This is a genomic window from Rhodococcus sp. P4_F3_2, assembly GCF_056401335.1.
On sequence record NZ_JBFUJN010000034.1, the window covers coordinates 1 to 56,137 of the forward strand.

Here is a 56,137-nt window from a genome sequence, read left to right on the forward strand (position 1 = left end):
GTTGAGGAGTCCTCACACTCCTCAACCACTCACGGGGCCGGAGGCCTAGACCCTGTTCTCCGAACGCGGAGCGCCGATTCCGGGATCGATCTGGAACGGTCCGCTCGACGAGGGTGCGAGGGGGAAGTCGAAGATCGCAGTCGGGAGATACACCGTCGAACACGAGTTGGGGATATCCACGACGCCAGACAGGCGGCCCTCGATCGGTGCCGCACCCAGCAGCAGGTACGCCTGCTCCGGCGCGTACCCGAACTTGGTCAGGTACTCGATCGCATGCAGGCACGCACGCTGGTAGGACAGATGTGAATCCAGGTACTTCTGTTCGCCGTCCAACGTGACGGAAGTGCCCGAGAACGCAAGCCACTCGGAATACTGCGGATCCGTGTTGCCCGGCATGAAGATGGCGTTCTCGGAAACGCCGTAGGTATCCATTCCGCCCTTGATGATGTCCACACGAAGATCGATGAAGCCGCCCATCTCGATGGCACCGCAGAAAGTGATCTCACCGTCGCCCTGGGAGAAGTGAAGATCGCCGACCGACAGATTCGCACCGTCCACGAATACCGGATAGAAGATTCGGCTGCCCTTGGTGAGGTTCTTGATGTCCTGGTTTCCACCGTTCTCGCGAGGGGGAGCGGTGCGCGCCGCCWCGCCGGCTACGCGCGTGTACTCGTCACCGGTCAAGGTTCCCAGTACTGCATCGCGGGGCTCGGGCGGAAGTGCAAGCGGGGGAACCCGATTGGGATCGGTGGCAATGAGGGCGCCCTCGCGGGCATTCCACTTGGCGAGCAACGCCGCCGACGGAGCAGTACCCATCAGCCCCGGGTGGACGATGCCCGTGAACGAGACGTGCGGAATGTGACGCGACGTCGCCGTTTGGCCGGAGAAATCCCAGACGGCCTTGTACGCGTCGGGGAACTGTTCGGTGAGGAAGCCGCCGCCGTTGTTCCGAGGGAAGATGCCCGTGTACCCCCAGCCTTGGCCGGCCAACGGACCCGAATCTTCTTGGGGGATAGGCCCGATATCCAAGATGTCGACGATCAAGAGGTCGCCGGGCTTCGCGCCTTCGACGGAAAAGGGGCCGGACAGCGTGTGGACCGTGGTCAGTGGTGCATTGAGAATGTCGTCGGCCGAGTCGTCGTTGTGTATTGCGCCGTCGAACCATTCGCGGCAATGGACACGAAACGCATCACCGGGTTTCACCGTCACCGCCGCCGGGATGTCCGGGTGCCACCGATTGTGGCCGACGATCGCCTGGTCGGTGAATTTCTTGGCGGAATCGAGTGGAAACAGCAGTTCAGGCATATGCACTCCTCATTCTCGAAGAAACGGAAAACTCGTGGCGGCAGGACTTTCGTGTCGAATCGGGACTCACGGCCAGGACGCGCGGTGAGGACGCTCAGGGGCGAGGTAGCTTGCGGTGCAACGGATTGGACGTCGTCGGGGCAGATTGTCGGCCACGGCCGGGTAGTGACCCACTGACCACGGCAGGCTCGTGAGCTGATCGGGCAGTGCTGTCCAGTAAACCCATCGCGGTTGACGAGCTGTGACTCAAACGGGGAGACGAGACAACACGCTTCGATTCGAGACTGCACTGGGGGCAACGGATCGACTGGGGCACTTCGGCCATCGCGAACGACCGCTCGAGCGGGCCGCAGCCGGTACAGCGAAACTCGTACAGAGGCATGCGGTCACGCTATCGGAGGATCCGTAAGTGCGACACTGGAACGACACGCACCGGGTTGCCGATGCCGCAATTGCGCCCGTCAGCGCAAGTACACAACCGCGTTGTCTCCGCCGGTACAGGTGACGATGCCGGAGGTCACCTTGCATGCCATCGTGTACTCCTTGCCGGTCACCGGACTACGTGCGGACACGGTGCTGGAGGCACCGGCGGCACCGGAGTTTCCGTAGGCGATCCGAACTGCCTCGGCAAACTCGCACGAAGTTTTGCCCCCACTTGTCGCGGACTCCTTGTAACTTCCGGCCGGCTGCCCGCCGGGGCAGGCGGACGCACCGGCCGGGAAGTTCGCGGCGCGTGTGGTCGTCGGGGATGTCGTGCTGGGAGCGGTTGTCGTGGTGCCGGGTGTGTTCGCGGCGGTGATGGTGGTCTGGGCCGCGCCACCGGCGGCCGAGTTGGGGACGTCCTTCGGCCAGAGGACCCAGGCAAGCCCGCCGAAGAGAGCCAACACAGTGATAACTCCGATTACGGATACCGGAATCACCCAGCCGGGCCGACGCCGCGGCGGATTCCCACGTGGCGGTGCAGGCGGGAATCCCTGGGGCGGGGGATACGACTGCGGCGCGGCCCGGTAGCCCAACTGCGGCGGCTGTGGACCGGATTGCGACCATGCCTGGTTGTTCGGTGGCCGCTGATAGTTGTCCGGCACCGCTTTATCGCCCGGTCGGGGGCGTCGAACGACAAGTCATGGTTCGACAGCATATGGCCGGCGAATGGGTTGTCTGTGGCTTTCTGACGGGTAGATCCCTGGAATTGCCCGAGCGAAGCCTGTTGCCACGAAGTGATTGCGGTCACTTGCGAGTCGTGAAGTTGTCTCCGAAGTAGCGGATGGGCCTGTTCCGAGTGCCGCGCGAACTGCCGGAATTTGCAAGTGACGGAGTTGAGTGCATTTCGTTCACAGCCAGCGGTTTCTTTGCTACTCGCCAGTACGGAACCTGTCCGATTGGGTAGTACCAGCCGTGTAGGAATCTTCACAGACTTAGCAAAGTGTGTTGAAAAGGTAGCGAAGATTGGCATTAGCAACAGGTAGACGGCACTTTTTCGATGTGCCATTCTCGGTAAGTACACAAGAAGGGCCTGGCAAGTATGTGAAGTAGTACGCACGTACTGCTCACAACAGGCCGGACCAGCAGATCAAAGAGATGGAGTCTTGATGTCGACCACCGGCACCCCGAAGACCGCAGCTGAGCTCCAGCAGGATTGGGACACCAACCCTCGCTGGAAGGGCGTTACTCGTAACTACACGGCCGATCAGGTCGTCAAGCTCCAGGGCACCGTCGTCGAGGAGCAGACCCTCGCTCGTCGCGGATCCGAGATCCTGTGGGATCTCGTGAACAACGAGGACTACATCAACTCCCTCGGTGCACTTACCGGCAACATGGCTGTGCAGCAGGTTCGCGCCGGCCTGAAGGCCATCTACCTCTCCGGTTGGCAGGTTGCCGGCGACGCTAACCTCTCGGGCCACACGTACCCGGACCAGAGCCTCTACCCGGCCAACTCGGTTCCGACCGTCGTTCGTCGCATCAACAACGCACTGCTGCGCGCCGACGAGATCGCCAAGACCGAGGGTGACACCTCCGTCAGCAACTGGCTCGCTCCGATCGTTGCCGACGCCGAAGCCGGCTTCGGTGGCGCTCTCAACGCTTACGAGCTGCAGAAGGCCATGATCGGCGCCGGCGCTGCCGGTGTCCACTGGGAGGACCAGCTCGCTTCGGAGAAGAAGTGCGGCCACCTCGGCGGCAAGGTGCTCATCCCCACGCAGCAGCACATCCGCACCCTGACCTCGGCTCGCCTGGCTTCCGACGTTGCGGACGTTCCGTCCGTCATCATCGCCCGCACCGACGCTGAGGCTGCAACCCTCATCACCTCCGACGTGGACGAGCGTGACCGCCCGTTCCTCGACGGAACCCGCACGGCTGAAGGCTTCTACGGCGTCAAGAACGGCATCGAGCCCTGCATCGCTCGCGCCAAGGCTTACGCACCGTACGCAGACCTCATCTGGATGGAGACCGGCGTGCCGGATCTCGAGGTTGCAAAGAAGTTCGCCGAGTCCGTTCGCAGCGAATTCCCGGACCAGCTCCTGGCCTACAACTGCTCCCCTTCCTTCAACTGGAAGGCGCACCTGGACGACGCGACCATCGCGAAGTTCCAGAAGGAGCTCGGCGCGATGGGCTTCAAGTTCCAGTTCATCACGCTGGCCGGCTTCCACTCGCTCAACTACGGCATGTTCGACCTGGCCTACGGCTACGCCCGCGAAGGCATGACGGCATTCGTCGACCTGCAGGAGCGCGAGTTCAAGGCTGCCGAAGAGCGTGGCTTCACCGCCATCAAGCACCAGCGTGAGGTTGGCGCCGGCTACTTCGACACCATCGCCACCACCGTTGACCCCAACACCTCGACGGCAGCTCTCAAGGGCTCCACCGAAGAGGGCCAGTTCCACTAAGAACTGACTTCGGGTGGGGGAGAGGCTCGGCTTCGGGTCTCTCCCCTGCTTGTATCACCGCACTACTTTCTCTCGTCTTCAAGGCAGTTCCGATTGCGTCGGCCACCAGCGTCGACGCAGTTCGAAGTGCTTCTTTTACAACACCTTCACCAGACAAACTCCACGAGACAAACAAGGAGCTGACGTGACCAGCGAAAAAATTCAGCGCGTCGGCGTTATCGGCGCCGGAATCATGGGTGCCGGAATCGCCGAGGTGTGCGCCCGCGCACATGTCGATGTTCTGGTCTTCGAGCAGACTCGCGAGCTTGCAGCAGCCGGGCGTTCACGCATCCTGCGTTCGCTCGACCGCGGTGTGAGCAGCGGAAAGATCACAGAACGTGAGCGTGAGCAGGCCGCATGGCGTCTGCGTTTCACCTCCGATCTGGGAGATTTCGCGGACCGCCAGCTCGTCGTGGAGGCCGTCGTCGAAGACGAGAAGATCAAGAGCGAAATCTTCGCCGAGCTCGACGCGGTCGTGACGGACCCGGATGCGGTTCTCGCATCCAACACGTCGTCGATCCCGATCATGAAGCTCGGCATCTCGACCAAGCGTCCCGAGCGAGTCATCGGTATGCACTTCTTCAACCCGGTCCCGGTTCTGCCACTCGTCGAATTGGTGACGACGCTCAAGACCAGTTCCTCCGTCTCGCAGCGCGCCGAGGCTTTTGCCAGCGACATCCTCGGCAAGCAGGTCGTCCGCAGTGCCGACCGCTCCGGCTTCGTCGTCAACGCACTCCTGGTCCCCTACCTGCTCTCGGCGATTCGCATGGTCGAGTCGGGCTTTGCTACGAAGGAAGACATCGACAAGGCAACGGTTCTCGGCCTCGCGCACCCCATGGGTCCGCTGGCTCTGACGGACCTGGTCGGACTCGACACCGTCAAGTCCATCGCCGACTCCATGTACGAAGAGTTCAAGGAGCCGCTGTACTCCGCTCCGCCGCTGCTCCTGCGTATGGTCGAAGCCGGATTGACCGGCAAGAAGTCCGGCGCAGGCTTCTACGAATACGCCGACAACGGTCGCTCCACCAAGCAGGCAAGCTAAGGCCCAAAGCCCCTGTGCGCGTTTGTGGAGTGTAGAGACTCCATAAACGCGCACAGGGCGCTCGCGCCCCTCGGTTAGAAAGGTCGACCGCATGTCCAGCAGCACTGCAGCATTCGGCTCCAGCGTCCTGGGGTATCCGCGCATCGGGCCGCGCCGTGAGCTCAAGCGCGCCCTCGAGTCCTACTGGCACGGCACTTCGGACAAGGACGCACTTCTCGCGGTCGCCAAGGAACTCCAGGAATCGACCTGGAGCGAATTGGCTGCGACGGGACTGAGCCAGGTTCCGGGCAACACCTTCTCCTTCTACGATCACGTGCTCGACAATGCGCTGCTCTTCGGCGCAGTGCCGGAGCGGTTCAAGCCGCTCGAGGGCGCCCTCGATCCGCTCGATTTCTACTTCACGATGGCCCGCGGTCGCCCGGACTTCCCGCCTCTCGAGCTGGTGCGCTTCTTCGGCACGAACTATTACTACCGTCAGCCCGAGATCGACGCGAACACGGTGTTCTCGCTCAACTCGGAGGCACTTCTCGACGAGTTCGAACGCGCTAAGGCGCGCGGCATCGAATTGCGCCCCGTCATCATGGGGCCCGTCTCGCTGCTTCTGCTCTCGAAGGTCGGACCTGCCACCGAGAAGTCCGATCCGAACTTCACCCCGCTCGACTTGTTGGACGCGCTCCTGCCCGAGTACGAGAAGCTCTTCGAGCAGCTCGCCAAGGCCGGTGCCACCTGTGTTCAGTTGGACGAGCCTTCGGTGACCGAGGACCGCACCCCCGAGGAGCTAGCCGCTCTGGGACGTGCGTACGAGAAGCTGTCGACGGCTCCGCTCCGCCCGCGCCTGTTGGTGACGGGTCCGTACGGCAAGTTCGGCGAAGCCCTCAACATCTTGGCGCCCACCAAGATCGAAGCCTTCGGTCTGGACTTGGTGCACGGCAAGATCACGGCCGAGGAACTGGCCGCAGTGCCGAACATCAAGCGCAAGCGCATCTACGCGGGCGTCGTCGACGGTCGCAACGTCTGGCGCGTCGACCGGTTCAACACCTTGACGTACCTGAACGAACTCAAGGACGTTGTGCCTGACCTCGTCGTCTCCACGTCGTCGTCGCTGTTGCACGTGCCGTACGACGTGCTCTCCGAGTACGACATTCCAGGAGACGTCGCAGACCGTCTGGCTTTTGCGAAGCAGAAGGTCGGCGAGGTCGTCTCCCTGGCGAAGGCGCTCACCGAAGGTCCTTCGGACAAGTGGCGTAAGCGTCCGACGAAGGTGCACTTCAAGCTCAAGCACGCTGTCCGTGCTCGGGTCAACGCGATCAAGCCCGAAGATCGTGTGCGTGCACCGTACGAGGAGCGTCGTAAAGCCCAGCAGGAACGGTTGAACCTGCCCTTGGTTCCGGCCCAGACATTGGGTTCGTTCCCGCAGACCGACGCGATTCGCCAGGCTCGTTACGAACTCGGCCAGGGGCGTTTGGAGTGGGACGACTACTACAAGCGCATCCAGGAAGAGATCGAGCGCACAATCCGTCTGCAAGAGGACATCGGTCTCGATGTCTTCGTGCACGGCGAGCACGAGCRCAACGACATGGTCCAGTACTTCGCCGAACTGCTCGAGGGCTATGCCTTCACGCACAACGGTTGGGTTCAGGCCTACGGATCTCGTTGCACGCGTCCGCCGATTCTCTACGGCGACATCGCACGTCCGAAGCCGATGACGGTCGAATGGATTGCGTACGCGCAGTCGCTGACCGACAAGCCGGTCAAGGGCATGCTGACGGGTCCGGTCACCATGATCGCCCGTTCGTTCGTTCGTCAGGATCAGCCGCTCTACGAAACGGCAGAGCAACTGGCACTTGTCATTCGAGACGAAATCGCGGATCTCGAAGCTGCCGGAATTGCCATCATCCAGGTGGACGAGCCGGCAATTCGTGAACTGCTGCCACTGCGTGAGGACGGCCGGGAGGCCTACCTGGAGTGGGCCGTCGACGCGTTCCGTCTGGCAACAGGTGGAGCGAAGCCGGAAACACAGATCCACACACATCTGACGTACTCCGCTCGGTCGTCGGTGGTCGACGCCATCGAACGGTTGGACGCCGATGTGACGGCTATCGTCGCGACCCGCTCCATCACGTGGGTTCTCGAAGCACTCAAGGAAGGCGCGCTCACGCACGGCGTCGGCCCCGGTGTGTACGAATCTCGTTCGGCTCGGATTCCCGACATCGACGAGCTCGACGAATTGCTCACCGAGGCAAGCGAATCGATCTCTCTCGATCGTTTGTGGGCCAACCCGGACGGTGGCCTCAAGACCCGCCATCCATGGCAGCTCGAGCCTTCGCTGCGCAACATGGTTGCGGCCGCGAGGCGCCTGCGTCGTCGCGCCGAACAAGCGGAGCGCGACGCCGGGTAAGTCACGTCAAGAACACGTCATGGAGGGGCCTGCGATTTGCAGGTCCCTCCATGCACGGGTAGGCATGTGTGCATGGTTACTGCTGCTGCTTACGCCGCGACGTCCGCTGACGGTCCGCTCGAGAAGACCACCGTCGAACGCCGCGAGCTCGGTCCACTGGACATTCTCATCGACATCAAATTTGCCGGCATCTGCCACTCCGACATCCACACCGCTCGCAACGAGTGGGGCGGAGCCAAGTACCCGATCGTCCCCGGACACGAAATCGCCGGCGTCGTCGCCGCGGTGGGTTCGGATGTCACCAAGCACAAAGTCGGCGACCGCGTGGGCGTCGGCTGCTTCGTCGACTCCTGCGGAGAGTGCGACGCCTGCCTGGCCGGCGAAGAGCAGTACTGCCGCAAGGGTGTGACCGGTACATACAACGCCACCGGACGCGACGGCGAGCGCACTCAGGGTGGCTACTCGACGCACATCGTCGTCACCGAGCATTTTGTTCTCTCGATCCCTGAGGGCATCGAACTCGACGTTGCCGCGCCGCTGCTGTGCGCCGGCATCACCTTGTACTCACCGCTGCGGCACTGGAATGCCGGCCCCGGCAAGAAGGTCGCCATCATCGGGTTCGGCGGCCTCGGTCACGTCGGTGTGAAGATCGCCAAGGCGCTCGGCGCGGAAGTCACCGTCCTGAGCCAGACGCTCGGCAAGAAGGAAGACGGCCTTCGTCTCGGCGCCGATCACTACTACGCGACCAATGACCGTGAGACGTTCAAGGCTCTTCGCGGCGAGTTCGACCTGATCCTCAACACGGTCTCGGTCAATCTCGATATCGACGCCTACATGTCCTTGCTCGCCATCAACGGCACGCTCGTCGAACTGGGCCTGCCGGAGAAGCCGATCGAAGTTCGAGCATTCTCGCTCGCCGCAAACCGTCGTAGCCTCGCCGGCTCCATGGTGGGCGGCATCCCGCAGACACAGGAGATGCTCGACTTCTGCGCCGAGCACGGCATCGGCGCAGAAATCGAACTGATTCCGGCGAGCGACATCAACGACGCTTACGAGCGCGTGATCAAGAGCGACGTTCGATACCGATTCGTGATCGACACCGCAACAATCTGACCACCTCAGTCACGTTCAGTCGAGTTGCTCGCGAAGATTACTCAATGTCTTCGCGAGCAATCTCGACACGTGCATCTGGGACACACCGACTTTCTCGGCGATCTGTGTCTGCGTCAGGTTTCCGAAGAATCTGAGCATCAACACCGTCCGCTCTCGTTCGGGCAGCTTGTCGAGAAGTGGACGTAAGGCCTCGTGATTCTCGACGTTCTCGAGTGCTGCGTCGTAGTCACCGAGTGTTTCCACGAGCGGAAGATCGTCGGTGTGATTGGACGCGGCACCGTCGACCGAGACGGTCTGGTACGCGTTGCCGGCGATCAACGCCTGGGCAACTTCTTCACGTTCGATCCCCAACGTCTCGGCCAACTCGTCGACGGTCGGCGCGTGCCCGAGTTGTTGTGACAGCTCGCTGATGGCTTGCCCGAGTTGGAAGTGCAACTCCTTCATCCGGCGTGGAACCCGCAATGCCCAACCGGTGTCGCGGAAGTGTCGTCGAACTTCGCCCATCACGGTGGGAACCGCGAACGAGACGAAATCGGATCCGCGCGTGGAATCGAAACGGTCGACGGCGTTGACCAGACCGAGGCGCGCCACCTGAACCAGATCGTCGTGTGCCTCGCCGCGCCCGTCGAATCGTCTGGCGATGTGTTCGGCCAACGGTAGGCACCTGGTGATCAGTGCGGTGCGCACTCGTTCGTACTCCGGACTGTGGGGCTCGAGGGTCCGCATTTCCTCGAAAACGGGTATGACGTCCCGATATTCGTCGGTGGACCGCCGGCGCGGGCGTGACGGGCCGTCTGCGGAAGCGGTCACAGGCGCCCGCTGAGGGCCTTGGTGAACTTCATGGTCGTGATGTAGCCGACGCCGCCCAGGTTCTCTTCCTGGTCGAGTGAAATCGAATCGGTGAGTTCGGTGAGGATGTGCCACCCGAACGATCGCTGAGTGCTGTCCTCGTACTCCGTGGTTGTCGTCGATACGGATACGTGCAGTTGCGGGGGAGTGAATACGAACCGACACACCAGAACCGAATCAGGCGCAGCACGAACAATCAGATGCGTACAGATTTCGTCCATGGCCAATTTGATGTCGGCGATGGCGTCGAGGTCGAAGTTTTCCTGAATGGCAACAGTGGCGGCCAGTGCACGCAAAATCGACAGCTGATCGAGAGTCGCTTGAATCCTCAACTCCACAACTGGCTGAGTCTGATCCTGATCGGGCTCGAGTGCGCTGAGGTGTGCCATAAGTTCTCCGGATCGTCGTACCAGGGGTCGCGGTGAAGTCTGGTGCCGAGAACGATACCCATCTCGACCTTCACAGTGACCCCCGAACACGAAATTTGGTCGATGGTGGTGCCGGGGTAAACGACACGATTCTGCTCACGACCGTTGGCGATCGCAACATCGGATTACCTCGCGGAACCGCAGACCAAACCACATTTTTGTTCGGAACACCGAAACGAATGGTCGCAACGCACTTGTGACGCCGGTCATGCTGGCGTACTGTTTCAAACCGAGGTTGAGCACACAGCCGATGAGGGATTTATCCGTAATTCTGGAGACCCGTTCATCGTGCGGCTCCTTCGGAGGTCCCTTCTCTTTTGCAGAGTGTAAACCGTTGCGGGATGGGAGAACCATGACTGTTGTTCCAGGATCATCTATTTCAGGCTTTACGAACGCGGCGAAGGGATCGGTAGATTACGGACCTCCCGCGACCGGGACAGCGACCGCATCGTTTCACGCGCACCGCATCAGTGCACATACCGCTGTGATCCACGTTCGTGGCGAGATCGACCTGATGAGCGCCAATGCTTTTCGTGACTTCTTGACGTACCACGTTGCCGCGGACCGGACGCTGGTTGTCGATCTCTCCGAACTCGAATTCATGGGGACGTGCGGCTTGTCCGTGCTGTCGGTCCTGTCGACGCGATCACGCGACGTGGGCGGCACACTCGCGCTCGTCTGCGCCCGCCCGGTTCAGAGGCTACTCAAAGCAGCTGGTCAGGAGTCGATGTTTGCCTGCTACGAGTCGCTGGATCATGCAATCGGACTCGAAGAGACCCGACGTTTCCCGGCTTGATACCGCCCTTTCGCCGATAGTTTCGAGTCACCTACAGTTTCGAGAAATCAGCTTCGTAGAGCCCGTCAGCGTCAGTGCACTTCACTTCGGTGAGTGCCCTTGTGTTGGCGGGCTCTCGGCGGTGCTGTGACGCAGCGGCCGTAGGTTCGGACCACCTCGGTGGCGACGTGATCCCATGAATACGATTCGCACGCTCGGGCCCGACTCTGCCGTGCAAACGCCGCGCCCTCGTCTTCGTCGTCCAGAAGATGCCGGACCGCGCGCGCGGTTTCCGCGGGGCTGTTCACCGGCACCCGACGCCCCGTGAGTCCGTCGATCACCGTATCCCGCAGTCCGCCAACAGGAGTCGCGACTACGGGAACTCCGCACGCCATCGCTTCCAGCGCCGCGATTCCGAAAGGTTCGTATCTGGGGGTGCATACGAGGGCGTCGGCCGACCGCATCAGTTTCGGTAGTTGGCGGTGCGGAACGCGTCCCAACAATTGGACTCGATCTGCGACGCCGAGCCGCTCGGCGAGCTTGACCAAGCGGATCGCAACCTCGTCGGTGCTCAGTTGCGCGACGGGTGGCCCGCCGATCACCACCAACTCCGTGTCCGGCAGTGAAGCCAGCGCGGCGACGGCAACATCGAAGCCCTTCTGCTCCACCAGCCTTCCGACGCAGATCAATCGATGCGGCGCGGTCTTCTTCGCGGCGGGTCCCTCCGGGGTGAACGCTTCGGTATCGACGCCTGAGGGCACCATCGTGGTCCGTGATCGTGGTGATCCCTGCCGAACCAGATCGAAGATTTCGTCCGAACTTGTCGCGATGACATGGGTTGCGCCCCTGGCGATCAACGGTTCCAGGTGAGTCCGCTCCGATGGGCTGTCGTCGGCTGCTCCGAGGTGTCGGTGCGCCGCAGATCCCAGGGAATGGAATGTCTGAAGTACGGGGATGCCGAGTGAGCGGGTCGCGAGTTCCGTTGCCACACCAGACATCCAGAAGTGCGAGTGCACCACATCGGGTCGGTCGGTACTCCACTGAGCGCGCAGAATGCTGGCAAAGGTGCCCAGGTGGGGGAGTATTTCGGCGTCCGGGAGAGCGTGTGTCGGGCCGGCTTCGAGATAGTCGACGGAGTACCCGGCGCGGGCGCGAACGCGGTCCGGTCCACCGACGTGTGCCCGCCTGGTGAAGACGGTGACATCGTGTCCGGCGCGAACCAGGGCCGCGGACAGTTCGTCGACGTGCAGGTGCTGTGCACCGGCTGCCGAGCAGCCCACCGGTGCGAGTGGATCGGCGTTCACCGACACCATGGAGATCTTCAGCATTCGTCCGGGAGCCATAGCGGGCGAGTACTTCATCGGGTCCCCTCTCCACTTGATCGGTTCGTCTGGGGATACCCGGAGTCCGTGATCTGAACCGGGTTTCGGCGCGGTCAGCGCTGGGCACATTCCAAACACGATGGCGAGGAGTGAGGTTCGATGACAGAACAAATGCTGGTCGACGCAACCGTCGGACTCGGGTTCGAGCGGTACGTACAACGGGTGGCGGTCGGCGTGGGGGCCGGCATAGAGCAATGGTGTTGCAGGCGCGAGCATCCTCTGGAGGCCTACATCGCGTTGGATCGAACTGTGCCGCGTTTCCCTGGGCGTGAGGTGGCGTTGCTGTGGGAGGAGACGTGCGGTTGGGYCCTGGCCGTGGAGACTCGTTCAGGGGAGGACCTCATCGTTCTCGGATATCTGGGCGAACACGCAGTGCCGACCCCGGACGCCGTCGCCGACTTTGCCGCGACACTGGGCACGCGCAACCCGCACTGGGTCATGAACAGGCCACTGGCGGATTCGGACGAGACCGCGCGAGAACTACGAAGCTACTCCGGAAGTGCTTACGCCTGAACAGTATTGAGGTCCGATCAGCTCAGTTGACCACGTCCAGGATGGGATCGAGAACCGGAGTCGCTGCAGCCTCGACGGCAGGATCGTCCATGAGTTTGAAAACGATGTGACCGCCGAGCGCGCCACCGACACCGACCGCGGTGAGCCCCAGCACCGACAGAACTCGCGCCAGCGCGAGTGAATCCTTGCCGCGTAGCCTGTACGACGCGGCAAAAGACCAGATCCCCACAGCATTCGACGCGGCGTGTACCAGCCCCACACGGCGTGCGACGTCGCCACGTTCGGACCAGTCCAGCCAGCCTGTCAGCAAAGCCGGCGGCGTCGAGACCAGCCCGAGCCCGATCAACCGTCGTGCAGTCTGCGGATCGCCTGACACGTCGAAGATCAGCGAAGCCGTCCACGCGCCCGCGGGAATGGTCACGAGGGCGGGATGGATGGGATGCCCGACGAGGGCGCCGCGCAGAAGTGCGGCGACAGTACGCGATCTGTCGGATCGCTCGGTGATCTGGAGGATTCTGCGTCTGATGCCAGTGGACGGACCGTCCAGTCCGCGCGCCGATTCGATTCCGCGGTAAAGAGTTCCGATGTCCATGCAATTCGGCTACCCGGCGTAGACGTCGGGAAACCTCACGACAGGAGTGTCTTGTCGACCGTCATGCTCCGGCGTACGGTCGAAACGAAAGAGATCCGACCGGAGGAGCGAACGATGAAGCTCAATCTCTTTGCAGCGTGGGCGTCGTATTTCCTGGTGCTGGCCACAGTTGTCTGTCTCGGCAGCTTTCTCGTGGCCGCCGGTTCAGGGCACGGTGGTTGGGCGTTGATTGCCGGGCTCGCCGGCGTCGCGTCCATCGGACTGGCGGTTGCCCTGTACACCAGCACCGTTCATCACGACCACAAAGTGCACCGCGAATCCCCACACCTGTTCTGATCAGGACTGCTTCTGATCAGGACTGTGCCAGTCGCGCTTTCTCCGCCTCGATGTCGAAGTTGGCAGGCGGCCAGTCGAGATCGAGCTTTTCCAGAGCGTCGATCAGTAGCTCCGTGACCGCAATTCGGCTGTACCACTTCCGATCACACGGCACGACGTACCACGGCGCGTGCTCGGTCGACGTCTTGTCGAGCATTGCCTGATACGCCTGTTGATATGCAGGCCACAAACCGCGTTCGGTCACATCACCCGGGTTGTACTTCCAGTACTTGTCCGGGCGGTCGAGCCGCTCTTCGAGCCGCTTCTTCTGCTCGTCGAGCGAGACGAACATCGCCACCTTCACGATGGTGGTTCCGGCGTCGACGAGTTCCTTCTCGAACTGGTTGATCTCGTCGTAGCGCGCGCTCCAGACATCCTCAGGGACAAGATCGTGGACACGCACGACCAGGACATCCTCGTAGTGGGAGCGATCGAACACACCGAGATAGCCGCCGCGGGGGAGTTCCTTCTTGATCCGCCAGAGGTAGTGATGTTGCTTTTCCTCTTCGGTCGGGACGCCGAAGGCCGCGTGCTGAACTCCCGAAGGATCCACGTGACCGATCACGTGTCGGACCATGCCACCCTTGCCCGCGGTGTCCATTCCTTGCAGGACCAGCAGGATGGAACGGCTGTCCCCGGACCTGCCGTTGGCGTAGAGCAACTCCTGCAGGTCGGACAGGACCGCGCCGCGCTCCTCGAGTAGACGTTCGCCGTCAGCTTTGTTTCCGGTGAATCCCGGAGTGCTGTTGCGATCGAGTTGATCGAGTTCGAACCCGGGCTCCGCCCGCAGTGTCTTGGCGGCCGGTGTTTCCCACAGCGAGTCTTGTGCCATGCCGAAAGAGTGCCACAGGATCGACCCCTGTGGCTCGAAAGTTCGGTCTCGGGCGAGTCAGTCCTCGGCAGGCTTGACGAGGGGATGCGGAACCGACTTGAACTTGGCCGGTGATCCGTTGACCGCAGCAATGCCGGTGATGCCGCCCCACGTCATCATGGTGAGGTAGTCGATCAGCGATTCTGCGGACATCGACTTGTTGGAGATCCACCAGTGCGTCGCGAGCTGAATTCCGCCGACGATCCCGAACGCCCACGGCAGGGAACCGCCGGAATCCATCTCCATCTCGCGAAGACGATTGCCCAACACCGTGGAGAGCAATTCGGCGATCATGCGCTCGGAATCGGCAACGACGTCGCGGTTGGCGCCGGCGCCGTTGGCCATGACGTAGAGGTAGATGTCGGGGTCGGATGCCACCGTCTCGACGTACGCGGTGATGCTGGCCTGGGTGAGTTCGAAATCGTCGAGATCGCCGCTGATCGCTTCGTAGATGCGCGGCGACAGGATGGTCTCGACGTACCGCATCATCGTGGCGGTGGTGAGGTCGCTCTTGTCGGCGAAGTACCGGTAGAGCACGGTCTTGGACACACCGATCTCGGAGGCGATCTCGTCCATGCCGATCTCACGGCCGCGTGCCCGGATAGCGGCGATGGTGCCGTCGACGAGTTCCTCGCGGCGAGCGATCTTGTGTTCGCGCCACCGACGCTTGCGACCGTCGGATTTCTCGGGCTTCGCATCAGCAACGACTGGGCCGTCTACCTGCTCGTTGTCCTGCACGGCATTCTTGGCCACGAGTCATCTCATATCTGTGGTGCGAGCCACGTCCGATCGGTCTACTTTCTGGTCCAGCTTAATGTCCGTGCCTTTATCTCGGGCACTCACATCCGCGGTTCGGGGGATTAAGTCCTAGCGAATCGGACATCGTGTCGCTCGCGCTACGCCGCGTCACACCTTTCGGCACAATGGCGAGGGTGCAGCAACTGAGCCTCTCCGCCTTCGACGACGCCGCCAAGCGTCGGGACCTTCGCAAGATGAAAGTCTTCGCCACTGGCCTCCTCGGCTTCGCGACGGTGGTCTACATCTTCTGCCGGTGGCAGGAATCCCGCGGCGCCGGAGAGTGGGTCGGGTACGTCCGGGCCGCGTCCGAGGCGGGCATGGTCGGCGCGCTTGCCGACTGGTTTGCCGTCACCGCGCTCTTCCGTCATCCGATGGGGCTTCCCATCCCGCACACTGCCATCATCAAGCGTAAGAAAGACCAGCTCGGAGCCAGTTTGAGCTCGTTCGTCGGTCAGAACTTCCTGGCTCCCGAGGTTGTGTCGGCCAAGGTGCAGCAGGCGCAGATTCCGCTCCGCCTCGGTACGTGGATGGCTGAACCTGCCAATGCCGCTCGCGTCGCCGCCGAGACGTCGACGGTATTGCGCGGGATGGTCGAGGTTCTTCGCGACGAGGACATTGCCCAGATCATCGACAACACGATCGTGAAGCGGCTGGCCGAGCCCATGTGGGGACCGCCGATCGGCCGAGTGCTCGGGGAGTTGCTCAAGGACAACAAGCAACTGCCGATCATCGAATTGCTTGCCGAGCGCGCGCATCAGTGGGCACTCGGCAGCCAGGAGACGATCGACCGTGTGATCGTTCGCGATTCGCCGGCGTGGTCGCCGAAATTCGTCGACGCGATGCTGGGGGAGAAGATCTACAAGGAACTCGTCGAGTTCACCTGGAAGGTCCGTTCCAACCCGGAACACGAGGTACGTCTCGCCGCCAACCGCTTCCTGATCGATTTCGCCGATGATCTGCAGAACGACCCGGAGACCATCAAGAAGGCCGAAGGGATCAAGGCGGAGATCATGGGCCGCGAGGAAGTGACGGGTCTGGCGTCCTCGACGTGGCAGGTCGCCAAGCGCCTCATCATGGAGTCGGTCGACGATCCGAACAGCACCCTGCGGACCAAGGTCGCCGAGAACGTGGCCGGCTTCGGAATCAGGCTGCGAGACGACGAATCCATGCGTGAGAAGGTCGACGGCTGGCTGGTGCAGGGCACCAAGTACATCGCGGAGAACTACACCGACGAGATCACCGGAGTCATCAGCGACACGGTCGAGCGGTGGGATGCCGACGAAGCGAGCCAGAAGATCGAGCTGCAGGTCGGTCGAGATCTTCAGTTCATCCGTATCAACGGCACCGTTGTCGGCTCGATCGCCGGGCTGCTGATCTACACGATTTCGACGCTCATCTTCGGCTGAGCTGTCCGGTATGTGACGTCCACCACGAGTGCTAGCAGTAGTGCTTGCAATAGTTAGCACCCTCTCCTATCCTGGGAAATGTCCACTGGAAAGGGAGGACGCAATGCCAGCGAAGTCGACGAACTCCGATGACGGAGATCGTGAATTATCCGGTGCCGCAGCCGGAGCAAGCGACTTGGCAGCTCGCGTCGTCAGCTCTGCGGCACACGACATCGGGGGGTTCATTCGTGCACAGCGGGAAGCCGCCCAAGTTTCGATGCGCCAACTTGCTCAACTCGCCGGCGTCAGCAATCCGTATCTGAGTCAGATCGAACGCGGATTGCGTAAACCGTCGGCAGACGTACTGGCGCAAATCGCCAAGGGTCTTCGAGTCTCATCAGAAGTCCTGTACGTCCAAGCGGGATATCTCGAACAACGCCCGCACAGTCCCATCAGGGACGCGGTGTTGGCCGAGACGGCCATCAACGAACGGCAGAAGCAAGTACTGCTCGAAATCTACGACTCGTTCTGTCGCGAGAACGAGTCGTCCAGACCAGCCGCAGCGCCCGATTTCGCTGAATCGGCCGCAATTCCAGACACCGAGACTTCACTAGGAGAACAAGATGACTGACAAGAACGCCATCGACAGCGTCAAGACCTCGCTCTACGCTGCTGTCGGCGCAGGCGACCTGGTTGTCCAGGCCGTGGCCGATGTAGTCGCTCAGGTTCGTGAGCGCGCCGAGAACACCCAGGGTGACGTCAACGGCCGTGTCGACGGTGCCCGCGAGAAGCTTGCTTCCGTTCAGGGTGACGTTGCCGAGAGCGTCGAGGCACTGCGCGAGCGTCTCGCCGGCCTGCCGTCCGAGCTGCCCGAAGAGCTCGCCGAGCTGCGAGAGAAGTTCGCACCCGAGGAACTCCGCAAGGTCGCCGAGGCATACCTCAAGGTTGCCGGCGATCTGTACAACTCCCTCGCGGAGCGCGGCGAAGACGCAGTCGAGCGCATCCGCAAGCAGCCCGCAGTCGAAGAGGGCATCGCTGCTGCAGAGTCGGCACTCGGCGACGCCGTCGAGCTGACCGAAGATGCACTCGGAACCGTTGCTCGTCAGACGCGCGCCGTGGGCGAGCAGGCTGCCAAGCTGGCCGGCCGCGCTGCCGGACGCATCTCCGACACCGCAGAAGAGGTCGGCGAGAAGATCGCTGACGCCGGCGAGAAGATCGCCGACGCAGGCGACGAGGCAGCACTGAAGGTCCTCGACCTCGGTGACCAGGCAGACGAGGCTTCCAAGGAAGCTGCCGCTCGCGTGACCGCTGCCGCTTCCGACGTCCAGGAGCGCGCGACCACCGCCGCCAAGAAGGCTGCTCCGGCCAAGGCTGCTCCGGCAAAGGCTGCTCCGGCCAAGGCCACCGCGCCGGCTCCGGCCAAGAAGGCTGCTCCGGCCAAGAAGGCCTGATTTTGCCCAGCTCCACCTGACGAAGGCTCCCGCGCTCAGCCGAGTGTGGGAGCCTTCGTGTTCGTCGGGAACCGGATGAGAACTTAGGATGTAGTTGTGACTCAAGTCGATGGGCTAGTCGGTCTGATCTTTCTCGCACTGAAAGTGCTCGCGTTGGTGGGTGCTGTCTACGCGATCGTTCATGCCGTCAGGCAGCGTCCGGACGCCTTTACCGCGGTCAACAAATTGACCAAGCCGATCTGGCTCGGAATTCTGATCGTTGCGGCGTTGATCCTGCTGGCGACATCCCCTGTCGGTCTCCTGGGCATCATCGCGGTTGTTGCAGTGTGTGTATATCTCGTCGACGTTCGACCGCGCGTGGACGACATCCAGCATGGCGGTTCCCGCTGGTAGGGGGCCGCGGTTTCTGCTCATCCGGTGACGCGGTTCCAGGTCACCGTGTGTTGCCCCACTCTTCGCTCCAACGCTGACAACGCGCGTTGTTCGAGTGATAGTGTCGGTTAACGGCAGTCACACATAGATTGCATCCGTCTGTCGTCAGCAGCAGTCAGGGGTAAATGTATGTCCAGTCGTTCGCGCACCACAGAGCTTCGAGTACTGGCAGGCGCCGTCGGAGTGGGAGCACTCGTCGCGGCAGTCGCTGGGATCCGTCATCGGCGATCCACGCGCGGGTTGACTCTTTCGAGCGACGTCGAGCCCAACGCACTCCTGAAGACTCCGACGCTCAAAGCTGATATCAGTGAACTGACCACCGACGACGGTGCGATCATCAATGTCCGGGCTTACGGTCCCGTCGACGGCGATCCGATCGTTCTCAGTCACGGCTGGACGTGCTCAACCGAATTCTGGTACCCGCAGGTCAATGCGCTTGCCGGTGAATATCGCGTCATCACCTACGATCAGCGCGGTCACGGACGCAGCACCGTCGGTAATCTTCCGCTCGGCCCGGACGTCCTCGCCGACGACCTTTCTGCCGTGCTGGCAGCCACGGTTCGCGAGGACAAGAAGGCGGTCATCGTCGGTCACAGCATGGGCGGGATGAGCATCATCGCCTGGGCTGGTCGTCACCCCGACGAGGTCAAGAAGTACGCGTCGGCGGTCATGCTCGCGAGCACCGCGAGTGAAAGGTTGATCGCCGAGACCACGGTCATCCCACTGCCCAATCGCTTTCCTCGGGTGCCGGTCCCCGTGGGCCGCGCCATCCTCAGTTCGCCCGTTCCGTTTGTCTCCTCGGGCGCCATGACGAAGGCGATCCAGTACGTCTCGATGTCACCGAACGCGACCAAGGCCGAGATTCAGTTCTGCGAGAACATCGTTCGTGAGTGCAAGCCGCGTATTCGTGGCGGTTGGGGAGCAGCGCTGAGCACCCTCGACATTCACGAGGGACTCGACAATCTCGAAGTGCCGACCACCGTGCTCGTCGGTTCGCTCGATCGGCTCACTCCGCCGGTCCATGCGCGCAAGCTTGCGCAGGTCCTCGACGACGCCGGCAACCTCGAACGGTTGATCGTGTTGCCGGGCGTCGGTCACATGTCGTCGATCGAGAACATCGACGAGTTCGACAAGGAAATCGTGCGACTGCGCAATCTCTAGCGCAACGCAGCTCTAGCTGAAGACGACCGTCTTGCGCCCGTGGACCAGAACCCGATCCTCGAGGTGCCAGCGCAGTCCGCGTGAGAGCACGAGCTTTTCGATGTCTCGACCCTGGCGGACCATGTCGGCGACATCGTCGGCGTGGTCGACGCGGATCACGTCCTGCTCGATGATCGGACCGGCATCGAGTTCGGCGGTCACGTAGTGGCAGGTGGCGCCGATCAACTTCACGCCGCGGGCGAACGCCTGGTGATAGGGGCGGGCACCGATGAACGACGGCAAGAAGCTGTGGTGGATGTTGATCGCGCGGCCGGCCCAGTGCTCGCACAGTGATTCGGGAAGCACCTGCATGAAGCGTGCAAGAACCACGGCGTCGGGGTTGTGGGCGTCGACCAGAGCGCGGACCTTCTCGAAGGACGGTCCCCGTTCGGCCGGGTCCTTGGCGAACGGAACGTGGTGGAAGTCGATCCCGTGGCGCTCGGTGACACTGCGCAGGTCTTCGTGATTTCCGATGACGGCGCTGATCTCTGCCGGAAGTTCTCCGCCCGCGGCGCGGCCCAGGAGGTCATGCAAGCAGTGACCTTCCTTGCTCACGAGCAGCACGATCTTCTTGGGTGCGCCGGAGTCGTGAAGAGTCCACTCGGTTTCCGGACCGATCTCGGCCGCAACAGCTTTGAACCGTTCACGAAGCTCGTCGATGCTCATGCTCACAGACGACGCGCGGACCGCCTGACGCGTGAAGAACCATCCGGTGTCGGCATCGGCGTGGTATGCGGCCTCCACGATCCATCCACCGACGTCGGTGAGAAAGGTCGAGATGCGTGCGACGATGCCCGTGGTGTCGGGGCAGCCGAGGGACAGAACATAGCGACGATCATCGATCGAAGGTGCAGCGGTCATGCGGCCTAGTCTCTCAGGTGCGGCTGCGGCGACGGTCGCGTGGTGGTGTGCCAAGCTTTCCATCATGTCTGAAGCTGCACTCACTCGTTCCCAGGTTGCCGCGATGGTGGACCACACTCTCCTCAAACCCGAAGCCACCGCGGCCGATGTGACCGCCCTGATCGACGAGGCACGCAGCCTCGGTGTGCTGGCCGTCTGTGTCTCGCCGTCGATGTTGCCGATTCGCGCCGACGGACTGGTGACGGCGGCCGTCGTCGGATTCCCGTCGGGGAAGCATCATTCACTGGTCAAGGGTGCCGAAGCGCGACTGGCCGTCGATCAGGGCGCTACCGAGATCGACATGGTCATCGACGTAGGAGCGGCGGTCGCCGGCGACTACAGCGCTGTGCTCGCAGACATCCTCACCGTCCGTGAGGCGATGGGGGAGAGTGCGATCCTCAAAGTGATTCTCGAAACCGCTGCCCTGTCCGACGAGGCCATCGTCGAATGTTGCCGCGCAGCCGTGCGTGCCGGGGCGAACTTCGTCAAGACCTCCACCGGCTTCCACCCCGCGGGTGGGGCGACGGTCGAGGCCGTCGAACTGATGGCACGGACGGTCGGCCCAGGCGTGGGAGTCAAGGCCAGTGGCGGAATACGTACGACGCAGGCCGCACTCGACATGATTGCGGCCGGCGCCACCCGTCTCGGATTGTCCGGAACCCGAGCAGTATTGGACGGTCTGACCGACTAGGTCAGCAGGCCGCAGCTGTCCGGCACCGCCGAGGCGTTCTGGTTGTTCGCGTCGGCGACGGGCATGGCGTAAGCGCCGCCCTCCAGTGAGATCTGGATTGCGTCGTCGGTAACGGTCAGCTTGGTGGGCTTCATGTCCAGCGGGTACGTCTGCAGGCTGTCGGTGAGTGTCTGGACGATGCCGTCGACCAGGTCTGTCGGCAGACCCAATCCGAGAATCTCGGCGCCGACGGTCTGAACGTCGACCACACCGTTGGTGACGGTGGGCTTGACCGTGAGCTTCGCGAGCCCGACCGGTCCGACGTCGAACGCGAGTGTTCCGGCGCTCGAGTCGGCGGTGACGCCGGAGACGAGGCCACCGAAGGTCTGCTCCTGCAAGGTGGCGAGAATGCCTGCGGTAGACCAGGTGACGTCGGCGCTGGAGCTGCCGATGGTGCCGCTGTTACCCGCCGAGGGCTGCAAGTTGATGTCGTTCACCTTCGCGTGAACCTGCATGCCCGTTGCGGGGCCGAACGAAGAGTCGTCACTGTCGATGCTGATGTACGGCACCTTCTTGTCGACTGCCTGCAGGAGTACGGGCTTCCAGCTCAACCCGACGTCGACCTGGGATCCCAGTTCGCTCTGGAACTGATCGGCCATGCAGGTCTTCACCTGGTTGCGTACGTACAGTTCTCCACCGACGAGTGCCGCCACGAGCACGGCGATCACCACGAGAAGGATGACGAGCACTCGGTTGCGCGGACGAGGGTTGTTCGCTGCGACAGTCATTCGCCAGATTCTTCCCGACGAGTCTGAACGAACTCTGTGAATACGCACTTCCTCATTCCTGTGATGYGCGACACAGTCGCCCGTAGTCTGTTCGAAACGGCGTTTTCGACGGTCACCGGAGGTGGTCATGGCTTCGGACTACGAATCACTCGAGCTGCTGGCGCTGCGACAGTGTGGATTTGTCACGGCTCTCCAAGCGTCCGAACTGGGTTTCGGTCTGGCGTCGATGGAGGAGATGACGGAATCCGGAACATGGACATGTGAGTGCCGGGGACTCTTTCGCCTCGAACGCGTCAGACATACTGCCTTGGACGAATTTGCGAAGTGGTGCACGTGGTTCGCCGGTAGCGCCACCGTCTCGCATTACAGCGCCGCAGATCTACATGGCCTCGGGCACCTGCAACCTCGCTTCATTCATCTCTCGACAGCGCACCCACTCGCGGCGCCGACCCGCCAAGTCGCCCTGCACCGACTGCCGCTCGCGGACGACGAGTGCGAACAGATTGGACCCATCCGCATCACCACGCCTTTGCGCACCGTGCACGACCTCGCATCCGGTGGAATTTCTCAAGTTCTGCTCAACGAAGTAGTCGCCGATGCGGTAGCGATAGGTCGACTCGACGCGCACGAGTTGTATCTCTCGTGTGAAAACGCGAGCATCGACGTTGCCGTCCGAGTGGAGTTGGCGCTCGCCGCAAGCCTGTAATCGAGATTGATTTCTATGCTTCTGCGACCTTCTGGCATCACGTTCGAAATCGAATATGACACCAATATCAGAGATTTGAAATGCGCTACTTCGGGGCGAATATTCTCTCTTCAGTGCAGGTGGAGCGATATCTGGACCAGTACTTCGGGACTTTCGACCCATGATCGCTGCAGCTTGGTGATGTCGGCGATGAACTAATTCGGTGAAAAGCGTAGTTACTTTACAGTCAATGGGATAACGTCACGGCATCAAAAGCAGACGGACGCTTGTCCTGGACGGCTGTCTGCTCCCGTGTGCGAGAGGGATGTGGATGTCCGTGAGTGGTGTTCGTCGTGTTGTCGGTGGTTTGAGTGTGTTTGCTGTTTCTGCGGGTTTTGCCGTGGTTGCGGGTGTCGGGGTTGCTGGTGCGGCTCCGGTGACGGCGGAGTTCAATTCCGATGGGTACAAGGTGACTCGGACGATCAGTAACGGCACGCCGTCCGAGGGTGATGTGATCACGTCGAAGACGGTGTTCAAGCGAACTGCCGCGGTTCACAATCTGTATGCGGTGCGCGATTTTCATCCGGCGTGTATGACGTATGTCGATGGTTCGGCGACGGTGAACGGTAGTGCGTTCCGTGTCAACGAGGTGGCTGCTGATTCTGTTCGGTTGAGTGCAGGTGCTACGGAGTGGCCGATGTGGGGCGGTGACGTCAAGACGTTCGAATTCCAGTATCGCGTCGGCGCGGATTGTGCTCGTGGTACCAATTTGTCGACGACGGTGCATTTCGACGGGACGGTGTTCGTTGACGACACGACGAATGGTCGTGGCCCGTCGATCAATGTTCAGAAGAACGTGTCGACGACGGCCGTGTCACCGGTCAGTGGCGCTCAGGTGGGGCAGCCGGTGACGTTGAGTGCGACGGTGACCGGTGGTGCCGACGGTGATTCGGTGGAGTTCTTCGACGCAGGTTCCAAGATCGGTGCGGGCGCGCTCGCCAATGGTGTTGCAACACTTGCCTGGACACCGACCACCCGTGGAGATCACTCGATCACAGCGAAGTTCGCCGACACGGCGCGTGCCGTCGGTTCCGCTTCGGCAGCGCTGATCGTGAACGTTTCGCAGGCCGATGCTCAGTCCAGTACGACGCTGGCGCCGATCTCGGGCGCGCAGGTCGGCAAGTCGACCACTCTCAAAGCGACTGTGTCCGCGTCGGGCACCGGTGGAACGGTCACGTTCAAGGTCGGCGGAACGGTGCTCGCTTCGGTGCCGGTGGCAGGCAACGGTGAAGCGACCTACGCCTGGGTTCCGACGGTTGCCGGTACGCAGAACGTCGAGGCTGTGTTCGCCGGCAGATCCGGCGTCACCGGGTCGAGTACCACCGCGAATGTGACAGTCGCCGAACAGCCCGCCGGAACAACAAGCTCCACAACAGATCTCAGCGTAGTAGCGGGGCAGGTCGGCGTTGCACAGACGATCTCCGCTCAGATCAGTCCTGCAAATGCCGGTGGCACAGTCACCTTCAAGGACGGCGAGACCGTCATCGGCACGGCTACGGTCGATTCATCCGGAAAGGCCAGCCTTTCGTGGAAGCCCGCAACTCAGGGTCAGCGAATTGTCGCGGCGGAGTACTCGGGCGCCGGCACGGTGACGGCATCCTCCGATCAGGTCTCCGTCCAGATCGCCGCACCGGTCGACGGTGAAGAACCTGGCAACGGCACCGGTTCGCTCGGCAGCCTCGGCAACATCTTCGGCTCCTAGCAATCGATACCCGGTGATGCCCCGCCCGCTTCAGGTGGTGGGGCATCACCCATATCCCTCACTTCTCGAGAAGGAAAATCTATGTCTGTAGGTTCTGCACGTCGTGCAGTTGCAGGTTTGAGTGTGTTTGCTGTTGCTGCGGGTTTCGCGGCGGTTACGGGTCTCGGGGTTGCGGGAGCTGCGCCGGAGACACCGGGTTCGTTGACGTGGAATGCGAACAACTACGAATACACGCGGACGATCAGCAATGTGACTCCGTCCGAGGGCGAGACGATCACCGTGAAGACTGTGTTCAAGCGGAAGAACATCGTCGTGGATTACCTGTATGCGATCAAGGATGTTCATCCGACATGTCTGACGTACGTCGAGGGTTCGGCGAAGGTGAATGGTTCGACGCGGAGTGTCGAGTCCAAGGGTGCTGATTTTGTTCGTGTGAAGGGGTCACTGACAGAGTGGCCGCTGTACAACAACGACTCGAAGACTTTCGAGTTCAAGTACACGGTGGGCGCGGATTGTGCGCGTGAGGTGCCGTTGGATACTTCGGTGCATTACAACGCGTCAGTGACGAGTTCCGATTTCCAGAACAAGGGCCCGGCGGTGACGGTGTCGAAGAACATTTCGGCGACGACGCTGTCACCGGCCAGTGGCGTGAAGTTGGGACAACCTGTTCCGCTGAGCGCGACGGTGACCGGTGGTGCCGACGGTGATTCGGTGGAGTTCTTCGACGGTGCCACCAAGATCGGTGCGGGCGCGCTCGCCAATGGTGTTGCAACACTTGCCTGGACGCCGGCTGACATCCGAACCCACAGCGTGACGGCCAAGTACCTCGGAAATGCAAAGGTGGCGACCTCCACGTCGTCAGCTGTCGACGTCGTCGTGTCCGAAGCGGACAAGAGCACTGCAACCGCGATCACCGGTCCCGCAAGTGCAGTTGCAGGTGAGTCCGTGACCGTCGAGGCTACGGTGTCGCCTACTCCGGCGGGTGGCACGGTGCAGTTCAAAGACGGTGCAACCGACCTCGGCGGCGCCGTTACCGTCGATGCCAACGGCAAGGCCTCGCTGACGAATTCCTATGCAGAAGGCGCGCATTCGATCGTGGCGGTGTACTCCGGTTCCGGTGTCTACCAGGCCTCGACGTCGGCGCCGCATGCGTTGACAGTCGCTCCGGTGGTGGTCGAGGAGAACACAACGACCACACTCGTCGGCCCGTCGACGGCGTCGACCGGTGAGGCATTGTCGTTCACTGCCTCGGTCTCGACCGGTGCTGCAGGTGGCACCGTGCAGTTCAAGGAAGGTGGCAGGGATCTGGGCCCCTCGGTTCCAGTGGACGCCACGGGTAAGGCGACAACCATGCCGACCTTCAACGTGGCGGGCGAGTACAGCATCACCGCAGTATTCTCGGGTTCGGGCAACTACCTGGGTTCGACGTCCAACACCCAGACTGTGAACGTCAAGGCGCCGGCTCCCACCGACCAGCAGACCCAGACGGTCTTGACCGTTCCGGCGGATGCAAAAACCGGTACGGCAGTTGGTCTGTCCGTAACCGTCACGCCGACGCCGGTTGGCGGCACAGTGCAGTTCAAGGACGGCTCGGGCAATCTCGGCTCGCCGGTGCCGGTCGTCGAGGGCAAGGCGTCGATCATGCACGAGTTCGCGAGCGTCGGTACGCACGACATCACGGCCGTCTACTCGGGTGCAACGGGATTCCTCACTTCTACCTCGGCCGCTCAGTCGGTTTCGGTCACGGCTCCGGCCGCGGAGGATCAGGAAACGTCCATCACCGTGAGCGCTGCGGCGTCAGCGGTCAAGGGCGCGAAGGTTGATCTCGTTGCGGCAGTGGCACCTACGCTCAGCGCAGGAACCGTTCAGTTCATGGACGGAACCACCCCGATCGGTGGACCGGTTGCGGTAGTGAACGGTAAGGCCACGCTCTCGCACACCTTCACCGAACTCGGAGATCGCCGAATCACCGCGGTGTTCAGCGGAACTGACGGCTACCTCGGTTCCGAGACCCAGGCCGCAGTTACCGTCAAGGTCACGGCAGAGCCCGACGGCGGCGATCCCGGCAACGGCGGCAGTTCGACAGGTTCGCTGGGAAGCCTGGAAAACATCTTCGGGTCCTAGCCCGACGCCTGCACACGGACGCCTCGCCGCGGAGACAACCTCTGCGGCGAGGCGTTTCCCGTCTGCGAGTTCAGGGGTTCGGCGCTACGACATGCCATGGCACCGTCAGGATGCAGTCGCGAAGACGTCGTCGCGCGGGTTGCACGGGAATTCCTTGCGCCCGAAGAATTTCCAATGCGGCAGCCCATCGATGTCGAGGTCCGAACGAGGCGTGTGGCGCAGCGGTGGCCCAGGCTCGATCGGCCGCGCTGAGCAGCGCGTGGATCGGCTCACCTGGAACGTTGCGGTGAATGAGAGCCTTCGGGAGACGTTCCGCGATGTCGGAAGGACGCTCGATGTCGAAGGGGTCCCAGGCCAGTGTCAGGGTCAATGGACGATCGGCGTCGAGAAGCACCCAGGCGCAACGCCTCCCGAGCTCGTCGCAGGTTCCGTCGAGTAGCAGTCCGCCGGGGGCGAGGCCGGACTGAATGTGTGCCCACGCAGAGTCCACCGCGTCCTCCGGGTATTGCCGGAGGACGTTGAAGGCGCGTACGAAAACGGGTGTGAGACCGGCCAGTTCGAATCCGCCACGGGCGAAGCTGACACCGTCACGACTCTCGACTACGCGAGCGGGGTCGATCTCGAGCCCGATGACGCGTCGATCCCGCCGGACAGCGGTGAGGCGGCTTGCCATCTCGAAGGTGGTGTCCGGCCTCGCCCCGTACCCGAGGTCGACGATCAACGGATCGGCCGCATTGTTCAGGGCGCGAGCGATAGTGCGGTTGTGGACGATCCACCGGTCACTTCGTCGCAGTCTGTTGATCCCCGTCGTGCCACGGGTGATGACCCCCTCGATCTTCGGGGGTGGAGCCTTCTTCACGCCGGATTCAGCGTGCGGCGAGCCAGGTCGCCGTGACCTGGGCTTCGGTGCGGAACAGATCGACGAGGTTGATGAGCATGAGCTGTTCCAACTTCGCGCCGATGAACGGTATGAAGACCTTCGCCTCGGACGTGGTTCGCAGCGTGGACCCGGTATCGGTCGCGAACAATTCCATGGTCCCGGACAGATTCCCCGGCCCGGCCGGGATGGACGCTTCGTACGTTCCGGTCACGGTGTCACCGAAGGCGCCGTACGACTCCTTGCGCGTGATGACCAGATCCTTCTTCATCACCGTCTGAGCAATGTCCGGCAAATCGGTGCGCGGAAGAATGTGGTGCAGTACGAGATCGATTCCGGAATCGGTGACCTCGAAATGTTCCACATGGTTCTCGGAATGCTTGCGCATCTCCTCGACGCGGGCCTCCCAGTACGAGCGGTCCGCCAGTGCCGCGTAGACCTGCTCGGGGGAGTGCTGATAGCGGGCGGAGTAGTCGATGCGGCGAGCCATGATCGGAAAGAATACCTGTTACGCGCTGTGACAAGCCAAATTGGCCGTATCCACAACTATCGCCGCCCGCAGGATCTTACTTCGCGATCCACTCCCGGGTGAAGTCCTGTTCGGCCTGGATGAGCCGGACAACCTCGTCGACGATCGCGCTTTCGATCTTTCCGCCGAGGAACGGGATCTTGACCTCGACCTCACCCTCGATCTCGAGAGTGGCGGAGTTCTCGTCGCCAGTCAGGACCTGCGTGCCCTCGATACGGGCGGGAACACCGTCGACGTGGGCGGAGAAGGTGCCAGTGGCCTTGCCGTCCTTGAAAGGAGCCATCGTCTCACTGCGCTTGATGACGATGTCGCCGTTGACGACCTTCGACACCATGCTCGGGAGATGCTCGGCAGCAATGATCTGCGACATCGTGACCGCGACGGTCTCGTCGCGAACGGTCAGCTCTTCGATCGCCGCGCCGGGACCACCGACAGCGACGATTCGGTCGCGCCAGTACTGCTCGGAGGTCACCGCCTCATGGACCTTCTCGGCGGGGACTGTGTACTTCGACGAATGCTCGATGCGACGGCTCACGATTGTGGAGGCTACCGTTTATCGATGTGTGGGACGTAACCATTGGCAGACGCGTCGTGGAATCAGGCGCTTTCGTGTCCGAGAACGTTGACTTGTCGGGATTGACGACGCTCCGAATCGGGGGACCGGCGCGGCTGCTCGCCGAATGCCCGACGACGCAGTCGTTGATCGACGTCGTGACGCTGCTCGATCGCGAGCAGATCCCGACGCTGATTCTCGCCGGCGGATCGAATCTCGTGATCTCGGACGCGGGATTCGACGGAGTTGTCGTTCGTGTGGCCAACACCACCGTGAGCCTCGACACGGACCGCGTCATTGCCGAAGCGGGCGCAGTGTGGGACGAAGTAGTCGGCCAATCCGTCGCCGCGGAACTGGGCGGCCTCGAATGCCTGTCCGGGATTCCGGGCTCGACCGGTGCGACGCCGGTGCAGAACGTCGGCGCGTACGGCGTCGAGGTGGGCTCGCGGCTCCGGCAGGTTCAATTGCTCGACCGACGCAGCGGCGAAGTGTCGTGGGTCGAACCGTCGAAACTCGAGTTGGGCTACCGGTCGAGCGTTCTCAAGCATTCCGATGCAGCAGTGGTTCTCGCCGTCGAATTCGATGCGTCGACCGACGGATTGAGCGCCCCGCTCGCGTACCGCGAACTGTTCACTGCACTCGGGGCCGAGGAAGGCGAGCGGTTGCCTGCGTCGCAGGTCCGCGAGGCGGTTCTGGGATTGCGGACCGGCAAGGCGATGGTGCTCGATCCGTACGACCACGACACGTGGAGCGCGGGTTCATTCTTCACCAACCCCGTGGTGCCGGACGACAAGCTGCCCGCTGTGCTCGGAGCAATAACCGAACAGCTCGGAGACGTCACCGTGCCGCAGTTCCCGGGCAGTGGTGGAACCAAGCTCTCGGCCGGATGGTTGATCGAACGGGCCGGATTCTCGAAGGGTTATCCCGGTGAAGATGCACCGGCCAGGCTGTCGACGAAACACACCTTGGCGTTGACCAACAGAGGGTCGGCAACGAGCGCGGATGTGGTCTCGCTCGCGCGGACGGTTCGCGACGGCGTCGAAGCCGCGTTCGGCGTCCACCTGGAACCGGAACCGGTAACTGTGGGCTTCACCATCTGATTCCTGACGGAGCCCGCAGGTAGCCTGTTGAAGTGCATGAGCTGGGTGGTCGGAGAAGTCGTTCGCGTGTTGTTGCGTTGGTAGCTGTATTGCTCGCGGTGATGGTGGCCGCCGTCGGCTGCACGATCGGTGGCAAGGACGGACAAGGCGGTGCGGCGGCCGCCGAACCAGCGCTTGTTGCGACCGTGGTGTCGACGCCGGCACCCGGTACCAAAGACGTCAGCCCGGTCGCGCCCGTCTCGGTTGCGGTGACCCAGGGAACACTGGCCGACGTCAATCTCAGCAACGCGGCCGGTAAGGCCGTCGCCGGACAACTCTCGCCTGACAAGACGACGTTCACCGTCAGTGAGGCACTCGGCTACGGCACCACGTATTCGTGGTCGGGCTCGGCAACCGGAACCGACGGTAAATCCGTGCCAGTGCAGGGGAGCTTTACGACGGTCGCCCCGGAGTCGACCACCGGCGCCACCCTCAACATCGCCGACGGCCAGGAAGTTGGTATCGCGGCACCGATCACGTTGCAGTTCGACAACTCCGTCGTCGACAAGGCGGCCGTCGAGAAGGCGCTTGTCGTGACCACCGTGCCGCCCACCGCCGGATCGTGGGCATGGCTGGCCGACGACAACGGCGGATCACGGGCCCATTGGCGACCGGCCGATTACTGGGTGCCGGGCACAACTGTCCATCTGGACGCCAAGCTCTACGGCTTGAACTACGGCGGTGGCGCTTACGGCGACCAGGATCTCACGCTCGACTTCACGATCGGTCGTAGCCAGATCGTGAAGGCGAACGCGCCGAGCCACCGCATGCAGGTGGTGCGAGACGGTCAGACGATCATGGACATTCCCGTCAGCTACGGCGAGGGAAACGAACCTCGAAACGTCACGCGCAGCGGCATTCACATGGTGACGGAGAAGTACGAAGACTTCATGATGTCCAATCCGCCGTTCTACGAGAACGTGCGTGAGCGTTGGGCGGTGCGCATCTCCAACAACGGCGAATTCATCCACGCCAATCCTCAGACCACCGGGGTACAGGGCTCGTCGAACGTCACGAACGGTTGCATCAACCTGTCGACATCCGACGCGCAGGAATACTTCGGAACCGCCCTCTACGGTGACCCCGTCGAGGTGACCGGCACGTCGATCGACCTGTCGCCTGCGGACGGCGACATCTACGACTGGGCGATCGATTTGCCGACCTGGAAGTCGATGTCTGCACTGGCGTAAGTCTCTACTGCTGTGAACCGAGAAATCCGTCGACGAGCGGAACCATCCGGGCGTTGCTTGCGTCAATACAGGTAAGCGCTGTCGGCTCGGGGGAGTCCGACGGGGATTTCGACGTCAGGGGGCAGCGGTGGGCATTCCATTTCTGGAAGATGTGCTTGGCAGGATCTCCGAAGCGACGCATGCCGTCCCGTCCGGCGTGGCGGCGTTGCCAGTTGTCGGCGCTCCCATCGCGAGCGCAGTCGCTACATCTGCTCTGGTGCAATCCGTAAACGACGACCGCGGCGCGTTCGACGACGAGATGGCTGTTGCGACCGCCGACGCCGATGCAGAGCGCGCACGAGCCTGGGGTGAGCGCGATGCCCTCACGGCCCAGACGTCATCGCTCGAGTACAGCGAACATGCAATCGTGGACGACGATCCTTTCGATGCGATGTCGCACTCCGAAATCTTCAACCACGTCAACGAGATGAATCCGGCAACCCTGAGTGCAATCGGTGAGGCCTGGAAGGCCATTGCCGGCCGGGTGGAATCTGGCATCGGGAAGTTCCAGAACGATGTGAACGGTGCAATCACCGAAGGCTGGCAGGGGCGCGGCGGCTCGGCTGCGTTGGAAGCAGTGCTGGCCTACTCGGCTGATGCGGGTGAGCTGAAGGTGCGGGTCGATCTGATCTCGAACAAGATCGAGGAGGCGAAGATCGCACTCGACGAGGCCAAACGCTCGATTCCGGCACCCGACGGCGCCTCGACGGTCGAGAGGTTTCTCAGCCTGGTTCCCGGGGCTACGTGGAAGCAGGCCCAATACGAAGCGGAAGAAGCCGAACGTCAAGCGCGCCAGGTGATGAAGGACGTGTATCTGCCGTACATGAAGCGTGCGGACGACCAGGTGCCGATCCTCCCGGCCGCTTTCAATCCGGTCACCGGCAGTGGCGGGGCTGGAAGTGGCGGGGCTGGAAGTGGCGGCGCATTCGGTGGTGGTGGTTCCGGCGGAGGTATGGCCTCGGGAACGGGGAACGGGCTCGGCGCGCCATCGGCGTCGGGTGGCGGAGTTGGTGGAGGAGTGGACGGTGGAAACTCCGGCGGTGCAAATCCGGCCGGGGACGGTTCCGGTCAGAACCCTTCCAGCAGCAGTTCCGGAAATGGTGACAACCGTAGTGGTGTTGACGCCCAGGGGAATTCCGGTGCCGACGCCGCCCGGTCCGCAAACGATTCCGGCCCGGCCCGGACCACCGCGGCACATGCCGGTCCACTGTCCGCCGGTGCAGCGCCGGATGGCCTTGCCCGTGCAACTCCGAATGGTGCTCAGCTCGGTTCCGGTGTGCCGTCAGGCCCGGTGGGTAGCGGTTCGGGTGGAGGATCTGCCGGTGGAATCGGTACCGGCGGCTTCGGGCCAGGTGGAGCCCTCGGACCTGGCGGCCCTGGCGGCGGCGGTGGCCTCGCCGGTGGCGGACGTGGGGGAGTCAACGGAACTGGCGGTACTTCGGCGACGGGCGCGCAGAGTGGTCGGGGAGCGATGGGTGGCGTCGGCGGCATGGCACCGGGACGAGGGCAAGGGCAAGACGAAGACAACGTTCACGACACCCCCGGCTACCTCGTCACCGTCGAGAACGGCAACGCCCTGATCGGCGACCTACCCATGGTCTCCCCGGCGGTACTGGGCGAATGACCACCATGCAGTGGCAGTTCACCGGCCTCGAATTCCAGATTCTCTGGGAAGCGGTCGGACGTGACCGACTCCCGTACCCGCTGCGGTTTCGTCCGGCGGCCGACACCATGAACGAGCTGACAGCGGCGCGACGTCGAGCGGGAGCGCACCTGTCTGCCGTGCTCGACGATCGGCTGCATCACGTTCTCGGTGCTCTCGCGAATCCTGATGCTCGTGTGGAGGTTTCCGGTTTTCACGGGCAGAAAATGAGTACGGTGACGCGATTGCACGGTGTTGTTGCCGGCGACCTGGGTGTGCTCCTGACTCAACTGCCCGGCAGGACTGTCGACTGTGGCTCCGACGTGGTTTTCACCGTGGCACGCCCATCGGCAATTCCGCGGATGCTCGTCGATCACCTGCCGACCTGCCCCGCTGGATCGGAGCGTGGCGTGAGCATCGAAAGGCCGAAAACTGCCGGGAGGCAGAGCTTTCTGAGCAGCGCAGCCGGTGCGCGCGGAAGCGAGGAAGTGAGCAGATTCTTCGGCCGAGAGCGGACCTCGATCGGTGAAGTCACCGCATACCCGGGAGGAGCCGTCGACAGCAGGCCGACCGACGACGGAATAACGTTTCACTGGTACGACTATGCCGGCGACGGTCGGTACATCATCACCGCGGGTGAAACCGTGAGTGCCCGCGGCGCTTCCGCGGAAGTGACGGAGGCCGAGATTGCACGCAATCTCGACTCCGTCCTCCGTCAGTCGATTCGCCCGAGGCTCTAGCTGTTCGGTGCGATTCGAACTAGCTGGTGGTGCGATGGAACCGACCGGGGCTTGCCTGATCCCGCGGCTTGACGATGATCTGATCGAGGTTCACATGTGACGGCCGCGACGCGACAAAACCGATGATCTCGGCGATGTCCTGCGCCACCAACGGTGTGATTCCCTCGTACACCTTGTCGGCCTTGTCCTGATCACCCTCGAACCGGACGAGTGAGAACTCGGTCTCGACTGCTCCGGGCGCGATTTCGGTCAGTCGAACGGGCTTACCCAACAGTTCACCGCGCAATGTCCGATGAAGGACGGCTTGAGCGTGTTTGGCGGTGGTATAGCCCGAGCCGTTGTCGTATGCCTCCAGCGCGGCCACCGAGGTGATGGTCACGACCAGACCGTCACCCGAATCGATCAGCTTGGGCAGCAGTGCCTTCGTCACACGCAACGTGCCCAGGACATTGGTCTCCCACATCCACCGCCAGTCGTCCAGATCGGCGTCCAGGACTGTTGCCAGACCCTTTGCACCACCCGCGTTGTTGACCAACACGTCGACACGGGGGACCACGGCCGCGAACGCGTCGACGGAATCCTCGTCGGTGACGTCGAGTTCGAGAGCGGTACCACCGATTTCCTCGGCGATCTTCTCGAGACGATCGACGCGGCGAGCACCGATCACGACGTGGAATCCCTGAGCTGCCAGGGTGCGGGCGGTGGCCTCACCGATTCCGGAGCTGGCTCCGGTGACTACGGCGATGCGGGCATCGGAAGAAATGGTCATGATGCAATCGTAGGGCTAGTCGGCGGCATACTCTGCTTCCCGTTCGATGGATTCAATGTGACGACGCGGTACCTTGACCGGGCCAGGGGTGTAGGTGACGGCGCGCAGCGCGCCGCTGTACCGGAATGGTCCGTGGCGTCGTCGTACTTCCCACGACACAGGTCCTCTGGCGTCGACCCCGACCGAGATGCCGGTCCACGGCGCCATCCCGACCAGTTGTACTTGCCCGAGCAGTTGGCCCGCGTGAATGCCGTCGACGCTGACGTGGAGGTCCCAACGCAACCGCGGTAACACAGCCACGGACACGTCGATTCGCTTGGTGCCGACCGGCAATGGCCCCGCATCGGCCACGGAGTAGGAACCGAAGGCGTTGTATCCGAGATGCAGGTTGCCGTCCTCGACGTAGAGAAGATATCCACCTTGTGGATCCCCATGGGCGACAAGGACGCCGGCGTCGCCTTCGCGGTAACCGTCGAGTTCGATCGTGATGTCGAAGTCACGGAACCCGATCAGTTTGGATGAGCGGTAGCGCTCCAGTGGGGGCGTTCCCGCAAGTAGTCGCACCGGGCGTGAGAGTGCCTCCTCCTCCGGACGGCGAACCGCGCCGACGGTATTGCCCAGTAGAGGAAACACGGTGTTCGCCCACGCCGAGTGGTCCCAGGCCTCGGCGAGTTCGCGAACCTTGTCGGGAAACCGTGATGCGAGGTCGTCGAGCTCGGTCGGGTCGGCTCGGACGTCGAACAATTGCCAGTGCGGTTTGTCGATGTCAGCTGGAGCGAGCGCCAGCAGTTTCCATCCGTCCTTGTAGTAGCCGCGGATTCCGGTCACCTCGGTGTACTGCTCGGTGTGGGTACTCGGAGCGGTGGGTGAACGCAGAACCGGCGCGCTCGACACACCGTCGAACTCCTTGACCGGCAGCCCGTTTCGCACGGTGGGGGTTTCGATTCCGGCCAGTTCGAGAAGCGTCGGCGTCAGGTCGGTGACATACGCGAACTGGTCGCGGATCCCGTTGTCGCCCGCTTCGGGTTTCAATCCCGCGGGCCAGGACAGGAGGAAGGGAACACGGATCCCACCGGCAAAGGATTGCCCTTTGTAGAACCGGAAGGGGGTGTTGGACGTCTGCCCCCATCCACGTGGATAGTGCACGCCCAATTCAGGTCCGCCGATGAGGGATTCGTCGTGTGGGACATCGCCCACCCAGTCCGGATCCTGAATATGTGCGAACTGCGCGAAGTAGCTTCGAGTCCCGTCCGAACCGCCCTCGGCGGTGCCGCCGTTGTCCGAGGTGAAGACGATGATCGTGTTGTCGAGTTCGCCCAGTTCGTCCAGGGTGTCGACGATGCGTCCGACGCTCTGATCGATCGAGTCGACCATCGCCGCGTACACCTCCATGTAGCGGGCGAACCGAGACTGCACCTCCGGCGTGAGCGAATGCCATTCGGGCACGTCGAATCCGGGTTCGGAGTTACGCGGTGCCTGTCGTGTCCCCTCCGGAAAGAGTCCCTGCAGTAGCTGAGAGGCGAACCGCGACTCGCGGATTCGATCCCAGCCCTCGTCGTAGCGACCGCGGTATTTCGCCTGATCGGCGGGCTTGGCCTGTAAGGGTCCGTGCATGGCGACGTGTGCGAAGTAGAGAAAGAACGGCTTGTCCTGATCGTGGGCGCGAAGGTCCTTGATGTACCCGACAGCCTTGTCGGTCAGATCGTCGGTGAGGTAGTAGCCCTCGGGATACTCGTCGACGTCGACCACAGAATTGTCGGAGATCAGTTGATTGGGGTAGTAGAAGGAGTTGAGTCCTTCGAGTGAGCCGTAGTAGCGATCGAATCCACGCTGTGTCGGCCAGGAGTCACGACTTCGTCCCGGGGCGAGGTTTGCGTCGCGCACGAGATGCCACTTGCCCACCGCATAGGTCGCATAGCCCGCGCCGCGGAGGATTTCGGGGAGTGTCTGGACGTCGTCGGCCAATTCCAGACGCAGTCCGGGGTATCCCGGATCGGCGTTGGCAACAAATCCGTACCCGGCGCGGTGCGGATTGAGGCCGGTGAGAAGCGCGGCGCGCGACGGCGAGCAGAGGGGCGTCGTGTGATAGTTGGTCATTCGAATGCCCTGCGAGGCAAGGCGGTCGAGGGTGGGAGTCTCGATCTCGGAGCCGAACGGTCCGATGTCGCTGTATCCCATGTCGTCGATCAGAACCACGACGATGTTGGGTGATCCGAGAGGCGGGGTCGTGGCTGTGGGCCACGCCGGGGGGGGGGGGGGGGGGGGGGGGGGGGGGGGGGGGGCGCGCGTGCGGCGGAAGGGCGGAATCTGCGTGAGTCATGAGTTGTTCGAGGCACCTTCTGCCGCAACTGCACCTTCGATAACCGAATACTCGGAAGCGTCGCCGGCGATACTGCGGCTTCGTTCCCCATGGATGTTGACCGGGATGTCGCCGGCAAGTGTGATGCGCTCCAGACGCCGGTACTGGTCGTCGTAGTCTGCGATCGCGTAATGCTGGGTGGCGCGGTTGTCCCAGATCGCGACGTCACCCGCTTCCCAGTTCCAGCGCGTCGTGTACTCGAGCTTGATGGCGTGATCCTGCAAGAGCTTGAACACACCGTTCGACTGTTCGGTGCTCAACCCGACGAAGTTCTTGACAAAATGTCCGAGGACGAGCGTGCGTTCTCCGGTTTCGGGGTGGACACGCACCACGGGGTGCTCCGTCTCGAAGTACGTGGACTGGAACTCCTCGCGATAGGCGGCCGTGCGATCTTCGGTGAGACGCTCGGCGCTGGTGGCCGCGTAATCGTAGACGTTCGTGTGGCGAGCCCAGAGGTTCTCCGCGAGCGCCTTGAGTGGATCCGGCAGTCCGTTGTACGCGGCCACCCCCGACGCCCACGTCGTCGAACCGCCGTATTCGGGCAGCTGCACCGCGCGCAGGATCGAAGCTTTGGGGATGCGATCGACGAAGGTGACGTCGGTGTGCCAACTGTTGGCCTTGCCCAGGTCCGAATCGATGGGCAGAACTTTTGCGCCGTGCGACTTCACCGTGGGGTGGGCAGTGGTCGGGGTGCCCAACAGCTGGGCGAACTCGTACTGCGAATCGTTGTCGAGGTGGTTCTGTCCGCGGAAGAAGATCACCTTGTGTTCGAGAAGCGCCTGTCGGATGAGTGAGATCGTCGCCGGATCGAGGTGCTCGCCGAGAGTGATTCCGTCGATTCGGGCGCCGATATGCGYGCCGAGGGGGGTGACAGTGCCGCGAGCGGCGCCGGCAGCCGCCCCGTTCGTTGATGCCGCGTCCGTGAGGGTCGGCTTGGCGAAAGCTGTAGACATGGTGCACCTTTCGTGGGGAGTGCACCCACCCAAACACGCGAGAATCCGCCTCGACAGGGTTGTGGTCAGTGTGATCGTTACCGCACCTGATTTGTGAATCTCGGTGAAGCTGCTACTTTTGGAGCCATGTCGACCGACCAGCCTGCCGCTTTGCGGGTCACCTATGTGACCGCTGCGCTTGGTTCGCGTCTGCCCTTGGCGCGAGAGCTGTGTTGTCGCCGCCGTTCTTTCTGCAGCTAATTTCTGCGCCTTTCCTGTCTTTCTCTTCGCTTGACCAGCGCAAAAGCTGATTTCGCGGTCGACAGAGATATGCGCCTTCTCCTCCTTCTGCAAGGGACAGCCATGTCGACACCCACAATCTCCGCCATTCCGAACATCCGATCGCGAACCGCGCTCTCGGGAACGCGGACCCGTACCCAGATCGTCGTGCCCGAACTGCGCATTGCCGACGGACCGTCCGCGACGGTGTTGCGCATTGCTCGATCCCGCGGGCCGCTCTCTCGCGATACCGCGGCGAAAGCGTCCGGACTGAGTATTGCCACCGTGAACCGGCAGGTCACGAGCCTGCTGGACCTCGGGATCCTGCGCGAACGCGCAGACTTGACAGCCTCCGGCGCCATCGGGCGTCCGCGGGTTCCGTTCGAGGTCAACCACGAGCCGTACTTGACCGTGGGCATTCATATCGGTGCCGTCGTCACCAGCATCATCGCCAGCGACATTCGTGGCAAGGTGCTCGGCGCCGTCGAGATTCCGACTCCCGCCACCAATTCTGCTGTCGCGCTTGCCACCATTGCACGCTCGGCCAAATCGTTTGCCTCACGGTGGCACAAGCGTCGTCCCCTCGCCGTCGGCGTGGCCATCGGCGGTCGCGTCGATTCGGCGACCGGAGTAGTCGATCACCCGCGCCTGGGGTGGAAGGGCGCCAAAGTCGGATCCATCATCGGAGCCGGCTTGGACCTTCCTGTATCAGTCGCCGCCCACGTCGAGGCGATGGCTGCGTCGGAACTTCTGCTCAGCACCGACCGTGCCGAGGCCCCGACGCCGGGTACTACCGGGCTGTACTTCTACGCCCGTGAAACTGCCGGTATCGCAATCACTTTCGAAGGTCGAGTGCACACGCCGTCCAGCGGACCCGGTTCGATCGCGCACCTTCCGACGGGTTCGTCCGCACGGTGCACCTGCGGCGCCGTGGGTTGCCTTGAAGCAACGATCAGTGACCGCGCCGTAGTCGCGCAGGCTTTGTCTTCGGGCGCAGTGATCCAGGGCAGTGAGCGTGTCACGATCGCGGACGTCTACCGGGCTGCGTCGTCGGGTTCCATTCCGGCACACGAGCTTCTGGTTGATCGAGCACGCGTCCTCGGCCGGACGGTGGCAATGCTGCGTGACCTGTTCAACCCGGATCGTGTGATTCTGGGTGGTCAGGCATTCACCGACTATCCCGCCGGAGTGCCCCATGTCGCCGAGGCTTTCTCGACGGCATCCTCCTTGGAGCGTAAGGACATTCGAATTACCGGTTTCGGTAATCGGGTCCAGGAATACGCTTCCACGGTCGTGTCACTGAGTTCACTGTTTGCTGATCCCGCTGCGGCCATGCGTCGCGCGTCGGCCGTCTGACTGCGAAGAGGGTAGTCAGAGTTCCGGTCGATCCAAGACTCGCAACCATGATCCGTCGGACTGGCGGCGCGCGACCTGCGTGCGCCCGCCGGTTCCGTCGGAAGGCTTGGTCGAGGTCATGGCGAGGTCGCCGCTGATCACCGTCGGTAGAGATTCCTCGACGGTGAATCTCGGTGCAGCTGCCAGCATCTGAGAGATCACCTCGCGGATGGCTTGGCGGCCCACCGTGAGGGATCCGGGCGGGAAGGCCATCACCGCATCCTCCTCGTAGAGTGCGGCGACGGCGTCTGCGTCACCAGCGTTGGCGAACTGCACAAAAAGCTTCGCGATGTCTTCCGGGGTTCCGGCCTTCTGAACGTCATCTGTTGTTGTCATGCTTCCATCGTTCTAGCCCGCCGTCGATAAGTCCAAGATCTAGTTTGTCTCGCAGCTAGAATCAGCAGTTATGGAACTTCGGCAGCTCGAATACTTTGTCACGGTAGTGGAGGAAGCCAACTTCACTCGCGCCGCCGAGCGGCTTCACGTAGCCCAACCGGGTGTGAGTGCGCAGGTAAAACGGCTCGAACGTGAGTTGGGGCAGGAATTGCTCGATCGTAGTGGTCGAACCGTTTGTCTGACCGACGCCGGGCGAGCTGTCCTCCCGCACGCCTACGCTGCACTTGCTTCCGTTCAGAGCACCCGCGACGCTGTCGATGCCTTGAACGGACTGGTTCGGGGTTCCGTTTCGGTCGGGATGGTTACCGCCTGCGCTTCCGCCGACCTCACAGATCTGCTCAGTCGGTTGCACAACAAACACCCCGGACTGGACATTTCGCTGGCCGAGGACGATTCGCGCAGTTTGCTTGCCGGAGTGTTGGACGGAACCTTCGACATAGCCGTCATCGGGGTGGCGGGCAAGCTGCCGGAAGGGCTCGAATCGAGGGTGATCACCGACGAACGACTGGTGGCCGGAGTGGCGGCGGATCATCCGCTGGCCGAGGTGTCGTCTCTGCCGTTTGCCGAACTCGCGACGCAATCGGTCATCTGTCTGCCGGAGGGAACCGGCATCAGAACGTGTCTGGACTTCGCGTGCGCCGCCGCCGGCACCAAGCCGACGGTTGCGCTCGAGGCAAGCAACCTCGGCATCATCGTTTCATTGGCAGCGCAGGGGCTGGGAATGGCCGTGCTTCCGGAGTCGACAGTGGGGGAGTTGCATCGGATCGATCTCGAACCGGAAGCACGATCTCGGCTGGAATTGGTCTGGCGTTCGTCGGGCGGCAAGAATCCGGCGGCCTCCGCTCTCATCGATCTTGCGAGAGCTGTTCCCGCCGAGTGAGTTCGGCCTGCGCCCGATCCAATCCGCCGTGCTCGAGAGCAGCCAACCGTGACCTGTCCTTCCAGACTATGGTGCCGCGCCGGCGGACGATGACCGACATGGTTCCACCGAGATGCTCGAGCGCTCCTGGCACGTTTCGACGCTCGGCAGGTATCGGAACAGGAAGAATATGTGCGTCGGCGATGGGCGCGGTCCCGTCGATGTCGACGCTCCACTTCCGGCTGTAGCCGCGAAGAGTCCAGCGATCGTCGGACACCGTCGTCTCCACCTGTGACGTCAGCGGATTACCCAGCCGCAATACCGTTCCGTCCGGTAGCGCGGCAACGACGGCGGTGACTTCGGTGCGCAGAGGTCCGGCGCTGACCTGGCCGCCGGCAAACGCCACGCAGGCTCGCGGATCGGTGAACCCCTGTGCCTGTCCCCACCACCAGGATTCCGGGAATCCTCCCTTTCCCCAGTTCTTCTCGCCGTACACCTGTGCCCCGGTGAGATCCCAGTTCTGCCCGTCGATGACGGCGCTTCCCTCGACCCGGCCGCCGAGCAGCCACGGATGCCAGTATTGATTGAGTGCGGGAACTGATTGGAAGTAGCTCGATCCCCCGAAGCGGCGATGCGGCCAGAATCGCTGATTGCTGATCCGCACGTCGAGATGGCTGTCGCCGAAATCGACCTGCAGTCGATCGGCATTGCCGCGGAAAGCGTTGTCGGCGTAGGCCCCCAGGATACGTGGATCGGCCGATCCGCTCGGATGTTCGGCGGTACGGAGGAATCCGCCTGGATGTGCCGCGAGACCGAGCGTCGACCAGTTGCCGCCGTCGGACTTGTTGATTCCGGCGAGCGCGATCACCACCCGTCCGCTGCCTGGCATCGTGAATCGCCAGAAGTAACCCTCCATCGCAACGTCATGGGAGGCAAGCAGATTGCCGTACGGCAGGGTGGCACCCGAGGCGCGGTACGCGGGACGCTTCACGGTCCCAATACTGCCTGTGATGCGGTGACCTGAGCGACGAGGCGGCCTTCGTCGTCGCGAATCTCGGTCACGACCGCGACGGTGCTGCGCCCCGCATGCAGTGGCCGGGCGGTTGCGGTGACCGTGCCCTTGCGCACCCCGCGAGTGAACACGGTCGACGAACTGGTGGTGGAAGTGCTTGCACCGGGCGGAAGATTGAGGAATGCACAGACGGCGCCGACGCTGTCTGCCAGCGTCATCAAGGCGCCGCCGTGCATTCCGTTGCCGGCGGTGGTGCGGTGGCTGTCCCAATCCAGATGGCCGACAACCTGTTCGGGTGCCGCGCTGTCCAACTGAATTCCGGTGTGAACTGCAAAAGGCATGCTCGCGACAAGTTGTTCGAGGTCCATGCCTACCGATGGTAACGAGCCGCCGAAACCTCCGTCGGGACTTCGGTTTATCGAGGGCGGTGACTTCAGAGGGGAAGGGCGGTTTCGGACAGACCTTCCGGCGCGTTGCGGCGACGGAACCACTCGGTGCCGAATGCCGCGGCGAGCTGCTCCGTCGGCATTTCGAGGAACGGGCCGAAATCGCCGACCTGCGTCGCGTGTGCGTACATGGCCGCGCGCTTGGACGAGATCACCGAACTGACATCGACGGCGGTGGTGAGTTGGTCTGCCGGAAGCCCGAACGATTCGATGTCCGGCGGCTGCGCCTCTTCGGTCCACTCGGGGTTGGTCTGCATCAGCATCTTCATGTGATCGCGGTTGGTGGACGCCTCGTAGACGAACGGCGTGCCTGCGAGTTCTGCGGCCCGGACGCCGACATGGTGGACCTGGATGTGATCCGGGTGCCCGTATCCGCCGTTGGGGTCGTAGATGGTCAGGACATCGGCGTTCTCTTCACGAAGAACCTCGGCCAGACGCTCGGCGGCCTTCTCGACGTCGACGTTGCAGAACGCTTCCGGATTCTCGTTCTCGGGCGTACCCACCATCCCGGAATCCGGGTAATGCAGGGACACGACGCGATTGGCGCCCAACGCGTCGGTGGACGCCTCGAGTTCACGGCTGCGGCGCTGAGCCAACGTCTCGTATTCGTCCAACAGGCCGTCGGGGAATTCACCGAGAGCACCGTCGGTAGCGGTGACGACTACGACGCGGTGACCTGCGTCGGCGGCCATTCTCATCACGCCACCCGTAGTGAAAACTTCGTCATCGGGATGGGCGTGGAAACACACCAGGACACTCATTCGCGCAATCGTAAGGCAAGTTACCGACAGGTCAACCCGAGCGCACAGTGAAAACGATTTGTCGAGTCGGCCTCGGCTCTGTGAACCTTGTTCAGTGCACGAGAAGCTGACATGAGCGAATCCACCAACAAAGGCCTGCTGAGCGCCTACCGCGAGATCTTTGCCGCCCCCGGATCGGTCGCCTTCTCAGCCGCCGGATTTGTCGCAAGGCTGCCGATCGCCATGATCGGCATCGGAATCGTGACGATGATCTCGCAACTTCGTGGTGACTACGCGCTCGCCGGCGCGCTCGCCGCGGTTTTTGCGCTCTCGTCGGCGATCATCGCGCCCGCGGTCTCACGTGCGGTCGACCGCTTCGGCCAGCGTGCGGTCCTGCCGATTGCCGCAGCCGTGAGCGTCACGGCGATCGGGGCGCTCTTGCTCGCAGTGCGGATGGAAGCTCCCGATTGGCTGCTTTTCGTTCTGGTCGTCCCCGGCGGCGCCACCCCGACGATCGGCGCGATGATCCGCGCCAGGTGGGTGGCGATCTATGTCGGAAAACCTCAGCTGCGCACCGCCTTCGCCTTCGAATCCGTGGTGGACGAACTCTGTTTCGTGGCGGGCCCCGTCATTTCGGTCGGCCTGAGCATCGGGCTCTTTCCCGAGGCGGGACCCCTGGCGGGACTGATTCTGCTGGTCACCGGAACCCTGCTGCTGGTCATACAGCGCGGAACCGAACCGAAAGTGCATCCGCGCCGACCCGGCCGCGGACGGTCGGTTCTCGGTAATCACGTGATGTGGATCGTCATCGTGATCATGGTGATGCTCGGAACGATCTTCGGCGTCATCGACGTCGGCGCCATCGCGTTCACCCAGGAACAGAATTCGCCGGGATCGGCGACGCTGGTCCTCGCGCTTTTCGCCGGCGGTTCGGGAATCGCGGGACTGATCTTCGGGTCGATGCACCCGGCGCGATCACTGCGCGGGCAGTTGATGATCGCGTCCTCCGCGGTCGCCGTTCTCAGCGTCCCACTTCTCCTGGTCGGAAACGTGGCCGCACTCGCGGGTGCGTACGTGCTGGCGGGCGCGACCGTCGCACCGACGCTCATCATCGCGACAGCCCTGGTCGAACAGATCGTCCCCCCGGAAAAGCTCACGGAGGGAATGACCCTGACGGTCACCGGCCTCGGCGTCGGCGTGGCGCTCGGGTCTGCGCTGGCCGGGCAACTGATCGACCGCTACGACGTCTCGTCGGCGTACATGCTCGCGGTCGGCGCTGCAGTCGCAGCCTCTATCGTGACGGCATGTCTATTCGTGAAGCCGTCAGCGTCGACGGCACGTCCATCGTCTATCGAGTAACCGGAAATTCGGCGGGGACCCCGCTGGTGCTGCTGCACGGCTGGGCTCAGTCGTCGCAGTGCTGGGGCGAGCAGGTCCTCGCGGACCTGGCTGCGGACTACCGCCTGATCGCTGTCGATCTGCGCGGCCACGGTTACTCCGATGCTCCCGAAACCGGATACGACGACTCCGCGAACTGGGCCGGCGACGTCGCGGCCGTTCTCGCGGCAGAAGGCGTCGCCGAGAACGCGATACTGCTCGGCTGGTCGTACGGCGGTCTGGTGATCTGCGATTATCTGGCAGCGCACGGAACCGGTGCGGTGGCGGGTGCGGTTCTGGTCGGTGCGATCACCAGCATCGGCCGCGGTGAGAAGGGCGGCAAGGTCGGCTCGGCGATGCGTAGCGCGGTTCCCGGCGCGATGTCCGAAGATCCCCGCGAGGCGATCAGGGCACTCGGCGCTTTCGGCAACGCTCTCACCGGCCCACCCGAGGGCAAGGGTGCAGCGTCGCAGGCCTTGTTCGGGTACAGCCTCTCGACTCGTCCGCGGGTGCGCGCAGCATTGTTCAACCGTGCTGTCGGTCACGACGACTTGCTTCGCAACCTGGATATCCCCGTTCTCGTTCTGCACGGAACCGAGGACTCCGTCGTCGACGTGAGTGCAGGTAAGCACGCCGAGGAGCTGATTCCCAAGTCCCAGGCGTCGTACTGGGAAGGCTGCAATCACGGCCCGTTCGTGGAGGATCCGACACGATTCGTGTCCGAAGTGCGAACCTTCATCTCGAGCCTCGGTTAGAGTTCGCGCCCGGTGAGGGGGCAGTATGGAGTCGTGACGCCCATGCACATTTCGCGCCCTCGCCGGGTGGCCGTTCTCTCGGTCCACACCTCGCCATTGGCGCAACCCGGCACCGGTGACGCGGGTGGGATGAACGTCTACGTTCTGCAATCCGCGATTCAGCTCGCCAAACGTGGCGTCGAGGTGGAGATATTCACCCGCGCGACGTCCTCGGCCGACGCACCCGTGGTGGACGCCGCTCCCGGAGTGCGGGTTCGGAACATTGCAGCTGGTCCCTTCGAAGGGCTGGACAAGGCGGATCTGCCGACTCAACTGTGTGCCTTCGTCGCGGGCGTTCTACGGGAGGAAGCGCGACACGAGCCCGGGTACTACAGCCTGATCCACTCGCACTACTGGTTGTCCGGGCAGGTCGGCTGGCTGGCTCGCGACCGTTGGGGCGTTCCCCTCGTACACACTGCACACACCCTCGCGGCGGTGAAGAATCTTTCGCTTGCCGAGGGAGACACCCCGGAGCCGGCAGCACGTCAGATCGGCGAGCAGCAAGTAGTCGCCGAGTCCGATCGCCTGGTCGCCAACACCACCGACGAAGCCAAGGCGCTGCACGAGTTGTACGGCGCAGATCCCACGCGTATCGACGTCGTGGCTCCCGGCGCCGATCTCACCCGCTATCGACCGGGCGATCGCGATTCAGCCCGCGCGTCGTTGGGGTTGGACCCGGGCGAGATCGTCGTGACTTTCGTCGGCCGCATCCAACCGCTCAAAGCGCCGGACGTTCTGCTGCGTGCTGCAGCCGAAGTGATCAGCCGCAGGCCCGGGTTGCCGCTGCGCATCCTCGTCGTCGGTGGCCCGTCCGGAACTGGTCTCGCGCGGCCGGACGTGCTGATCGAACTTGCACGATCACTCGGTATCACCGCGCAGGTGACGTTCTTGCCACCGCAGGCACCGGAGCGTCTCGCCGATGTCTACCGTGCCTCGGATCTGGTTGCGGTGCCGAGCTATTCGGAGTCCTTCGGGTTGGTCGCCATCGAAGCTCAAGCCTGCGGAACTCCCGTGATCGCCGCCGACGTCGGCGGACTGGGAGTAGCCGTACGCAACGGGGAGACAGGCCTGCTGGTTCAAGGACACCGCACCGAAGACTGGGCCGGCGCCCTCGAATCTTTGGTGACAGCGCCGACGCGCTTGGCCGAACTCGCCGCGCAGGCACCGCGTCACGCCGAGAATTTCTCGTGGGAACACACCGCGGACGGTTTGCTCGAGAGCTATCGCAAAGCCGCAGTCAACTACAACAACGGAACCGGTCCAAGCGACTTCTCGCCCCGCCGTGCGCGGGGTCTGTGGCGTCTGCGCCGGACCGGGGGAGTGCGTACATGAGCAGCATTTCGGACACCATCGAGCAGGCCCTCACCGAGCGCGAACTCGAATTCACCAGAAAAGACGACGCGCATTTCATCGTCGAACTTCCCGGTGAACACAAACTCAAGACGTCGACTCTGCTCACCGTCGGCAATCACGGTGTGCGGGTCGAGGCCTTCGTGTGCCGCAAGGTGGACGAGAACTTCGAAGGCGTCTACAAGTTCCTGCTCAAGCGCAACCGCCGTCTGTACGGGGTGGCGTACACACTCGACAAGGTCGGGGACATCTACCTGGTCGGCAAGATCGCGGAGCATGCCGTGACCGGCGATGAACTCGACCGAGTGCTCGGTCAGGTTCTCGAAGCCGCCGACGGCGATTTCAACGTCATCCTCGAACTCGGCTTTTCCTCTTCCATCAAGCGTGAGTGGGCGTGGCGGGTGTCGCGAGGCGAGTCGCTGGCGAATCTCGAACCGTTCAAGCACCTCATCGAGGAAGAGCCCGCGCAGAGCTGATCGAGCGGGGTGAGACACATCGCGGATGTGTCACGTAAAGTGGCCTTTACTTGTGACTGTCGTCACGGAATAATACTGTTCCCGTGAGTCACAGTAAGTTGGTCACACCACCCCGCCGCGCAACTTTTCGAGGAGCACAGTGAGCTTCAAGAGTCCGTTCCCCGACGTTGAAATCCCCAACCTCAGCGTCTACGACTTCCTGTTCGGAAATACCGACCCCGCAGACCTCGACAAGACGGCATTCGTCGAGGGCAGTTCGGGCGCAGTCACCACATACGCTTCGCTGATCGCACAGATCAACGGCGTTGCAGGCGCTCTCGCAGCGCGCGGACTCGCCGTCGGCGACGTGGTCGGGCTGCATTCGCCCAACGTCCCGGCCTTCGGTTCCGTCTTCCACGGCATCCTTCGTGCCGGTGGCGTCGCGACCACGATCAACGCGCTCTACACCGCCGAGGACATCGCCAAGCAGCTCACCGATTCCAAGGCCAAGTTCCTCTTCACCGTCTCGCCGCTCCTGCCGCAGGCAAAGGCAGCTGCTGACCTGGTCGGTATCCCGGCTGAGAACGTCTTCGTGCTCGACGGTGCCGAAGGCCATCTGTCGCTGCGAGATCTGCTCGGCGAGGGCGCAGCGGCGCCCGAGGTCTCCTTCGATCCGGCCACCCAGCTCGCGGTGCTGCCGTACTCGTCTGGCACCACCGGCCGACCCAAGGGGGTCATGCTCACCCATCGGAACCTCGTGGCCAACGTCTGCCAGATCATTCCGCGGATGGGCATCGAGACCGACGACAAGATTCTCGCGGTCCTGCCGTTCTTCCACATCTACGGCATGACTGTCCTGCTCAACGCTGCGCTCTACCGCCGCGCGAGCCTCATCACGATGCCGAAGTTCGATCTCGTCGAGTTCCTGCGGATCGTCGCCGAGCAGAAGTCGACGTACATCTTCGTCGCACCGCCCGTTGCCGTCGCGCTGGCAAAGCACCCGCTCGTCGATCAGTACGACCTCTCGAGCGTGCACACCATCTTCTCCGGTGCGGCCCCGCTCGACGCGGCGCTCGGCAAGGCCGTCGCCGACCGGTTGAATTGCCACGTCCGCCAGGGCTACGGCATGTCCGAGATGAGCCCGGTCTCGCACGCGATCCCCTTCGATCGTGACGACATCGCCCTCGACACGTGCGGTCCGACCATCGCCAACATGGAATGCAAGCTCGTCGACCCCGGAACGGGCGAAGAGGTCGCGTACCCGGCTCTCGGCTCGGACGGCGTCAGCGAGCCCGGCGAACTGTGGTGCAAGGGCCCGAACATCATGCTCGGCTACCTCGGCAACGACCAGGCCACCAAGGACACCCTCGACGACGACGGTTACCTGCACACCGGTGACATTGCGACCGTCGACGGCGACGGCGTCGTCAAGATCGTCGACCGCCTCAAGGAACTGATCAAGTACAAGGGCTACCAGGTTCCCCCGGCGGAACTCGAGGCCTTGCTGCTGACCCACCCGCAGATCGCCGACGCCGCCGTGATCGGCGTGCTCGACGCCGAGGGCGAAGAGGTCCCGAAGGCATTCGTCGTGCTCCAGGGCGGCGCCGAGTTGACCGAAGCCGATGTGATCTCGTTCGTCGCCGAGCGAGTCTCGCCGCACAAGAAGGTTCGCCAGGTTTCGTTCATCAGCACCGTGCCGAAATCCGCGGCCGGAAAGATCCTCCGTAAGGATCTGCGAACTGCGGAAGTAGCCCCGAGCTGATTTCCGGACAGGGTTGATCAAGAAGGGTTCCGGTACTCGTGCCAGGATGAACGCCATGAGTATCGGAACCCTGGTCCTGCTCCGCCACGGCGAGAGCGAATGGAATGCACTCAATCTGTTCACCGGCTGGGTGGACGTACACCTGACAGACAAGGGCATGGCCGAGGGCAAGCGCGCCGGCGAACTGCTCGCCGAGCACAACCTGTTGCCCGACGTTCTCTACACGTCTCTGCTGCGCCGCGCGATCAGCACGGCCAACCTCGCACTCGACGCCGCCGATCGCCACTGGATCCCGGTAGTGCGCGACTGGCGTCTCAACGAGCGCCACTACGGCGCTCTGCAGGGCAAGAACAAGGCGCAGACCAAGGAAGAGTACGGAAACGAGCAGTTCATGCTCTGGCGTCGTAGCTACGACACCCCGCCGCCCGCCATCGAAGCCGGCAGCGAGTACAGCCAGGACACCGATCCCCGGTACGCGAACCTCGACGAGGTTCCCTTGACCGAGTGCCTGCTCGACGTCGTCAAGCGTCTGATCCCGTACTGGGAGGACACCATCTCCCAGGAGCTGCTCGCCGGCCGGAACGTGCTGGTCACTGCACACGGCAACTCGCTGCGTGCATTGGTCAAGCACCTCGACGGCATCTCGGACGAGGACATCGCGGGCCTGAACATCCCGACCGGAATCCCGCTGCGCTACGACCTCGACGAGAACCTGAAGCCGCTCAATCCCGGCGGCACCTATCTGGATCCGGAGGCCGCAGCTGCCGGCGCCGCCGCGGTGGCGAATCAGGGCGGAAAGTAGCAACCCGATGATGTGCGTCGAGGCCCCCCGAACAGTGTTTTCGGGGGGCCTCGGCCAACAACAGATGAACGACGAACCAACGCCGTCCACCTGGCGGATTACGCGGGCGGGAACGTCCGAACCCGCCGTAACCGACACTTCGCGCGAACGTACGATTGCGCCGTGAGTGTCGTGATTGCAGTGCTGCTGGTCGTGGTCGCCGGCTTGGTCGGCTACCTCGTCGGCGGGGTGCTGGTACCCAGGCTGTCGTCGCGCCAGAGTCAGCGCTCGGACGAACAGACCGGGCTCACGATGTCTCAGGTTCTCGACCTCATCGTGTTGGCTTCGGAAAGCGGTATCGCCGTCGTCGACGGTTTCCACGACGTCGTGCTCTTCAACCCTCGCGCCGAGGAACTCGGCCTCGTCAAGAATCGTCTGGTCGACGAGCGAGCTTGGCGGGCTGCTCAGGAGGTTCTGCGGACGGGCCAAGCCGTCGAGGTCGATCTGACGGCGCAGACCGCTCAGCGCGGCCGCGACAAGATCGCGGTACGTGGCACGGCCCGGTTGCTCAGCAAGGACGATCGCAATTTCGTGGTCCTGTTCGCTGACGACGATTCCGAGCAGGTCCGCATGGAGGCGACGCGACGCGATTTCGTCGCGAACGTCAGCCACGAACTGAAGACGCCGGTCGGTGCGATGAGTTTGCTCGCGGAGGCACTGCTCGAATCTGCTGACGACCCGGAATCGGTGCGGCACTTCGGCGAACGGGTGCTGGGCGAGTCGATTCGTCTGGGCAAGATGGTCACCGAGTTGATCGCACTCTCGCGCCTGCAAGGTGCCGAGAAGCTGCCGGATCTCGACGTGGTCGACGTCGACACCGTGGTGTCCGAGGCACTGTCGAGGTCGAATCTGTCGGCCGAGGCCGCCGGGATCACCGTCACCACCGACCATCCGAGWGGGCTGGAAGTGCTCGGGGATCAGACTCTCCTCGTCACAGCATTGTCCAACCTCATCGAGAACGCTATTGCATACTCGCCCAAGGGTTCTCCGGTGTCCGTCAGTCGGTCGGTACGCGGCGACAATGTCGCGATCGCAGTCACCGACCGAGGAGAGGGCATCGCGAAAGCGGACCAGGAGCGAGTGTTCGAGAGATTCTTCCGCGTGGACAAGGCGCGGTCACGGCAGACCGGCGGAACCGGTCTGGGGCTGGCGATCGTCAAACACGTCGCGGCCAATCACAACGGCTCCATCGAACTGTGGAGCAAACCGGGAACAGGGTCTACCTTCACGTTGCAGATACCGGCACACGTGGAGTCGGACGACGACATCGACTCTGACGACGCGGGAACCGCCGGTTCCACGCGGATCGGCAGACGAGAACAAGGCAGTAGAGAAAACGGCATGGAGGCCAAACGATGACGAGTGTGCTGATCGTGGAGGACGAGGAGTCCTTGGCGGACCCGCTGGCGTTCCTGCTCCGCAAGGAGGGCTTCGAGACCACCATCGTCAACGACGGACCGTCGGCGTTGGCGGAATTCGATCGCTCCGGAGCGGACATCGTCCTGCTCGACCTCATGCTGCCCGGCATGAGTGGCACGGACGTCTGCAAGGCGCTGCGGTCGCGCTCCGGCGTTCCCGTCATCATGGTGACGGCGCGTGACAGTGAGATCGACAAGGTCGTCGGCCTGGAACTCGGCGCGGACGACTATGTGACCAAACCGTATTCGGCGCGCGAGCTGATTGCCCGCATCCGTGCGGTGCTGCGTCGCGGGGTGGAGAACGAGGCGGATCTCGCCTCCGACAACGGGGTGCTCGAGGCCGGACCGGTGCGGATGGACGTCGAGCGTCACGTCGTGCAGGTCGCCGGTAACCCGGTGACATTGCCGCTCAAGGAGTTCGACCTCCTCGAGTACCTGCTCCGCAACTCCGGCCGGGTGCTGACCCGCGGACAGTTGATCGACCGCGTCTGGGGCGCCGACTACGTCGGCGACACCAAAACCCTTGACGTACACGTGAAGCGGTTGCGTTCGAAGATCGAATCGGATCCGGCCAAGCCCGAACACCTGGTCACGGTCCGAGGATTGGGCTACAAGCTCGAAGCGTGATCGAACCTCGTCGAGAAGAAATATCGAGACGAATGCCGAGAAGAATTCAGCCGCTCACACGATCGTGTGAGCGGCTGAATTCTTTTTGTCTACGTGGAGTCAGCCCTGAGCTTTGTTCTGAGCGATCGTGGTCGCCGGATGGACTGCTATGAGGCCGAGGCCGGCGCGACGCCTGCAGAGGCGAGCCAGCTCGTCGTACGCACGCTTTCCGAGAAGCTCTGTCAGTTCCGGCCCGTAGGACTGCCAGACCTGCCGCTCCCCGACATGAGCGTCGGGGGAGCCGGAGCAGTACCAGGCGAGGTCGTCGCCGCCCTCACCCCAGCCTCGGCGGTCGTACTCGGTGATCGTGGTCTTGAGGATCTGAACGCCGTCCGGCCGGTCGACCCAGTCCTGGGTGCGGCGGATGGGTAGCTGCCAGCACACGTCCGGCTTCACCTCGAGCGGCTCGATGCCTTTCTTGAGCGCCATGGAATGCAGTGCGCAGCCCTCGCCGCCGGCAAAACCCGGCCGGTTGAGGAAGATGCACGCTCCTTTGTAGCGGCGGGTGCGCAGCGCGGGCTCGTCCTCGAGGTCGTCTTCTTCGACGTAGCCCTTCTTGCCGAGACCCTTTTCCATGAACTGCCAGTCTTCGGCTGTGAGCATTTTCACTGACGCATCGAGCTTGTCCTGATCCTCCTGATCGGAGAGGAAAGCGCCGTGCGAGCAGCAGCCGTCGTCCGGGCGGTCGCCGATGATGCCCTGACACGCCGGCGTGCCGAACACGCAGGTCCAATGCGAGAGCAACCACGTCATATCAGCGGAAATGAGGTGCTCGGAGTTGTCCGGATCGACAAATTCGACCCATTCGCGCGGGAAATCGAGATCGACCTCGGGGCTCGGAGTCATCTTGTGGGACCGGTCTGGGTTACCTGCTGTCACAAGGGCCGACGGTAGACCCAGTAACGTGGCGATGTGCGACTAGGGGTACTCGACGTCGGAAGCAATACCGTCCATCTATTGGTTGTGGACGCCCATCGGGGCGGCCACCCAACACCCATGAGCTCGACCAAGTCCACGTTGAGGCTGGCAGAAAACACTGACGACCGCGGCGATATCACCACGTCAGGGGCCGATCGGTTGGTGTCGACGGTCTCCGAATTCGCCGGTATCGCCAAGACGTCCGGATGCGAGGAAATGATGGCTTTTGCCACTTCCGCCGTCCGTGACGCCAACAATTCCGAAGCTGTGCTCGCCCGCGTCCGCGCCGAGACCGGAGTAAATCTCGAGGTTCTCTCCGGGGTCGACGAAGCCCGCCTGACCTTTCTTGCCGTGCGCCGCTGGTACGGCTGGAGCGCCGGACGCATCCTGAACCTGGACATCGGCGGCGGCTCGCTCGAACTCACCGCAGGCGGTGACGAGGATCCGGACGTCGCCTTCTCACTGCAACTCGGTGCGGGACGGTTGACGCGCGACTGGCTACAGGCCGATCCGCCGGGCAAGCGCCGGGTCGCTGTATTGCGCGACTGGCTGGACGCGGAGTTGGTCGGACCAGCCAAGGAACTGCGCGCCGCCGGCGACTGGGACCGCACGGTCGGGACCTCGAAGACCTTTCGATCGTTGGCTCGGCTCACCGGCGCGGCCCCTTCTGCCGCAGGCCCCCGGGCAAAACGGACCCTGACTTCCAGCGGACTCAGGCAACTCATAGCCTTCATATCCAGGATGACGGCAGCGGACCGTGCAGAATTGGAAGGAGTGAGCTCGGATCGGTCACAGCAGATTGTGGCCGGCGCGCTCATCGCAGAGGCAACCATGCGGGCGCTCGGAGTGGACGAACTGGAAATTTGTCCCTGGGCACTGCGTGAGGGTCTGATTCTGCGAAAGCTCGACACAGAAATGGGCGGTGAATTGGTGGTGAGTGCTTGATGACCGAGGACAGTCAGCAGATTTCCGTAGCGGAACTGCTCAAGCGGAACGGTCAGAGCGTCGAATCCCGAGGTGGACGACGTCGGCGCGGCGTAGCCGGTGGCATCTCCGTCGCCGAACTGACGGGTGAGATCCCGATCGTTCGCCAGTCGGGATCGCGCGCGGCCGCCGAGCCCGAGTCGGCCGAACCAGCAGCTTCTCAGCCTGAAGCCCCTGCGCCAGAAAACGCTGCACCTTCTGCGCCGGCCGAGGCTGTCGCAGAAACCGCCAAGTCAGCCGAACCGGCACCGAAGGTTCCCGCCGACCGCACCGCCGCCTTCGCCGTCTCGTTCGACGACGACGATGACGATGACGATGACGATGACGAGCCGCAGGCACCCAAGGCCGAATCGAAGCCGGTTGCCACACCGCCGGTCACCACTCCGAAGCCGACTTCCACGCCTTCGCCGGGACAGACCTCGAAGTCCTCGCCCGGACAGTGGGTGAGCCGGGCACCGCTCAACTCCTCGTCACCGACGCAGGTAACGCAGGAACCAGCACTGCTGTCGGGTCAGACCCTGGCGGGCGATCTGATGCGTCAGGAGCGCGCCGCAACCCAGTCGCCGTCGTTGCGTCCGCCGATCCTGCCGCCGCGTGTCCCCACTCCTGTCGTGAAGGCACCTGCACCGACTGCTCCTGCTCCGGCCGCGCTGGAAGAGAGCACCGAACTGATCGACAAGATCGCAGACGCGGATGCCGGCGAGGCCGAATCGACCGCCGTGGTCGATCTGGTCAAGGCGCCGGCTGTCGATGACAGTGCAAAAAAGTCCAGTGCCGCCGCGGAGTCCGATGTCGAAGCCGAACCGGCAGCGGAAGAGGCAGGCGAGCGTAACTCGATCCGTGAATGGGCAGTGCTTGCCGGTCAGGTGGTTGTTGCACTGATCGTCGGCGGCGCGATGTTCAAGGGCTTCGAGAAGCTGTGGGACATGCTGCCGTGGGTGGCGTTGGTGCTCGCGCTGATCGTGATCGTCGGCTTGGTGGCCGTCGTGCGGGTTCTGCGCAAGACGGACGACATCACGAGTTTCGTGATCGCGGTGGTCGTCGGCATGATCGTGACGCTCGGTCCACTGGCGTTCTTGTTGACCTCGGGTTGATCGGACGATGATCGGGGGATCGCAGCGCATGGTTCGTCGGCCGATCGCTGTCGGCTTGTCGACGGCTTCGGTATATCCGGAGAACACGGAAGCAGCATTTCGCTACGCCGCTGATCTCGGATACGACGGTGTCGAACTGATGGTGTGGGCCGAATCCGTGAGTCAGGACATCGGTGCTGTGGCTGCCCTCGTTCGCAAGTATGCGATTCCGGTGCAGGCCGTGCATGCGCCGTGTCTGCTGATTTCGCAGCGCGTGTGGGGTTCCGATCCGGTCGAGAAGCTCGAGCGTTCGGTACGCACTGCCGAAACCTTGGGAGCGACGACGGTGGTCGTCCACCCGCCGTTCCGGTGGCAGCGCAAGTACGCCGAAGGCTTCGCGGAACAGGTTGTCGATCTCGAATCGAAGAGCAGCGTCGTGGTGGCGGTGGAGAACATGTTCCCCATGCGCGCCGACAGCTTCTTCGGCGGCAAGGACAAATCCGCGGAGCGTCTGCGTAAACGTGGCGGTCCGGGGGCAGCGTTGTCCGCGTTCAGTCCGTCGTACGACCCGACCGATTCCGATCACGCTCACTACACACTCGACCTGTCGCACACCGCGACGGCGGGCATGGATGCCCTGGAGTTGGCCTCCCGTATGGGCAAGGGGCTCGAGCACCTGCACCTGGCCGACGGTCGCGGGGCGTCGATGGACGAGCACCTGATTCCGGGGCATGGCTCACAGCCGTGCGCGGAGTTGTGTCAGCAATTGGCTGCGAGCGAATTCAGCGGCCAGGCTGTCATCGAGATCAACACGCAGAACGCGCGCACCCGGCGGGAGCGGTCGTCGATGCTGGCGCAGGCGCTCGCGTTTGCACGCGAGCACCTGGCACGCTCAGCGGTGGCCGGCAAGTAGCGCAGCTTCGAACTGCGCGCGTACCTTCTCGACGTGTGCGTCGAGGTCTTTGGTCTCCCAGCCTTCGGTCGAGATGGGATCGAGCACCGAGACGTAGACCGGGCCTGGATGGGCGACAAGCGAATTGCGCCACATCCGTTCACCCGCATTGTGAATCACCACGGGCACGATCGGCACACCGGCTTGGATCGCCAAGTGAAATCCGCCCTTCTTGAAAGGGCCCAGGCGTGGCGTCGGAGAACGGGTGCCCTCCGGAGCTATGACTATCGACACACCATTCTTGAGCTTGTCGACTGCCGGTTGCAGCGCAGCCTTCGCTTTTGTGGTGTCGGTGCGGTCGATGTAGGCGACGTCGAGCAGTGCGCCGACAGGCATGAACCGCGGATCGCTTGCCGCTTCCTTCTTCGCGACCCCGGTCACGTCACGCTTGATCACGGTTCCCAGGACCAACATGTCCAGGGAACTCTGATGGTTGAACATGAACACCGCCGGGCGGTGATCCCACACGTTGTGCTCGCCGTCGATCTCGACGTCGATGCCGAGCAGTGAGAGCGAGATGTCGGGGCCGTAGGTGCCGACCAGGTTCGCACCCAGTTGACGGTTGCCGGTGACGATGCCCGCCGACGCGCCGAGGGCGGCGGTGGCAGCAAGCGCGCCCATGGCGGTTGCCGTTCGGATCGTCGAGATCGGCGTTGCGCCGCGTTGCGGTTTACGCAGGCTGACCGAAGGCCAGTGATTGCGCAACGCGATCCTGGCCAGACCACGATCGGGATTCAACGCGACAGGTCGCCCGACGGCCTCGAGCATGAAGACGTCTTCGACACCGTTGGAGTACGCAAACGCGTTCTTCAAGTCGGCGCCCATCTTCTCGGCATAGCCCGCAAGGGCATTGGCCTTGGCCGGCCCCCACAGAGCGGGGGAGGACAGTTCACCG

The 56,137-nt window shown here is 63.1% G+C and carries 56 protein-coding genes (1 of these 56 cut by a window edge); 33 read left to right on the plus strand and 23 right to left on the minus strand.

Annotated elements, in window-relative coordinates; translation table 11 throughout:
- Positions 1–45: 45 nt before the first annotated feature.
- From fmdA to AC1DWA_RS26935, 3 genes are all read right to left on the minus strand, one after another.
- Complete coding sequence (gene fmdA / locus AC1DWA_RS26925; RefSeq protein WP_477917296.1) at positions 46–1,305, minus strand: formamidase; 1,260 nt, start codon at positions 1,303–1,305, stop codon at positions 46–48.
- Between the two features lie 94 nt (positions 1,306–1,399).
- Positions 1,400–1,687: an FmdB family zinc ribbon protein gene (locus AC1DWA_RS26930; RefSeq protein ID WP_020906737.1), complete on the minus strand. Its 288-nt coding sequence runs from the start codon at positions 1,685–1,687 to the stop codon at positions 1,400–1,402.
- 79 nt (positions 1,688–1,766) lie between these two features.
- Positions 1,767–2,390: a serine/threonine protein kinase gene (locus AC1DWA_RS26935; protein ID WP_244891388.1), complete on the minus strand. Its 624-nt coding sequence runs from the start codon at positions 2,388–2,390 to the stop codon at positions 1,767–1,769.
- Positions 2,391–2,894: 504 nt separating this feature from the next.
- On the opposite strand from AC1DWA_RS26935, the gene aceA reads away from it, so the two are divergent.
- From aceA to AC1DWA_RS26955, 4 genes are all read left to right on the plus strand, one after another.
- Positions 2,895–4,184, plus strand: a complete 1,290-nt coding sequence (gene aceA, locus AC1DWA_RS26940; protein ID WP_003941533.1) for an isocitrate lyase — start codon at positions 2,895–2,897, stop codon at positions 4,182–4,184.
- A 184-nt stretch (positions 4,185–4,368) separates the two neighbouring features.
- Positions 4,369–5,265, plus strand: a complete 897-nt coding sequence (locus AC1DWA_RS26945) for a 3-hydroxybutyryl-CoA dehydrogenase (RefSeq protein WP_283569193.1) — start codon at positions 4,369–4,371, stop codon at positions 5,263–5,265.
- Between the two features lie 91 nt (positions 5,266–5,356).
- A complete protein-coding gene (metE, locus tag AC1DWA_RS26950; RefSeq protein WP_477917298.1) occupies positions 5,357–7,663 on the plus strand; it encodes a 5-methyltetrahydropteroyltriglutamate--homocysteine S-methyltransferase in 2,307 nt (768 codons plus the stop codon).
- A gap of 72 nt (positions 7,664–7,735) precedes the next feature.
- Positions 7,736–8,776, plus strand: coding sequence for an NAD(P)-dependent alcohol dehydrogenase (locus AC1DWA_RS26955; protein ID WP_019744429.1), 1,041 nt, complete (start codon positions 7,736–7,738; stop codon positions 8,774–8,776).
- Positions 8,777–8,791: 15 nt separating this feature from the next.
- On the opposite strand, the gene AC1DWA_RS26960 is transcribed toward AC1DWA_RS26955, so the two are convergent.
- Positions 8,792–9,586, minus strand: a complete 795-nt coding sequence (locus AC1DWA_RS26960) for an RNA polymerase sigma factor SigF (protein ID WP_020906739.1) — start codon at positions 9,584–9,586, stop codon at positions 8,792–8,794.
- Positions 9,583–10,014, minus strand: a complete 432-nt coding sequence (locus AC1DWA_RS26965) for an ATP-binding protein (protein ID WP_020968899.1) — start codon at positions 10,012–10,014, stop codon at positions 9,583–9,585. The genes AC1DWA_RS26960 and AC1DWA_RS26965 overlap by 4 nt, the downstream gene beginning before the upstream one ends.
- 391 nt (positions 10,015–10,405) lie before the next feature.
- Here AC1DWA_RS26965 and AC1DWA_RS26970 point away from each other — a divergent pair, with 391 nt between their 5' ends.
- Positions 10,406–10,849 (plus strand): STAS domain-containing protein, encoded by a 444-nt coding sequence (locus tag AC1DWA_RS26970; protein WP_020968900.1) that lies wholly within the window; start codon positions 10,406–10,408, stop codon positions 10,847–10,849.
- Between the two features lie 71 nt (positions 10,850–10,920).
- Here the strand turns inward: AC1DWA_RS26970 and AC1DWA_RS26975 are convergent, their stop codons facing one another.
- Positions 10,921–12,189, minus strand: a complete 1,269-nt coding sequence (locus AC1DWA_RS26975; RefSeq protein ID WP_477847287.1) for a glycosyltransferase — start codon at positions 12,187–12,189, stop codon at positions 10,921–10,923.
- 120 nt (positions 12,190–12,309) lie between these two features.
- Here AC1DWA_RS26975 and AC1DWA_RS26980 point away from each other — a divergent pair, with 120 nt between their 5' ends.
- A complete protein-coding gene (locus AC1DWA_RS26980) occupies positions 12,310–12,723 on the plus strand; it encodes a DUF6292 family protein (protein WP_477917300.1) in 414 nt (137 codons plus the stop codon).
- Positions 12,724–12,745: 22 nt separating this feature from the next.
- Here AC1DWA_RS26980 and AC1DWA_RS26985 read toward each other — a convergent pair whose 3' ends face one another.
- Positions 12,746–13,315, minus strand: coding sequence for a DUF2231 domain-containing protein (locus AC1DWA_RS26985; RefSeq protein WP_020906743.1), 570 nt, complete (start codon positions 13,313–13,315; stop codon positions 12,746–12,748).
- A gap of 114 nt (positions 13,316–13,429) precedes the next feature.
- Between AC1DWA_RS26985 and AC1DWA_RS26990 the strand changes: the two genes are divergently transcribed.
- Positions 13,430–13,651: a hypothetical protein gene (locus tag AC1DWA_RS26990; RefSeq protein WP_020968904.1), complete on the plus strand. Its 222-nt coding sequence runs from the start codon at positions 13,430–13,432 to the stop codon at positions 13,649–13,651.
- A gap of 16 nt (positions 13,652–13,667) precedes the next feature.
- Here AC1DWA_RS26990 and AC1DWA_RS26995 read toward each other — a convergent pair whose 3' ends face one another.
- Positions 13,668–14,522, minus strand: a complete 855-nt coding sequence (locus AC1DWA_RS26995; RefSeq protein ID WP_019744420.1) for a polyphosphate kinase 2 family protein — start codon at positions 14,520–14,522, stop codon at positions 13,668–13,670.
- 57 nt (positions 14,523–14,579) lie between these two features.
- A complete protein-coding gene (locus tag AC1DWA_RS27000) occupies positions 14,580–15,314 on the minus strand; it encodes a TetR/AcrR family transcriptional regulator (RefSeq protein ID WP_003941527.1) in 735 nt (244 codons plus the stop codon).
- Positions 15,315–15,484: 170 nt separating this feature from the next.
- Here AC1DWA_RS27000 and AC1DWA_RS27005 point away from each other — a divergent pair, with 170 nt between their 5' ends.
- The 5 genes from AC1DWA_RS27005 (at position 15,485) to AC1DWA_RS27025 (ending at position 19,788) form a co-directional block, all read left to right on the plus strand.
- Positions 15,485–16,765, plus strand: coding sequence for a DUF445 domain-containing protein (locus AC1DWA_RS27005; RefSeq protein ID WP_046378191.1), 1,281 nt, complete (start codon positions 15,485–15,487; stop codon positions 16,763–16,765).
- 103 nt (positions 16,766–16,868) lie between these two features.
- Complete coding sequence (locus tag AC1DWA_RS27010) at positions 16,869–17,375, plus strand: helix-turn-helix domain-containing protein (RefSeq protein WP_019744418.1); 507 nt, start codon at positions 16,869–16,871, stop codon at positions 17,373–17,375.
- Entirely contained in the window at positions 17,368–18,195 is an 828-nt protein-coding gene (locus AC1DWA_RS27015; RefSeq protein ID WP_019744417.1) for a heparin-binding hemagglutinin, read from the plus strand. Before AC1DWA_RS27010 ends, AC1DWA_RS27015 begins: the two co-directional genes overlap by 8 nt.
- Before the next feature lie 96 nt (positions 18,196–18,291).
- Positions 18,292–18,588 (plus strand): DUF2516 family protein, encoded by a 297-nt coding sequence (locus AC1DWA_RS27020; RefSeq protein WP_003941505.1) that lies wholly within the window; start codon positions 18,292–18,294, stop codon positions 18,586–18,588.
- A 168-nt stretch (positions 18,589–18,756) separates the two neighbouring features.
- Positions 18,757–19,788 (plus strand): alpha/beta fold hydrolase, encoded by a 1,032-nt coding sequence (locus AC1DWA_RS27025; protein ID WP_021333908.1) that lies wholly within the window; start codon positions 18,757–18,759, stop codon positions 19,786–19,788.
- A gap of 12 nt (positions 19,789–19,800) precedes the next feature.
- Here AC1DWA_RS27025 and purU read toward each other — a convergent pair whose 3' ends face one another.
- Complete coding sequence (purU, locus tag AC1DWA_RS27030; RefSeq protein WP_003941509.1) at positions 19,801–20,688, minus strand: formyltetrahydrofolate deformylase; 888 nt, start codon at positions 20,686–20,688, stop codon at positions 19,801–19,803.
- A gap of 64 nt (positions 20,689–20,752) precedes the next feature.
- Between purU and deoC the strand changes: the two genes are divergently transcribed.
- Positions 20,753–21,418: a deoxyribose-phosphate aldolase gene (deoC, locus tag AC1DWA_RS27035; RefSeq protein WP_020906748.1), complete on the plus strand. Its 666-nt coding sequence runs from the start codon at positions 20,753–20,755 to the stop codon at positions 21,416–21,418.
- Here deoC and AC1DWA_RS27040 read toward each other — a convergent pair.
- Entirely contained in the window at positions 21,415–22,185 is a 771-nt protein-coding gene (locus AC1DWA_RS27040; RefSeq protein ID WP_029254824.1) for an LmeA family phospholipid-binding protein, read from the minus strand. The two genes, deoC and AC1DWA_RS27040, sit on opposite strands and share 4 nt — an antisense overlap.
- 127 nt (positions 22,186–22,312) lie before the next feature.
- Between AC1DWA_RS27040 and AC1DWA_RS27045 the strand changes: the two genes are divergently transcribed.
- The 3 genes from AC1DWA_RS27045 (at position 22,313) to AC1DWA_RS27055 (ending at position 26,756) form a co-directional block, all read left to right on the plus strand.
- The gene (locus AC1DWA_RS27045; RefSeq protein WP_020906750.1) at positions 22,313–22,891 is read left to right on the plus strand and encodes a type IV toxin-antitoxin system AbiEi family antitoxin domain-containing protein; all 579 of its coding nucleotides are present in this window, start codon (positions 22,313–22,315) and stop codon (positions 22,889–22,891) included.
- 310 nt (positions 22,892–23,201) lie between these two features.
- Complete coding sequence (locus AC1DWA_RS27050; RefSeq protein WP_477847296.1) at positions 23,202–24,632, plus strand: Ig-like domain-containing protein; 1,431 nt, start codon at positions 23,202–23,204, stop codon at positions 24,630–24,632.
- Positions 24,633–24,713: 81 nt separating this feature from the next.
- On the plus strand, positions 24,714–26,756 hold the full coding sequence (locus AC1DWA_RS27055; protein WP_197940889.1) for an Ig-like domain-containing protein: 2,043 nt from the start codon (positions 24,714–24,716) through the stop codon (positions 26,754–26,756).
- A gap of 70 nt (positions 26,757–26,826) precedes the next feature.
- Here the strand turns inward: AC1DWA_RS27055 and AC1DWA_RS27060 are convergent, their stop codons facing one another.
- The 3 genes from AC1DWA_RS27060 to AC1DWA_RS27070 form a co-directional block, all read right to left on the minus strand.
- Entirely contained in the window at positions 26,827–27,615 is a 789-nt protein-coding gene (locus tag AC1DWA_RS27060) for a hypothetical protein (RefSeq protein ID WP_019744410.1), read from the minus strand.
- 7 nt (positions 27,616–27,622) lie between these two features.
- Positions 27,623–28,123 (minus strand): DUF2505 domain-containing protein, encoded by a 501-nt coding sequence (locus AC1DWA_RS27065; protein WP_019744409.1) that lies wholly within the window; start codon positions 28,121–28,123, stop codon positions 27,623–27,625.
- A gap of 76 nt (positions 28,124–28,199) precedes the next feature.
- Positions 28,200–28,697, minus strand: coding sequence for a DUF2505 domain-containing protein (locus AC1DWA_RS27070; protein ID WP_019744408.1), 498 nt, complete (start codon positions 28,695–28,697; stop codon positions 28,200–28,202).
- Between the two features lie 74 nt (positions 28,698–28,771).
- Between AC1DWA_RS27070 and AC1DWA_RS27075 the strand changes: the two genes are divergently transcribed.
- The 4 genes from AC1DWA_RS27075 (at position 28,772) to AC1DWA_RS27090 (ending at position 33,465) form a co-directional block, all read left to right on the plus strand.
- Positions 28,772–29,815 (plus strand): UDP-N-acetylmuramate dehydrogenase, encoded by a 1,044-nt coding sequence (locus AC1DWA_RS27075; RefSeq protein ID WP_020906754.1) that lies wholly within the window; start codon positions 28,772–28,774, stop codon positions 29,813–29,815.
- Between the two features lie 32 nt (positions 29,816–29,847).
- On the plus strand, positions 29,848–31,044 hold the full coding sequence (locus AC1DWA_RS27080) for an Ig-like domain-containing protein (protein ID WP_172933293.1): 1,197 nt from the start codon (positions 29,848–29,850) through the stop codon (positions 31,042–31,044).
- 127 nt (positions 31,045–31,171) lie between these two features.
- On the plus strand, positions 31,172–32,707 hold the full coding sequence (locus AC1DWA_RS27085; RefSeq protein WP_477847300.1) for a hypothetical protein: 1,536 nt from the start codon (positions 31,172–31,174) through the stop codon (positions 32,705–32,707).
- Positions 32,704–33,465 carry an ESX secretion-associated protein EspG gene (locus tag AC1DWA_RS27090; protein WP_172933295.1) on the plus strand — a complete coding sequence of 254 codons (762 nt, stop codon included), beginning with the start codon at positions 32,704–32,706 and terminating at the stop codon, positions 33,463–33,465. The genes AC1DWA_RS27085 and AC1DWA_RS27090 overlap by 4 nt, the downstream gene beginning before the upstream one ends.
- Before the next feature lie 19 nt (positions 33,466–33,484).
- Here the strand turns inward: AC1DWA_RS27090 and AC1DWA_RS27095 are convergent, their stop codons facing one another.
- The 3 genes from AC1DWA_RS27095 to AC1DWA_RS27105 all read right to left on the minus strand — a co-directional run bounded on the left by AC1DWA_RS27095 (position 33,485) and on the right by AC1DWA_RS27105 (position 37,546).
- On the minus strand, positions 33,485–34,234 hold the full coding sequence (locus AC1DWA_RS27095) for an SDR family NAD(P)-dependent oxidoreductase (RefSeq protein ID WP_003942076.1): 750 nt from the start codon (positions 34,232–34,234) through the stop codon (positions 33,485–33,487).
- A gap of 15 nt (positions 34,235–34,249) precedes the next feature.
- Positions 34,250–36,412, minus strand: coding sequence for an arylsulfatase (locus tag AC1DWA_RS27100; protein ID WP_477847303.1), 2,163 nt, complete (start codon positions 36,410–36,412; stop codon positions 34,250–34,252).
- Positions 36,413–36,550: 138 nt separating this feature from the next.
- Positions 36,551–37,546 carry a TauD/TfdA dioxygenase family protein gene (locus tag AC1DWA_RS27105; RefSeq protein WP_477917303.1) on the minus strand — a complete coding sequence of 332 codons (996 nt, stop codon included), beginning with the start codon at positions 37,544–37,546 and terminating at the stop codon, positions 36,551–36,553.
- Between the two features lie 342 nt (positions 37,547–37,888).
- On the opposite strand from AC1DWA_RS27105, the gene AC1DWA_RS27110 reads away from it, so the two are divergent.
- The gene (locus AC1DWA_RS27110; RefSeq protein ID WP_020906761.1) at positions 37,889–39,160 is read left to right on the plus strand and encodes an ROK family transcriptional regulator; all 1,272 of its coding nucleotides are present in this window, start codon (positions 37,889–37,891) and stop codon (positions 39,158–39,160) included.
- Positions 39,161–39,175: 15 nt separating this feature from the next.
- On the opposite strand, the gene AC1DWA_RS27115 is transcribed toward AC1DWA_RS27110, so the two are convergent.
- Positions 39,176–39,535 (minus strand): YybH family protein, encoded by a 360-nt coding sequence (locus AC1DWA_RS27115; protein WP_019744400.1) that lies wholly within the window; start codon positions 39,533–39,535, stop codon positions 39,176–39,178.
- Positions 39,536–39,605: 70 nt separating this feature from the next.
- Here AC1DWA_RS27115 and AC1DWA_RS27120 point away from each other — a divergent pair, with 70 nt between their 5' ends.
- The gene (locus tag AC1DWA_RS27120) at positions 39,606–40,475 is read left to right on the plus strand and encodes a LysR family transcriptional regulator (RefSeq protein WP_029254832.1); all 870 of its coding nucleotides are present in this window, start codon (positions 39,606–39,608) and stop codon (positions 40,473–40,475) included.
- On the opposite strand, the gene AC1DWA_RS27125 is transcribed toward AC1DWA_RS27120, so the two are convergent.
- From AC1DWA_RS27125 to AC1DWA_RS27135, 3 genes are all read right to left on the minus strand, one after another.
- Positions 40,441–41,445, minus strand: coding sequence for a tocopherol cyclase family protein (locus AC1DWA_RS27125; RefSeq protein ID WP_019744398.1), 1,005 nt, complete (start codon positions 41,443–41,445; stop codon positions 40,441–40,443). The two genes, AC1DWA_RS27120 and AC1DWA_RS27125, sit on opposite strands and share 35 nt — an antisense overlap.
- Positions 41,442–41,834, minus strand: a complete 393-nt coding sequence (locus tag AC1DWA_RS27130) for a PaaI family thioesterase (protein ID WP_003942017.1) — start codon at positions 41,832–41,834, stop codon at positions 41,442–41,444. Before AC1DWA_RS27130 ends, AC1DWA_RS27125 begins: the two co-directional genes overlap by 4 nt.
- A gap of 65 nt (positions 41,835–41,899) precedes the next feature.
- Positions 41,900–42,673 carry a PIG-L family deacetylase gene (locus AC1DWA_RS27135; RefSeq protein WP_477847306.1) on the minus strand — a complete coding sequence of 258 codons (774 nt, stop codon included), beginning with the start codon at positions 42,671–42,673 and terminating at the stop codon, positions 41,900–41,902.
- Positions 42,674–42,784: 111 nt separating this feature from the next.
- On the opposite strand from AC1DWA_RS27135, the gene AC1DWA_RS27140 reads away from it, so the two are divergent.
- From AC1DWA_RS27140 to AC1DWA_RS27175, 8 genes are all read left to right on the plus strand, one after another.
- The gene (locus AC1DWA_RS27140) at positions 42,785–44,011 is read left to right on the plus strand and encodes an MFS transporter (protein ID WP_019744396.1); all 1,227 of its coding nucleotides are present in this window, start codon (positions 42,785–42,787) and stop codon (positions 44,009–44,011) included.
- Complete coding sequence (locus tag AC1DWA_RS27145) at positions 43,957–44,784, plus strand: alpha/beta fold hydrolase (protein WP_029536763.1); 828 nt, start codon at positions 43,957–43,959, stop codon at positions 44,782–44,784. The genes AC1DWA_RS27140 and AC1DWA_RS27145 overlap by 55 nt, the downstream gene beginning before the upstream one ends.
- A gap of 42 nt (positions 44,785–44,826) precedes the next feature.
- Positions 44,827–46,155, plus strand: coding sequence for a D-inositol-3-phosphate glycosyltransferase (mshA, locus tag AC1DWA_RS27150; RefSeq protein ID WP_019744394.1), 1,329 nt, complete (start codon positions 44,827–44,829; stop codon positions 46,153–46,155).
- On the plus strand, positions 46,152–46,649 hold the full coding sequence (locus AC1DWA_RS27155; protein ID WP_003941943.1) for a type III secretion system chaperone family protein: 498 nt from the start codon (positions 46,152–46,154) through the stop codon (positions 46,647–46,649). Before mshA ends, AC1DWA_RS27155 begins: the two co-directional genes overlap by 4 nt.
- A 139-nt stretch (positions 46,650–46,788) precedes the next feature.
- Positions 46,789–48,390 carry an AMP-binding protein gene (locus AC1DWA_RS27160; protein ID WP_019744393.1) on the plus strand — a complete coding sequence of 534 codons (1,602 nt, stop codon included), beginning with the start codon at positions 46,789–46,791 and terminating at the stop codon, positions 48,388–48,390.
- Positions 48,391–48,436: 46 nt separating this feature from the next.
- On the plus strand, positions 48,437–49,192 hold the full coding sequence (locus AC1DWA_RS27165) for a phosphoglyceromutase (RefSeq protein ID WP_003941992.1): 756 nt from the start codon (positions 48,437–48,439) through the stop codon (positions 49,190–49,192).
- 162 nt (positions 49,193–49,354) lie between these two features.
- Positions 49,355–50,590: a sensor histidine kinase gene (locus AC1DWA_RS27170; protein WP_477917305.1), complete on the plus strand. Its 1,236-nt coding sequence runs from the start codon at positions 49,355–49,357 to the stop codon at positions 50,588–50,590.
- Positions 50,587–51,276: a response regulator transcription factor gene (locus tag AC1DWA_RS27175; RefSeq protein ID WP_003942020.1), complete on the plus strand. Its 690-nt coding sequence runs from the start codon at positions 50,587–50,589 to the stop codon at positions 51,274–51,276. Before AC1DWA_RS27170 ends, AC1DWA_RS27175 begins: the two co-directional genes overlap by 4 nt.
- A 99-nt stretch (positions 51,277–51,375) precedes the next feature.
- On the opposite strand, the gene AC1DWA_RS27180 is transcribed toward AC1DWA_RS27175, so the two are convergent.
- On the minus strand, positions 51,376–52,161 hold the full coding sequence (locus AC1DWA_RS27180) for a DUF3109 family protein (protein ID WP_003941928.1): 786 nt from the start codon (positions 52,159–52,161) through the stop codon (positions 51,376–51,378).
- Between the two features lie 66 nt (positions 52,162–52,227).
- Between AC1DWA_RS27180 and AC1DWA_RS27185 the strand changes: the two genes are divergently transcribed.
- Genes AC1DWA_RS27185 through AC1DWA_RS27195 form a run of 3 tightly spaced genes read left to right on the plus strand, consistent with a single transcriptional unit; the run spans position 52,228 to position 55,203 of the window.
- Entirely contained in the window at positions 52,228–53,178 is a 951-nt protein-coding gene (locus AC1DWA_RS27185; protein WP_003941975.1) for a Ppx/GppA family phosphatase, read from the plus strand.
- Entirely contained in the window at positions 53,178–54,311 is a 1,134-nt protein-coding gene (locus AC1DWA_RS27190; RefSeq protein WP_172933296.1) for a hypothetical protein, read from the plus strand. The genes AC1DWA_RS27185 and AC1DWA_RS27190 overlap by 1 nt, the downstream gene beginning before the upstream one ends.
- 7 nt (positions 54,312–54,318) lie before the next feature.
- On the plus strand, positions 54,319–55,203 hold the full coding sequence (locus AC1DWA_RS27195; RefSeq protein ID WP_019744388.1) for a sugar phosphate isomerase/epimerase family protein: 885 nt from the start codon (positions 54,319–54,321) through the stop codon (positions 55,201–55,203).
- Here AC1DWA_RS27195 and AC1DWA_RS27200 read toward each other — a convergent pair.
- Positions 55,183–56,137, minus strand: partial view of an HAD-IB family hydrolase gene (locus tag AC1DWA_RS27200; RefSeq protein ID WP_019744387.1) — the 3' portion only. It continues 479 nt past the right edge of the window; 955 of the gene's 1,434 nt are visible here — the last part of the coding sequence; its start codon lies beyond the right edge, outside the window — the gene reads right to left on this strand; the stop codon is at positions 55,183–55,185. The genes AC1DWA_RS27195 and AC1DWA_RS27200 overlap by 21 nt on opposite strands.

Coding starts and splice junctions, on each gene's coding strand:
- AC1DWA_RS26930 (WP_020906737.1), bottom strand. CDS start 1,687: ATGCCTCTGTACGAGTTTCGCTGTACCGGCTGCGGCCCGCTCGAGCGG.
- aceA (WP_003941533.1), top strand. CDS start 2,895: ATGTCGACCACCGGCACCCCGAAGACCGCAGCTGAGCTCCAGCAGGAT.
- AC1DWA_RS26955 (WP_019744429.1), top strand. CDS start 7,736: ATGGTTACTGCTGCTGCTTACGCCGCGACGTCCGCTGACGGTCCGCTC.
- AC1DWA_RS26965 (WP_020968899.1), bottom strand. CDS start 10,014: ATGGCACACCTCAGCGCACTCGAGCCCGATCAGGATCAGACTCAGCCA.
- AC1DWA_RS26970 (WP_020968900.1), top strand. CDS start 10,406: ATGACTGTTGTTCCAGGATCATCTATTTCAGGCTTTACGAACGCGGCG.
- AC1DWA_RS26975 (WP_477847287.1), bottom strand. CDS start 12,189: ATGAAGTACTCGCCCGCTATGGCTCCCGGACGAATGCTGAAGATCTCC.
- AC1DWA_RS26985 (WP_020906743.1), bottom strand. CDS start 13,315: ATGGACATCGGAACTCTTTACCGCGGAATCGAATCGGCGCGCGGACTG.
- AC1DWA_RS26990 (WP_020968904.1), top strand. CDS start 13,430: ATGAAGCTCAATCTCTTTGCAGCGTGGGCGTCGTATTTCCTGGTGCTG.
- AC1DWA_RS26995 (WP_019744420.1), bottom strand. CDS start 14,522: ATGGCACAAGACTCGCTGTGGGAAACACCGGCCGCCAAGACACTGCGG.
- AC1DWA_RS27005 (WP_046378191.1), top strand. CDS start 15,485: ATGGCGAGGGTGCAGCAACTGAGCCTCTCCGCCTTCGACGACGCCGCC.
- AC1DWA_RS27010 (WP_019744418.1), top strand. CDS start 16,869: ATGCCAGCGAAGTCGACGAACTCCGATGACGGAGATCGTGAATTATCC.
- AC1DWA_RS27015 (WP_019744417.1), top strand. CDS start 17,368: ATGACTGACAAGAACGCCATCGACAGCGTCAAGACCTCGCTCTACGCT.
- AC1DWA_RS27025 (WP_021333908.1), top strand. CDS start 18,757: ATGTCCAGTCGTTCGCGCACCACAGAGCTTCGAGTACTGGCAGGCGCC.
- purU (WP_003941509.1), bottom strand. CDS start 20,688: ATGACCGCTGCACCTTCGATCGATGATCGTCGCTATGTTCTGTCCCTC.
- deoC (WP_020906748.1), top strand. CDS start 20,753: ATGTCTGAAGCTGCACTCACTCGTTCCCAGGTTGCCGCGATGGTGGAC.
- AC1DWA_RS27040 (WP_029254824.1), bottom strand. CDS start 22,185: ATGACTGTCGCAGCGAACAACCCTCGTCCGCGCAACCGAGTGCTCGTC.
- AC1DWA_RS27045 (WP_020906750.1), top strand. CDS start 22,313: ATGGCTTCGGACTACGAATCACTCGAGCTGCTGGCGCTGCGACAGTGT.
- AC1DWA_RS27050 (WP_477847296.1), top strand. CDS start 23,202: ATGTCCGTGAGTGGTGTTCGTCGTGTTGTCGGTGGTTTGAGTGTGTTT.
- AC1DWA_RS27055 (WP_197940889.1), top strand. CDS start 24,714: ATGTCTGTAGGTTCTGCACGTCGTGCAGTTGCAGGTTTGAGTGTGTTT.
- AC1DWA_RS27065 (WP_019744409.1), bottom strand. CDS start 28,123: ATGGCTCGCCGCATCGACTACTCCGCCCGCTATCAGCACTCCCCCGAG.
- AC1DWA_RS27090 (WP_172933295.1), top strand. CDS start 32,704: ATGACCACCATGCAGTGGCAGTTCACCGGCCTCGAATTCCAGATTCTC.
- AC1DWA_RS27095 (WP_003942076.1), bottom strand. CDS start 34,234: ATGACCATTTCTTCCGATGCCCGCATCGCCGTAGTCACCGGAGCCAGC.
- AC1DWA_RS27100 (WP_477847303.1), bottom strand. CDS start 36,412: ATGGGATACAGCGACATCGGACCGTTCGGCTCCGAGATCGAGACTCCC.
- AC1DWA_RS27110 (WP_020906761.1), top strand. CDS start 37,889: ATGTCGACACCCACAATCTCCGCCATTCCGAACATCCGATCGCGAACC.
- AC1DWA_RS27115 (WP_019744400.1), bottom strand. CDS start 39,535: ATGACAACAACAGATGACGTTCAGAAGGCCGGAACCCCGGAAGACATC.
- AC1DWA_RS27120 (WP_029254832.1), top strand. CDS start 39,606: ATGGAACTTCGGCAGCTCGAATACTTTGTCACGGTAGTGGAGGAAGCC.
- AC1DWA_RS27130 (WP_003942017.1), bottom strand. CDS start 41,834: ATGGACCTCGAACAACTTGTCGCGAGCATGCCTTTTGCAGTTCACACC.
- AC1DWA_RS27135 (WP_477847306.1), bottom strand. CDS start 42,673: ATGAGTGTCCTGGTGTGTTTCCACGCCCATCCCGATGACGAAGTTTTC.
- AC1DWA_RS27140 (WP_019744396.1), top strand. CDS start 42,785: ATGAGCGAATCCACCAACAAAGGCCTGCTGAGCGCCTACCGCGAGATC.
- AC1DWA_RS27145 (WP_029536763.1), top strand. CDS start 43,957: ATGTCTATTCGTGAAGCCGTCAGCGTCGACGGCACGTCCATCGTCTAT.
- mshA (WP_019744394.1), top strand. CDS start 44,827: ATGCACATTTCGCGCCCTCGCCGGGTGGCCGTTCTCTCGGTCCACACC.
- AC1DWA_RS27155 (WP_003941943.1), top strand. CDS start 46,152: ATGAGCAGCATTTCGGACACCATCGAGCAGGCCCTCACCGAGCGCGAA.
- AC1DWA_RS27165 (WP_003941992.1), top strand. CDS start 48,437: ATGAACGCCATGAGTATCGGAACCCTGGTCCTGCTCCGCCACGGCGAG.
- AC1DWA_RS27175 (WP_003942020.1), top strand. CDS start 50,587: ATGACGAGTGTGCTGATCGTGGAGGACGAGGAGTCCTTGGCGGACCCG.
- AC1DWA_RS27180 (WP_003941928.1), bottom strand. CDS start 52,161: ATGACTCCGAGCCCCGAGGTCGATCTCGATTTCCCGCGCGAATGGGTC.
- AC1DWA_RS27190 (WP_172933296.1), top strand. CDS start 53,178: ATGACCGAGGACAGTCAGCAGATTTCCGTAGCGGAACTGCTCAAGCGG.
- AC1DWA_RS27195 (WP_019744388.1), top strand. CDS start 54,319: ATGATCGGGGGATCGCAGCGCATGGTTCGTCGGCCGATCGCTGTCGGC.